Origin of the sequence: Mycolicibacterium palauense, from assembly GCF_002592005.1 — a bacterium.
Taxonomy (GTDB): Bacteria; Actinomycetota; Actinomycetes; order Mycobacteriales; family Mycobacteriaceae; genus Mycobacterium; species Mycobacterium palauense.
The window spans coordinates 1-57,047 of the sequence record NZ_NVQF01000033.1 but is presented as its reverse complement, the minus strand read 5'-3'; the positions used below and the strand labels follow the sequence as shown (position 1 = coordinate 57,047).

52 protein-coding genes (1 of these 52 running past the window's edge) are annotated in these 57,047 nt (G+C 70.3%); 22 read left to right on the top strand and 30 right to left on the bottom strand.

The genetic code is table 11. From position 1 onward, the window contains the following. Together pheT and pheS are read right to left on the bottom strand one after the other, a co-directional pair. Positions 1–741, bottom strand: partial view of a phenylalanine--tRNA ligase subunit beta gene (gene pheT / locus CSR00_RS15035; RefSeq protein WP_099023207.1) — the 5' portion only. Its footprint begins 1,758 nt before the window's first position; 741 of the gene's 2,499 nt are visible here — the first part of the coding sequence; the start codon lies at positions 739–741; the stop codon falls past the left edge of the window. After that, positions 741–1,802, bottom strand: a complete 1,062-nt coding sequence (pheS, locus tag CSR00_RS15030) for a phenylalanine--tRNA ligase subunit alpha (protein ID WP_099023206.1) — start codon at positions 1,800–1,802, stop codon at positions 741–743. The genes pheT and pheS overlap by 1 nt, the downstream gene beginning before the upstream one ends. 265 nt (positions 1,803–2,067) lie before the next feature. Here pheS and CSR00_RS15025 point away from each other — a divergent pair, with 265 nt between their 5' ends. Next, positions 2,068–3,648 (top strand): FMN-binding glutamate synthase family protein, encoded by a 1,581-nt coding sequence (locus tag CSR00_RS15025; protein ID WP_407662449.1) that lies wholly within the window; start codon positions 2,068–2,070, stop codon positions 3,646–3,648. Between the two features lie 17 nt (positions 3,649–3,665). Here the strand turns inward: CSR00_RS15025 and CSR00_RS15020 are convergent, their stop codons facing one another. Then, entirely contained in the window at positions 3,666–4,577 is a 912-nt protein-coding gene (locus CSR00_RS15020) for an adenylate/guanylate cyclase domain-containing protein (protein ID WP_099023204.1), read from the bottom strand. A 204-nt stretch (positions 4,578–4,781) separates the two neighbouring features. Here CSR00_RS15020 and CSR00_RS15015 point away from each other — a divergent pair, with 204 nt between their 5' ends. Next, positions 4,782–5,876, top strand: a complete 1,095-nt coding sequence (locus tag CSR00_RS15015) for an oxygenase MpaB family protein (protein WP_099023203.1) — start codon at positions 4,782–4,784, stop codon at positions 5,874–5,876. A 51-nt stretch (positions 5,877–5,927) separates the two neighbouring features. On the opposite strand, the gene CSR00_RS15010 is transcribed toward CSR00_RS15015, so the two are convergent. The 4 genes from CSR00_RS15010 to infC all read right to left on the bottom strand — a co-directional run bounded on the left by CSR00_RS15010 (position 5,928) and on the right by infC (position 8,097). After that, a complete protein-coding gene (locus tag CSR00_RS15010) occupies positions 5,928–6,725 on the bottom strand; it encodes a TrmH family RNA methyltransferase (protein ID WP_099023222.1) in 798 nt (265 codons plus the stop codon). 20 nt (positions 6,726–6,745) lie between these two features. Further along, entirely contained in the window at positions 6,746–7,135 is a 390-nt protein-coding gene (gene rplT / locus CSR00_RS15005; protein WP_099023221.1) for a 50S ribosomal protein L20, read from the bottom strand. 56 nt (positions 7,136–7,191) lie between these two features. Next, positions 7,192–7,386 carry a 50S ribosomal protein L35 gene (gene rpmI / locus CSR00_RS15000; RefSeq protein ID WP_099023202.1) on the bottom strand — a complete coding sequence of 65 codons (195 nt, stop codon included), beginning with the start codon at positions 7,384–7,386 and terminating at the stop codon, positions 7,192–7,194. 72 nt (positions 7,387–7,458) lie between these two features. Beyond that, positions 7,459–8,097: a translation initiation factor IF-3 gene (infC, locus tag CSR00_RS14995; protein ID WP_099023201.1), complete on the bottom strand. Its 639-nt coding sequence runs from the start codon at positions 8,095–8,097 to the stop codon at positions 7,459–7,461. A gap of 266 nt (positions 8,098–8,363) precedes the next feature. Here infC and CSR00_RS14990 point away from each other — a divergent pair, with 266 nt between their 5' ends. Together CSR00_RS14990 and lysX are read left to right on the top strand one after the other, a co-directional pair. Beyond that, positions 8,364–8,756, top strand: a complete 393-nt coding sequence (locus tag CSR00_RS14990; protein ID WP_245906041.1) for a DUF1844 domain-containing protein — start codon at positions 8,364–8,366, stop codon at positions 8,754–8,756. A gap of 66 nt (positions 8,757–8,822) precedes the next feature. Next, the gene (lysX, locus tag CSR00_RS14985; protein ID WP_099023200.1) at positions 8,823–12,173 is read left to right on the top strand and encodes a bifunctional lysylphosphatidylglycerol synthetase/lysine--tRNA ligase LysX; all 3,351 of its coding nucleotides are present in this window, start codon (positions 8,823–8,825) and stop codon (positions 12,171–12,173) included. Positions 12,174–12,197: 24 nt separating this feature from the next. On the opposite strand, the gene CSR00_RS14980 is transcribed toward lysX, so the two are convergent. Beyond that, a complete protein-coding gene (locus CSR00_RS14980; RefSeq protein ID WP_099023199.1) occupies positions 12,198–13,304 on the bottom strand; it encodes a hypothetical protein in 1,107 nt (368 codons plus the stop codon). After that, positions 13,301–14,641, bottom strand: a complete 1,341-nt coding sequence (locus CSR00_RS14975) for a hypothetical protein (protein WP_099023219.1) — start codon at positions 14,639–14,641, stop codon at positions 13,301–13,303. Before CSR00_RS14975 ends, CSR00_RS14980 begins: the two co-directional genes overlap by 4 nt. A gap of 562 nt (positions 14,642–15,203) precedes the next feature. Between CSR00_RS14975 and CSR00_RS30680 the strand changes: the two genes are divergently transcribed. Then, the gene (locus CSR00_RS30680) at positions 15,204–15,356 is read left to right on the top strand and encodes a hypothetical protein (protein ID WP_176562068.1); all 153 of its coding nucleotides are present in this window, start codon (positions 15,204–15,206) and stop codon (positions 15,354–15,356) included. Positions 15,357–15,359: 3 nt separating this feature from the next. Here the strand turns inward: CSR00_RS30680 and CSR00_RS14970 are convergent, their stop codons facing one another. From CSR00_RS14970 to CSR00_RS14960, 3 genes are all read right to left on the bottom strand, one after another. Further along, entirely contained in the window at positions 15,360–16,685 is a 1,326-nt protein-coding gene (locus tag CSR00_RS14970) for a CHAT domain-containing protein (protein WP_099023198.1), read from the bottom strand. Further along, positions 16,667–18,397, bottom strand: a complete 1,731-nt coding sequence (locus CSR00_RS14965; RefSeq protein ID WP_099023197.1) for a hypothetical protein — start codon at positions 18,395–18,397, stop codon at positions 16,667–16,669. Before CSR00_RS14965 ends, CSR00_RS14970 begins: the two co-directional genes overlap by 19 nt. Before the next feature lie 62 nt (positions 18,398–18,459). Beyond that, a complete protein-coding gene (locus tag CSR00_RS14960) occupies positions 18,460–18,951 on the bottom strand; it encodes a lipoprotein LpqH (protein ID WP_407662450.1) in 492 nt (163 codons plus the stop codon). Between the two features lie 140 nt (positions 18,952–19,091). On the opposite strand from CSR00_RS14960, the gene CSR00_RS14955 reads away from it, so the two are divergent. Further along, positions 19,092–19,397 carry a hypothetical protein gene (locus tag CSR00_RS14955; protein WP_245906039.1) on the top strand — a complete coding sequence of 102 codons (306 nt, stop codon included), beginning with the start codon at positions 19,092–19,094 and terminating at the stop codon, positions 19,395–19,397. An 89-nt stretch (positions 19,398–19,486) separates the two neighbouring features. Continuing rightward, positions 19,487–20,917: an alpha/beta hydrolase gene (locus CSR00_RS14950; RefSeq protein ID WP_218014490.1), complete on the top strand. Its 1,431-nt coding sequence runs from the start codon at positions 19,487–19,489 to the stop codon at positions 20,915–20,917. Between the two features lie 42 nt (positions 20,918–20,959). Here CSR00_RS14950 and uvrA read toward each other — a convergent pair whose 3' ends face one another. Next, positions 20,960–23,869 (bottom strand): excinuclease ABC subunit UvrA, encoded by a 2,910-nt coding sequence (gene uvrA / locus CSR00_RS14945; RefSeq protein WP_099023195.1) that lies wholly within the window; start codon positions 23,867–23,869, stop codon positions 20,960–20,962. A gap of 145 nt (positions 23,870–24,014) precedes the next feature. On the opposite strand from uvrA, the gene CSR00_RS14940 reads away from it, so the two are divergent. Continuing rightward, a complete protein-coding gene (locus CSR00_RS14940; protein ID WP_099023216.1) occupies positions 24,015–24,692 on the top strand; it encodes an MBL fold metallo-hydrolase in 678 nt (225 codons plus the stop codon). Between the two features lie 94 nt (positions 24,693–24,786). On the opposite strand, the gene CSR00_RS14935 is transcribed toward CSR00_RS14940, so the two are convergent. Beyond that, positions 24,787–25,233 (bottom strand): universal stress protein, encoded by a 447-nt coding sequence (locus CSR00_RS14935; protein ID WP_099023194.1) that lies wholly within the window; start codon positions 25,231–25,233, stop codon positions 24,787–24,789. 297 nt (positions 25,234–25,530) lie between these two features. On the opposite strand from CSR00_RS14935, the gene CSR00_RS14930 reads away from it, so the two are divergent. Continuing rightward, positions 25,531–25,929: a phage holin family protein gene (locus tag CSR00_RS14930; RefSeq protein ID WP_099023193.1), complete on the top strand. Its 399-nt coding sequence runs from the start codon at positions 25,531–25,533 to the stop codon at positions 25,927–25,929. Positions 25,930–25,990: 61 nt separating this feature from the next. Here CSR00_RS14930 and CSR00_RS14925 read toward each other — a convergent pair whose 3' ends face one another. From CSR00_RS14925 to uvrB, 3 genes are all read right to left on the bottom strand, one after another. Continuing rightward, on the bottom strand, positions 25,991–26,593 hold the full coding sequence (locus CSR00_RS14925; protein WP_245906038.1) for a cutinase family protein: 603 nt from the start codon (positions 26,591–26,593) through the stop codon (positions 25,991–25,993). Between the two features lie 560 nt (positions 26,594–27,153). Beyond that, complete coding sequence (locus tag CSR00_RS14920) at positions 27,154–28,548, bottom strand: MFS transporter (protein ID WP_099023192.1); 1,395 nt, start codon at positions 28,546–28,548, stop codon at positions 27,154–27,156. Positions 28,549–28,628: 80 nt separating this feature from the next. Beyond that, the gene (uvrB, locus tag CSR00_RS14915; protein WP_099023191.1) at positions 28,629–30,788 is read right to left on the bottom strand and encodes an excinuclease ABC subunit UvrB; all 2,160 of its coding nucleotides are present in this window, start codon (positions 30,786–30,788) and stop codon (positions 28,629–28,631) included. Positions 30,789–30,856: 68 nt separating this feature from the next. On the opposite strand from uvrB, the gene CSR00_RS14910 reads away from it, so the two are divergent. After that, complete coding sequence (locus CSR00_RS14910) at positions 30,857–31,357, top strand: ribonuclease FAU-1 family protein (RefSeq protein WP_099023190.1); 501 nt, start codon at positions 30,857–30,859, stop codon at positions 31,355–31,357. 19 nt (positions 31,358–31,376) lie between these two features. Then, positions 31,377–31,976, top strand: a complete 600-nt coding sequence (locus CSR00_RS14905) for a hypothetical protein (RefSeq protein WP_245906036.1) — start codon at positions 31,377–31,379, stop codon at positions 31,974–31,976. Between the two features lie 265 nt (positions 31,977–32,241). On the opposite strand, the gene coaE is transcribed toward CSR00_RS14905, so the two are convergent. Continuing rightward, positions 32,242–33,474 carry a dephospho-CoA kinase gene (gene coaE, locus CSR00_RS14900; RefSeq protein ID WP_099023188.1) on the bottom strand — a complete coding sequence of 411 codons (1,233 nt, stop codon included), beginning with the start codon at positions 33,472–33,474 and terminating at the stop codon, positions 32,242–32,244. A 126-nt stretch (positions 33,475–33,600) separates the two neighbouring features. Then, positions 33,601–35,040 carry a 30S ribosomal protein S1 gene (gene rpsA, locus CSR00_RS14895; protein ID WP_099023187.1) on the bottom strand — a complete coding sequence of 480 codons (1,440 nt, stop codon included), beginning with the start codon at positions 35,038–35,040 and terminating at the stop codon, positions 33,601–33,603. A gap of 224 nt (positions 35,041–35,264) precedes the next feature. Here rpsA and CSR00_RS14890 point away from each other — a divergent pair, with 224 nt between their 5' ends. Beyond that, positions 35,265–36,407, top strand: coding sequence for a PrsW family intramembrane metalloprotease (locus tag CSR00_RS14890; RefSeq protein ID WP_099023186.1), 1,143 nt, complete (start codon positions 35,265–35,267; stop codon positions 36,405–36,407). Here the strand turns inward: CSR00_RS14890 and CSR00_RS14885 are convergent. The 4 genes from CSR00_RS14885 to CSR00_RS14870 all read right to left on the bottom strand — a co-directional run bounded on the left by CSR00_RS14885 (position 36,404) and on the right by CSR00_RS14870 (position 40,328). Further along, positions 36,404–36,970 (bottom strand): hypothetical protein, encoded by a 567-nt coding sequence (locus CSR00_RS14885; protein WP_245906034.1) that lies wholly within the window; start codon positions 36,968–36,970, stop codon positions 36,404–36,406. The two genes, CSR00_RS14890 and CSR00_RS14885, sit on opposite strands and share 4 nt — an antisense overlap. 4 nt (positions 36,971–36,974) lie before the next feature. Beyond that, entirely contained in the window at positions 36,975–37,988 is a 1,014-nt protein-coding gene (locus CSR00_RS14880; protein WP_099023185.1) for an SDR family oxidoreductase, read from the bottom strand. 82 nt (positions 37,989–38,070) lie between these two features. Next, positions 38,071–39,843 carry a glycoside hydrolase family 15 protein gene (locus tag CSR00_RS14875; RefSeq protein ID WP_245906032.1) on the bottom strand — a complete coding sequence of 591 codons (1,773 nt, stop codon included), beginning with the start codon at positions 39,841–39,843 and terminating at the stop codon, positions 38,071–38,073. Next, positions 39,840–40,328: a hypothetical protein gene (locus tag CSR00_RS14870; protein ID WP_099023184.1), complete on the bottom strand. Its 489-nt coding sequence runs from the start codon at positions 40,326–40,328 to the stop codon at positions 39,840–39,842. The genes CSR00_RS14875 and CSR00_RS14870 overlap by 4 nt, the downstream gene beginning before the upstream one ends. A 164-nt stretch (positions 40,329–40,492) precedes the next feature. Here CSR00_RS14870 and CSR00_RS14865 point away from each other — a divergent pair, with 164 nt between their 5' ends. Then, entirely contained in the window at positions 40,493–41,008 is a 516-nt protein-coding gene (locus CSR00_RS14865; protein ID WP_245906030.1) for a MarR family winged helix-turn-helix transcriptional regulator, read from the top strand. A gap of 42 nt (positions 41,009–41,050) precedes the next feature. On the opposite strand, the gene CSR00_RS14860 is transcribed toward CSR00_RS14865, so the two are convergent. Together CSR00_RS14860 and polA are read right to left on the bottom strand one after the other, a co-directional pair. After that, the gene (locus CSR00_RS14860; RefSeq protein WP_099023183.1) at positions 41,051–42,262 is read right to left on the bottom strand and encodes a threonine/serine exporter family protein; all 1,212 of its coding nucleotides are present in this window, start codon (positions 42,260–42,262) and stop codon (positions 41,051–41,053) included. Positions 42,263–42,275: 13 nt separating this feature from the next. Further along, complete coding sequence (gene polA, locus CSR00_RS14855; RefSeq protein ID WP_099023182.1) at positions 42,276–45,083, bottom strand: DNA polymerase I; 2,808 nt, start codon at positions 45,081–45,083, stop codon at positions 42,276–42,278. Between the two features lie 170 nt (positions 45,084–45,253). Here polA and CSR00_RS14850 point away from each other — a divergent pair, with 170 nt between their 5' ends. The 9 genes from CSR00_RS14850 (at position 45,254) to CSR00_RS14810 (ending at position 51,454) form a co-directional block, all read left to right on the top strand. Continuing rightward, positions 45,254–45,700, top strand: coding sequence for a Zn-ribbon domain-containing OB-fold protein (locus CSR00_RS14850; protein ID WP_099023181.1), 447 nt, complete (start codon positions 45,254–45,256; stop codon positions 45,698–45,700). Positions 45,701–45,732: 32 nt separating this feature from the next. Beyond that, positions 45,733–46,896 carry a lipid-transfer protein gene (locus CSR00_RS14845; protein ID WP_245906043.1) on the top strand — a complete coding sequence of 388 codons (1,164 nt, stop codon included), beginning with the start codon at positions 45,733–45,735 and terminating at the stop codon, positions 46,894–46,896. Positions 46,897–46,955: 59 nt separating this feature from the next. Then, positions 46,956–47,909 (top strand): permease, encoded by a 954-nt coding sequence (locus CSR00_RS14840; RefSeq protein WP_099023212.1) that lies wholly within the window; start codon positions 46,956–46,958, stop codon positions 47,907–47,909. After that, positions 47,906–48,628: a TIGR03943 family putative permease subunit gene (locus CSR00_RS14835; protein WP_099023179.1), complete on the top strand. Its 723-nt coding sequence runs from the start codon at positions 47,906–47,908 to the stop codon at positions 48,626–48,628. Before CSR00_RS14840 ends, CSR00_RS14835 begins: the two co-directional genes overlap by 4 nt. Next, the gene (locus tag CSR00_RS14830; RefSeq protein ID WP_099023178.1) at positions 48,625–48,870 is read left to right on the top strand and encodes a DUF167 domain-containing protein; all 246 of its coding nucleotides are present in this window, start codon (positions 48,625–48,627) and stop codon (positions 48,868–48,870) included. Before CSR00_RS14835 ends, CSR00_RS14830 begins: the two co-directional genes overlap by 4 nt. 130 nt (positions 48,871–49,000) lie before the next feature. Further along, positions 49,001–49,747 carry a hypothetical protein gene (locus CSR00_RS14825; RefSeq protein WP_099023211.1) on the top strand — a complete coding sequence of 249 codons (747 nt, stop codon included), beginning with the start codon at positions 49,001–49,003 and terminating at the stop codon, positions 49,745–49,747. Continuing rightward, positions 49,744–50,490: a hypothetical protein gene (locus CSR00_RS14820; protein ID WP_099023177.1), complete on the top strand. Its 747-nt coding sequence runs from the start codon at positions 49,744–49,746 to the stop codon at positions 50,488–50,490. The genes CSR00_RS14825 and CSR00_RS14820 overlap by 4 nt, the downstream gene beginning before the upstream one ends. A 58-nt stretch (positions 50,491–50,548) precedes the next feature. Then, positions 50,549–51,160 carry a cytochrome c oxidase subunit 3 gene (locus CSR00_RS14815; RefSeq protein WP_099023176.1) on the top strand — a complete coding sequence of 204 codons (612 nt, stop codon included), beginning with the start codon at positions 50,549–50,551 and terminating at the stop codon, positions 51,158–51,160. 3 nt (positions 51,161–51,163) lie between these two features. Next, positions 51,164–51,454: a cytochrome C oxidase subunit IV family protein gene (locus tag CSR00_RS14810; protein WP_099023175.1), complete on the top strand. Its 291-nt coding sequence runs from the start codon at positions 51,164–51,166 to the stop codon at positions 51,452–51,454. 29 nt (positions 51,455–51,483) lie between these two features. Here the strand turns inward: CSR00_RS14810 and CSR00_RS14805 are convergent, their stop codons facing one another. The 5 genes from CSR00_RS14805 to CSR00_RS14785 form a co-directional block, all read right to left on the bottom strand. Next, complete coding sequence (locus CSR00_RS14805) at positions 51,484–52,200, bottom strand: ABC transporter ATP-binding protein (RefSeq protein ID WP_099023174.1); 717 nt, start codon at positions 52,198–52,200, stop codon at positions 51,484–51,486. Positions 52,201–52,246: 46 nt separating this feature from the next. Next, positions 52,247–53,092, bottom strand: a complete 846-nt coding sequence (locus tag CSR00_RS14800; RefSeq protein ID WP_099023173.1) for an ABC transporter ATP-binding protein — start codon at positions 53,090–53,092, stop codon at positions 52,247–52,249. Then, positions 53,089–54,318: a branched-chain amino acid ABC transporter permease gene (locus CSR00_RS14795; RefSeq protein ID WP_099023172.1), complete on the bottom strand. Its 1,230-nt coding sequence runs from the start codon at positions 54,316–54,318 to the stop codon at positions 53,089–53,091. The genes CSR00_RS14800 and CSR00_RS14795 overlap by 4 nt, the downstream gene beginning before the upstream one ends. After that, positions 54,315–55,352, bottom strand: a complete 1,038-nt coding sequence (locus CSR00_RS14790; RefSeq protein WP_099023171.1) for a branched-chain amino acid ABC transporter permease — start codon at positions 55,350–55,352, stop codon at positions 54,315–54,317. Before CSR00_RS14790 ends, CSR00_RS14795 begins: the two co-directional genes overlap by 4 nt. 81 nt (positions 55,353–55,433) lie before the next feature. Then, positions 55,434–56,645, bottom strand: a complete 1,212-nt coding sequence (locus tag CSR00_RS14785; protein ID WP_176562067.1) for a branched-chain amino acid ABC transporter substrate-binding protein — start codon at positions 56,643–56,645, stop codon at positions 55,434–55,436. Positions 56,646–57,047: the final 402 nt, after the last annotated feature.

The following is a 57,047-nucleotide window of genomic DNA, read 5'->3' as shown; positions in this document are numbered from 1 at the left end:
TCGGCGCAGCCACCACGGCGACGCGGCGTGCTGGTCGATCCCGGTGACCGGCCGCAGGGCGAACCGGCTGACGCCGGTACCCGCGTCGATGGTCAGCGGCCAGGCCTCCCGGTCGGCGGGCAGCGCCGGCACCCGCGCCGGGTCGAAGGCGGGGTCGACGAAATCCAGGCCGTAGGCGCAGGCGATCTCACGGGCGAGCCCGCGCACCGACATGCAGTAGCCGCGGTCGGGGGTGATCGCCAGGTCGAACACCGTGTCGTCGAGTCCCAGCACGGCCAGGCCGTCGGCGCCGGGTTCGGCGGTGCCCGCCGGCAGCACCAGGATGCCGGAATGGTCGGCGCCCAGCCCCAGCTCGGCGGCCGAGCAGATCATCCCGTCGGAGAGCCGGCCGTAGGTCTTGCGGCTGCCGATGGTGAAGTCCCCGGGCAGGGTGGTGCCGGGAAGCGCCACGACCACCAGGTCACCGACGGCGAAGTTGGTTGCACCGCAGACGATGTCGCGATCCTGTGGCTCCCCCACATCGACGGTGCAGGCGCGGATGGGTTTCTTGAACTCGGTGAGTTCCTCGATTCCGGTGACCCGCCCCACCGTCAGCGGTCCGCTCACGGGCCCGAGCGCGATGACCTCCTCGACCTCGTGGCCGATGCGGATCAGGGCCTGCTCGAGCTCCGCGGCGGGCACGTCCCAGCCCGGGGCGCCTACGGCCACGACCTCGCGCAGCCAGCTGTAGGGAATCCGCATCAGGCACCCACCCCGAACGGCAGCGAGAAGCGGACGTCGCCCTCGACCATGTCGCGCATGTCCGGAATGCCGTTGCGGAACTGCAGCGTCCGTTCCAGGCCCATCCCGAAGGCGAAACCGGAGTACTCCTGCGCGTCGATACCGGCGGCGCGCAGCACATTCGGGTTGACCATGCCGCAGCCACCCCATTCGACCCAGCCCGCGCCGCCCTTTTTGTTGGCGAACCAGACGTCGACCTCCGCGGAGGGCTCGGTGAACGGGAAGAAGTGCGGCCGGATTCGGGTCCGCGCCTCCGGACCGAACTCCGAGCGGGCGAACGCGTCCAGGGTGCCCTTGAGGTGGGCCATGGTCAGCCCCCGGTCCACCGCCAGCCCCTCGACCTGGTGGAAGACCGGGGTGTGGGTGGCGTCGAGCTCGTCGGTGCGGAAGGTGCGTCCGATGGAGACGATGTAGACCGGCAGCTCACGGGCCAGCAGCGTGCGTACCTGCACCGGCGAGGTGTGGGTCCGAAGCAGTTGGCGCGAGCCCTCCGGCGCGATGTGGAAGGTGTCGGACTCGCTGCGCGCCGGATGGTCCGGCGGGAAGTTCAGCGCGTCGAAGTTGAACTGCTCGGTCTCCACCTCGGGGCCCTCGGCCAGCTCCCAGCCCATCGCGATGAAGGTGTCGGCGATGTGCTCGGCCAGGATGGTGATCGGGTGCCGGGCGCCGACGGGCTGCCGGGTGGAGGGCAGCGTGACGTCGATGCGCTCGGCCACCAGCACCGCCGCGTCCCGTTCGGCGCGCAGCACCTCCAGCCGCGCGTCGAAGCTCTGCTGGGCCTCCGACCGGGCCACGTTGACCCGCCGGCCCGCGTCGGCGCGGTCGGCCTTGGGCAGCCGCGCGAGGGCCTGCCGGGCCAGCGCCAGCGGCGAGCGGTCACCGAGGTGCTCGGTCTTGGCCCGGGCCAGCGCGTCGAGATCACCGGCGTCGGCGAAGGCGTCGCGGGCGGCACCGAGGGCCGCGGTAAGCGCCTCCTCCGACACGGTGGAGAGGTCGGCGACCTCCTGGGGTGTGTCACCCACGCGGTGCGGCTCCTCACGTCGTCACAAGGCCGCCGAGCGCGCTCGACGGCGGGCGGCCCTCGGCTCGGGCCGGATGCAGGTGCCGATCATATGTGATGGACCCGGCGCGCCACGCGGCCGTTTCCCGGTGGCCGACTCGACGGTTTCCCGATGGCCGGCTCGACGGTTTCCCGATGGCCGGCTCGACGGTTTCCCGATGGCCGGCTCGACGGTTTCCCGATGGCCGGCTCGGCCGGGGCCGCGGCCCAGCGCTACCCTCGGCGCCGTGGCCAGACCCGCCGTCGTCCTCGCCGTCTGGGCGCTGGCCGCGCTCTGCGCGCTGGCGGCGCTGACCGCCGCCGCCGGGTGGTGGCTGCCGGCCGTCGCACTGGGCGCACTGGCCGCGCTGGGCACGTGGGATCTTCTGCAGACCCGCCACACGATCCTGCGGGCCTACCCGATCATCGGTCACACCCGCTACCTGATGGAGATGATCCGCCCGGAGTTCCGTCAGTACTTCGGGGAGTCCAGCACCGGCGGCACCCCCTTCGACCGCGAGACCCGGGACATGGTCTACGAGCGCGCCAAGGGCATCAAGGGCGAGGAACCGTTCGGCACCGAGCGTGACGTCACCGTCCCCGGGTACGAGTTCCTGCGACACTCGCTGCGCGCCCGCTTCGCCGAGGATCCCGCCCCGCGGATACGGGTGGGCGGCCCGGACTGCGCGCAGCCCTACGAGATCGCCCTGCTGAACGTGTCGGCGATGAGCTTCGGGGCGTTGTCGGGCAACGCCGTCGAGGCGCTCAACGGCGGTGCGGCGCGCGGCGGATTCGCCCACGACACCGGCGAGGGCGGCATCAGCCCCTACCACCTGCGGCCCGGCGGCGACCTGATCTGGGAACTCGGTTCGGGCTACTTCGGGTGCCGCGACGCCGACGGCAACTTCGATCCCGCCCAGTTCGCCGAGAAGGCCGCGCTGCCCGCGGTGAAGATGATCTCGGTCAAGCTGTCCCAGGGCGCCAAACCCGGCCTGGGCGGGGTGCTGCCGGGGGTCAAGGTCAGCGCCGAGATCGCCGCCACCCGCGGCGTCCAGCAGGGCCGCACCGTGATCTCACCACCGTCGCATCCGGCGTTCTCCACACCGCTTGAGCTGATCGACTTCCTGGTGCAGCTGCGCCGGCTCTCCGGCGGTAAGCCCGTGGGCTTCAAACTGTGTGTGGGCGCCCGCACGGAATTCCTGTCGATCTGCAAGGCGATGCTGGCCACCGGCGTGACCCCCGATTTCGTGATCGTCGACGGCTCCGAGGGCGGCACCGGTGCCGCCCCGCAGGAATTCGAGGACCACGTCGGAATGCCGCTGACCGAGGGACTGATGCTGGTGCACAACAGCCTGGTCGGCACGGGCCTGCGCGAACGGATCCGCGTCGGCGCCTCGGGCAAGGTCGCCAGCGGCGTCGACATCGTCAGCCGGATCTGCCAGGGCGCCGACTTCACGCTCTCGGCCCGCGCCATGATGTTCGCCGTCGGCTGCATTCAGGCCCTCAAGTGCCACACCAATCACTGCCCCACCGGGGTCACCACGCAGGACCCGGCGCGGGCCCGCGCCCTGCACGTCCCCGACAAGACCCAACGGGTGTTCCAGTTCCAGCGCGCCACGGTGGCCAGCGCGGCCCAGATCGTGGCGTCGATGGGCCTGGACGGCTTCGCCGACCTGGGACCCGAGATGCTCAACCGCCGCATCGAGACGCACGGCACCCGCACCTACGCCGAGATCTACGAGTGGCTCACGCCGGGTCAGCTGCTCGACCACCCGCCGCAGTCCTGGCGTGCGGACTGGATGCGGGCCTGCGCCGACGAATTCTGCTGAGCCGGGCGGCGCCTGAGTTAATCGTCCTCGTGGTCGTCCTGATGGTCGTTCTGATGTTCGCCGCCATACGGGTCGCCGCTGACGTCACGGCGCACCTTCAACCGGTACATCGCCAGGTCGGGAGGCACACCGGTGGACTTGGGCCCGAACACCTGCTTGCGTACCCGCCGGGCGGTTACGCCCATCGCCTCGAGCTGTTCCTCACCGATGCGCTCCAGGGTCGGGCCCGACACCATCACCCCGCCGCGGGTGGCCCGCTCCATCACCCGTGCGGCGATGTTGACGTCGACACCCAGCCAGTCCCCGCCGATGCGTTGCGGATGTCCGGTGTGCACGCCGAACCGCATCCGCGGTGTGTAGCCGTCGACCTCGACCCCGCGGATCGCGTCGCGGGCCGAGAGCACCGCGGCGACGGCGATGGTCGGCGCCGGGAACACGGCCATGATGCCGTCGCCGAGGCGCTTGACGATGTGACCGCCGCGGTTGAGCAGCGGTGGCTCCACGGCGGCGGCGACCTGACGCAACAGGCGCAGCGTGGCGTCGTCACCGGCCTGCAGCGACCACGCGGAGAAACCCACCATGTCGGTGAAGACGATGGTCACCTCCCGGTCGGCCGGGCGGCGTCCCACCCGCTCGGTGAGCGCCTGCCAGACCTGCAGGCCCGCGAGGCTGAATTCCCGGGAGGCGGCGTCGCGGTCGCCGAGCAGCCGGCCCGCCGCGCGGGCGGCCGCCCGCGGACCGCCCTCGCCTGCCATCGACAGCGGATCTCCGAATTCGGGGTCGCCGGGCAGCACCCGGCGCGCTCTGCGGATCAGGCCGACCAGGTTCGGATTGCGGTTGGTGTCATGCAGCCAGCCGGCCACTCCCCGCTGGTCCGCACCGTCGAGCCCACCGGCACCGGACTCCGGGTCGGTGCGCTCGGGGTCCATTTGCCACAGCGTAGGACCTCACGCGAGAGCCCGGCAACGCAGCGCGTCCCCGACCGTGCGTGCGCGGTGGGAACGCGCTGGTCACGCGTGCAGCGCGGCCCGATCGCCGCTCGGTAACAGCGGATGCGCCGCGCCGCGAAATCGTGGACAACGACTGTTGTCAACATTATCGTGAGGGCACCCGGCAGCCCTCAGGAGGACGCGATGAAGGCCACGTCGACGACCGCAGCCGCGGCGACACCCGCCGACCCGCGGGACCCGCAACCGCTCGGCCCGGATTCCCTGACCTGGAAGTACTTCGGAGATCTGCGCACCGGTCTGCTGGGGGTCTGGATCGGCGCCATCCAGAACATGTATCCGCAACTGGGCGCCGGGGTGGAGGACCACTCGATTCTGTTGCGCGAGCCGTTGCAGCGGGTGGCCCGCTCGGTGTACCCGATCATGGGCGTGGTCTACGACGGCGATCGGGCCGCCCAGACCGGCGCACAGATCAGGAGTTACCACCACACCATCAAGGGCACCGACACGCGGGGGCGCCGCTACCACGCCCTGAACCCCGAAACGTTCTACTGGGCGCATGCCACGTTCTTCATGATGGTCATCAACGTCGCCGAGTACTTCTGCGGCGGGCTCACCGAGGCCGAGAAGCGGCAATTGTTCGACGAGCACGTGCAATGGTACCGGATGTACGGCATGAGCATGCGCCCGGTCCCCTCGACGTGGGAGGACTTCCAGGAGTACTGGCGTCGGACCTGCCGCGAGGACCTGGAGATCAACCGGGCGACCCGGGACATCTTCACCATCCGCATTCCCAAACCCGGTTTCGTGCTGATGCCGACCCCGTTGTGGGACAACCTGTTCCGACCGCTGGTCGCCGGACAACGCTGGATCGCCGCGGGACTGTTCGACCCGGAGGTGCGCGAACGCGCCGGCATGCGGTGGACACCCGGGGACGAGATCCTGCTGCGCCTGCTCGGCAAGGCCGTCGAGGTCGCCTTCCTGGCCGTGCCCGACGAGATCCGCCTGCATCCTCGAGCCCTGGCCGCCTACCGTCGGGCCGCCGGGCGCGCCGCCCGGGACGCCCCGCTGGTGGAGCCCCCGTTCTTCATGGATCCCCCGCGTGACCGCAAGGGCATGCCGATGCACTACTTCCCTAGGCGGCGAACACTGTTCGCCCGTACACCCGCACCGGTGCCACCGCTGCCACGGGGCCTGGTCGAGGCCGCCGGCTCACTGGTGCATCACACGTTCTCGCTGGCCGGACTCCGCCCGGCGCGGGGGCGCCGCCCGGCGGCCTGATCGCTGGTTGCCCGGCCGGCTCGCCGTCGAGATCGGCCGGCGCGGCCTGCCCTAGGACTGCGCGCGGGCGCTCTGGTACAGACAGATGGCCGCGGCGGAGGCCACGTTGAGGCTCTCCGCGGACCCGGACATCTCGATACCGACTCGATGATCGGCCAGGGCGGCCTCGTCGGGTGAGAGCCCGTGGGCCTCAGACCCGAACAGCCACGCGGTCGGCGCGGTGAGCAGCTCCCCCGCCCGCCCCAGGGTCGTCTCGGCGTCGACGGTGGTCGCCAGCACCTGCAGGCCCGCGCCGTGCAGAACGTCGACCACCAGCCCCAGGTCGGGTTCGACGATCACCGGGACCGCGAAGATGCTCCCGGTGGAGGCCCGCAGGCATTTGCCGTTGTAGGGGTCGACGCTGTGGCCCGCGAACACCACCGCCGCGGCGCCCATCGCGTCGGCCAGCCGGATCAGGGTTCCGGCGTTGCCGGGCTCGCCGACGCCGACGGCCACCACCACCAGCCGGGCCCCGGCACAGACCCGGTGCAGATCGGTCTCCGGCGGGCGGCACACCGCGACCAGCCCGGGGGGTGTGACGGTGTCCGACAGCGCCTTGGCCGCCCGTTCGGTCATGGCGTGCAGCGGGATCCGCGGGTGTGCGGCAGGCGGGCCGGCGAGCAGGTCGGCCAACAGAGCACGGTGGCGCAGGGCCGCCTCCTCGGTGACGAACACCTCGATGACGAGACCGCGCTCCAGCGCGGCCTCGACGAGGTTGGGCCCCTCGGCGAGGAAGCGCCCGGCACGTTTTCGGCCCGCGTGGCGCAGCAGTTTCGCTGCGGCAACCACGCGGGCCGAACGTTCGGTCAGGGCCGGGCCGGGGACCGGGGTCAGGCAGCCTCTCCCGACGGTGCGTTGACATCCTCGGGCAGCGCGGCGCGGGCCGCCTCGACGAGCGCGGTGAACGCGGCCGGATCGCTGACGGCGATCTCGGCGAGGTTCTTGCGGTCCACCTCGATACCGGCGGCCTTGAGCCCCTGGATCAGCCGGTTGTAGGTGATGTCGTTGGCGCGGGCGGCGGCGTTGATCCGCGAGATCCACAGCTTGCGGAACTCACCCTTGCGGGCACGGCGGTCCCGGTAGGCGTAGGTCAACGAATGCAGCTGCTGCTCCTTGGCCTTGCGGTAGAGCCGGGAGCGCTGACCGCGGTAGCCCTTGGAGGCCTTGAGGACTGTGCGCCGCTTCTTCTGGGCGTTGAGTGCGCGCTTCACGCGTGCCATGGGATGTTCCTAATCTCGGTGGTCGGTGTTCGGGTGTTCAGTGGAAGCGGCTGCGCTCAGCCGTTCAGCATCTTGTTGACGCGCGCGACGTCGGTTGCGGCGACGGCGGTACGTCCGTCGAGACGACGGGTGCGCTTGCTGGGCTTGTGCTCCAGCAGGTGGCGGCGGTTGGCCTTCTGCCGGACGATCTTGCCGGTTCCGGTGCGGCGGAATCGCTTGGAAGCACCGCTATGCGTCTTTGCCTTGGGCATGGATCCTCAGTTCGTTGTGTTGGTTTCACGGGTGCCGTCGCGTGACGGCGGGGTCTGTGGCAGCGCAGCCGCTCAGGCCTGGGGCGCCTCGGCCGCGGAGTCGTCGTCGCCCTGTGCCGGCGCACCCCCGGCCTGCTGTGCCGCCTTGGCGCGAGTCTTGGCGCCGCGGTGCGGCGCGAGCACCATCGTCATGTTGCGGCCGTCCTGCTTGGCGGACGTCTCGACGTAGCCGTAGTCGGCCACGTCGGCGCCCAGGCGCTGCAGGAGGCGGTAGCCCAGCTCGGGCCGGGACTGCTCACGGCCGCGGAACATGATCGTCACCTTGACCTTCGAGCCTGCTTCGAGGAAGCGGACCACGTGGCCCTTCTTCGTCTCGTAGTCGTGGTCGTCGATCTTGGGACGCAGCTTCTGTTCCTTGACGACGGTCTGCTGCTGGTTCTTGCGAGACTCGCGTGCCTTCTGTGCCGTCTCGTACTTGAACTTGCCGTAGTCCATGATCTTGCAGACCGGCGGCCTGGCGTTCGGTGCGACTTCGACGAGATCCAGATCGGCGTCCGCGGCGACGCGGAGTGCATCTTCGATGCGCACGATGCCTACCTGCTCCCCGCCAGGGCCGATCAGTCGGACTTCAGGTACACGAATGCGCTCGTTGACGCGGGTCTCAGTGCTGATGGGGCCTCCCTCATTGTTCCTGTGGTCGGGCCGTGCCATGCGGACGGGAACAGCCCTCGGGATACCACACCATCAGCGCTGCTCATCGAGCAGAAAGGCCCTGCACGAAGCAGGGCCCGAGCCGACCGGTCGCGGCGACAAACCGCCTGCGCCGGAGTAACCTCCGTACGCAGAACCGGCACCCGGTGGTGCCGATGACCGGACCGCTGAGCCTGCCGACGAATCGGTGGCCAACGGTGGGAGCGGAACTCCACTTGCTGTCCCTGGCGTACGCCGGGACGGTCGCGCATGCCAGTCTAGCAGGCATGACCGATGATCCCAGAATCGCGACCGGGGACGCCGACGGTGCGCGGCCCGGCAATCCCGGAGCGGTGCGCGACCTTGCCGAGATCCCCGCCGTCGAGGTGATCACCCGCGCGGCGGTGATGCTGATGAGCGCCGCCGCCGAGAAGCTCGGCCTGGCCCCCGACGATACGGGTGACCCCGAGTCCACCCCGCACCGCGATCTCGATGAGGCGCGCCGGCTGATCACCGCGCTGGCCGGGCTGGTGTCCGCCTCGGCGGAGTACCTGGGGCCGCACGCGGGTCCCGTGCGCGACGGCCTGAAGAGCCTGCAGTTGGCGTTCCGCGAGGGCAGCGTGGCGCCCGACGAACCCGGGCAGGGACCGGGCGAGAAGTACACCGGGCCGGTCTGGTAGCCCGGCGGCACCTGTCACCCGCGCCTGCCACGTGTTTCGCGGGTTGAGGGCATATCCTCGCGGCCTATGACCCTCGTGAGCCGCCGCACACCGACGTCGCGGCCGGGACCCCGGGTGCAGTGGGTTCCCGCCGCCGCCGGCTGGACGGTGGGCATCGTGGCCACGCTGTCGTTGGTCGCCAGTGTCTCCCCACTGGTGCGGTCCCTGATCCGGGTTCCGCGGGAGTTCGTCAACGACTATCTGTTCAACTTTCCCGACACCAGCTTCGCGTGGGCGTTCGTGCTGGCGCTGCTGGCCGGCGCGCTGGCGGCACGCAAACGCATCGCCTGGTGGGTTCTGCTGCTGTACATGGTGGCCGCGATCGGCTGGAACCTGGCCGACCTGCTGCCCGGGCCGGCGGCCCCGGAATCGGTCGTCGAGGAGATCGGCGAGTTCATCGGGTTGGCGTTTCACCTGGCCGCCGTCGCCTTCCTGATCCCGGCGCGCCATCAGTTCTCGGCCCGGGTGCGCCGCGGGGCCCTGTTCAAGGCGGCCGCGGTGCTGGTGGCCGGCATGGCCGTGGGCACCCTGATCGGGTGGGGTCTGATCGAACTGTTCCCCGGCAGCCTGACCCGGGGCGGCCGCTTCTTCTACGCGCTGAACCGGGTGAGCGCCTTCGCCGGGGCCGACCCCGACAGCTTCACCGGGGAACCGCACGTCCTGGTCAACGCGGCGCTGGGCCTGTTCGGGGCGCTGGCGCTGATGACCGCGGCGATCGTGCTGTTTCAGTCCCAGCGGGCCGACAACGCGCTCACCGGTGAGGACGAGTCGGCGATCCGCGGTCTGCTGGAGCTCTACGGCAAGAACGACTCACTGGGCTACTTCGCCACCCGGCGCGACAAGTCGGTGGTGTTCGCCCCCAGCGGCCGTGCCGCCATCACCTACCGCGTCGAGGTCGGGGTGTGCCTGGCCAGCGGCGACCCGGTCGGCGATCCGCGGGCCTGGCCGCAGGCCATCGCGGCGTGGCTGCAGCTGTGCCAGACCTACGGTTGGGCTCCGGGGGTGATGGGCGCCAGTTCGGCCGCGGCCCAGGCCTTCCGGGAGGCCGGGCTCAATGCGCTCGAGCTCGGCGACGAGGCGATCCTGCACCCCGACCGGTTCCGGCTCTCCGGTCCCGACATGAAGCCGGTCCGCCAGGCCGTGACCCGCGCCAGACGCGCCGGGCTGACAGTGCGGATCCGCCGGCACCGCGAACTGTCCGCCGAGGAGATGGCCCGGGTGATCGCCCGCGCCGACGCATGGCGCGACACCGAGACCGAACGCGGCTTCTCGATGGCGCTGGGCCGGCTCGGGGATCCCGCCGACGAGGACTGCCTGCTGGTCGAGGCGGTCCACGACGGTGACGGTGGCGGTGGCGACCACGGTGGCGGCGAGGTGGCCGCCATGCTGTCGCTGGTGCCCTGGGGCACCACCGGGGCGTCCCTGGATCTGATGCGCCGCTCACCGCAATCCCCCAACGGCACCATCGAGCTCATGGTCAGCGAGCTCTGCGGGCAGGCCGAGGAACTCGGCATCAACCGGATCTCACTGAACTTCGCGATGTTCCGCTCCGCGTTCGAGGAGGGCGCCCAACTGGGCGCGGGCCCGGTGGCCCGGCTGTGGCGCGCACTGCTGGTGTTCTTCTCACGCTGGTGGCAGTTGGAGACGCTGTACCGGTCCAACATGAAGTACCTGCCCGAATGGGTGCCCCGCTACGCCTGCTACGAGGACGCCCGGCTGGTGCCGCGGGTCGGGGTCGCCTCGGTGATCGCCGAGGGCTTCCTGGTGCTGCCGTTCAGCCGGCGGGCCAAGCAGCACACCGGAAACCATCCGGCGGTACCCGACAGCCTCTCCGGCAGCGGCGCGCTGCACCGGGACGGCAGCGCTCCCGAGCCCGGCCGCCTGGCGCTCGACGCGCCCGGCGATTCGGAGGCGACCGCGCGGCTGCCCGAACAGGTCCGCGTGCGGATGGCCAAGCTCAGATCCCTGCAGAGCCAGGGGGTGGACGCCTACCCGGTCGGGCGTGCACCGTCGCACACGGTGACCGAGGCCCTGCGGTGCCCGGACGGCACCGCGGTCACGGTGGCCGGGCGGATCCTGCGGATCCGCGACTACGGCGGGGTGCTCTTCGCCCAGCTCCGGGACTGGTCGGGCGAAACCCAACTGCTGCTTGACGACTCCGTGCTCGCCGACGGACACATCGCCGCGTTCACCGCGGCCATCGACCTGGGCGACCTGATCGAGGTGACCGGCGTGCGCGGCGCCAGCCGCAACGGCACCGCGTCGGTGCTGGTGCACTGCTGGCGGCTGATCGGCAAATGCCTGCGGCCACTGCCGGACAAGTGGAAGGGCCTGACCGACCAGGAGGCCCGGGTGCGGGCCCGCTATGTGGACCTGGCGGTCAACACCGAGGCGCGCGACCTGATCCGGGCCCGCAGCCAGGTACTGCACTCCATCCGGGAAACGTTGGTGGGCAAGGGTTTCCTGGAGGTCGAGACCCCGATCCTGCAGCAGATCCACGGTGGGGCCAACGCCCGGCCGTTCACCACCCACATCAACGCCTACGACCTGGATCTGTATCTGCGGATCGCTCCCGAGCTCTACCTCAAACGGTTGTGTGTGGGCGGGGTGGAGCGGGTGTTCGAGCTGGGCCGCGCATTCCGCAACGAGGGCGTGGACTTCAGCCACAACCCGGAGTTCACGCTGCTGGAGGCCTACCAGGCCCACGCCGACTACCGCACCTGGATCGACGGGTGCCGGGAACTGATCCAGAACGCCGCGACCGCCGCCAACGGTGCGCCGGTGGTGCTGCGCCCGCGCGCCGACGGCACCCTGGAACCGGTGGACATCTCCGGACCGTGGCCGGTGAAGACGGTGCACGAGGCGGTGTCGGAGGCGCTGGGAGAACACGTCGACGCCGGCACCGATCTGGCCACGCTGCGCCGGCTGTGCGAGCGGACCGGCATCGCCTACCAGCGCCAGTGGGATCCCGGCGCGGTGGTGCTGGAGATGTACGAGCACCTGGTGGAGGACCGCACGCAGGCGCCCACCTTCTACACCGACTTCCCCACCTCGGTGTCGCCGTTGACCCGCCCGCACCGGGACAAGCCGGGGGTGGCCGAGCGCTGGGACCTGGTGGCCTGGGGGGTCGAGTTGGGCACCGCCTACAGCGAACTCACCGACCCGGTGGAGCAGCGGCGCCGGCTTCAGGAACAGTCCCTACTGGCCGCCGGCGGCGATCCGGAGGCGATGGAACTCGACGAGGACTTCCTGCAGGCGATGGAGTACGCCATGCCCCCCACCGGGGGCATTGGCATGGGTGTCGACCGCGTCGTCATGCTCATCACCGGCCGCAGCATCCGGGAGACGCTGCCCTTCCCGCTGGCCAAGCCACGCTAACGGGGACGGGCGGTTCAGCGACGCTCAATACAGCGATTCGGTGGCCAATCGCTCGGCCAGGAAGGAACTCTCGGTCGGCCGGGCCAGCCGCGCACGGGCGAAGGTGCGCACCCGGGACCGTGCCTCGGGGGTCTCGGTCGGCGCGTCGGCCGGGGCTCCGATCGTCACGACGGTCCTCGACCAGTCGTGGTTCCAGGCGGCGGCCTCGCCGGCGGGCCGCTGCCCGTCGTGGAGCGGCAGGACGGCTCTGCCGGTGCTGTCCAGAACCCCCGCGGCGACAAGTCCTCCCGAGCTCAACCGGACCGCGACCCCGGCGGCATCACCGGCCTCCTGCAACGCCACCTCGACCGTGCCCGTGACGGCGCCGGCCGCCGCGTCGATTCGCCAGCGCACGGTGTTCTCGGCGGCGTCGAACATGCCGGCGGGCACCCTCGACCACGACAACGACCCCGCTCCCCGTGCGATCGCCGCCGCGGTCGGCGCGCCGCCGCCGGCAAACAGCGCATAGTCGTCGCGCGACCGGGCCGCGGCCGGCACCGGGGGCGGGGGCGGGGGCGGGCCGACACCGACGTCGTCGGCGATCGCCAGTGCGGCGCCGGCGATATCGCGAACGCGGGAGTCTGTACCGCCGAGGTGGCGGACCAGCGCGGGCGTGTGGGCTGCCAGCAACGGGGCCAGATCCGAATCCAGGGTCTCGCCGGTGAAGAACTGCTCGGCCGCCACGGTCAGCACCGCGATCTCCGCGGCGAGCAGCGCCGGATCCAGTGCGGCGATGCCGTCGAGGCGACTGGCGGGCCACCAGCGCAGCAACCAGTGCCCCAGCGCGAGCCGGTGCACCGGCGCGAACACCGCTGGATCCGGGCGCACCCCGGGCACCTCGATCATCGGCTCGGCAGGATCACTCCGCCCGAGCGCGGCCAGCAGTGCCACGTGTCCACGAACGCCGACCGCCTGCCACAACCAGTCGGCCCGGCCGGGGTCGGTGAACGTCATCGACGGCGCCGCGCCGCCGGCCCCGGCGTCGACCGTCCACTCCAGGACCGCGCCGCCGACCTCCAGGACGGCCACCAGCGGCGGCCCCTCCACGACGTCATCGGTGCGCCACAGCCCGTCCTGCCGGAGAAGCCTCATCGCGCCTCCACGGCGGTCAGCATCGATTTGATCCGCTGACGGTGATCCAGACTGACCGAACGGGCGATGCCGGCCAGCAGGGCGCGCACATCCTCGACGTCGCCGCAGGATTCCTGCCACACGTCGCGGCCGTGCAGCCGCGCCCACAATCGGCCCAGATACGGTCTGGCGAAACAGGCCAGCTCGTCGATCACCGCCTGCTGGCGGGGATGCACCGCGGCCCCGCCGACCAGGTGGCGGCGCGCCTGCAGGACGTAGGCCTCCTTGCGCAGGCGGGCGGCGATCTCGGCGCCCAGTGGGTATGCCGCAGGGGCGGATTCCTCGAGTGGTCGAAGCCCCGTGACCAACTCGATGCCGGCGATCAGGGTGGCCTGGCGGTCCTCGCCGAGCAGGCCCCACGGCGCGCAGGCGCGGTCGACTTCCTCGGAGCACAGCAACGGGATCGCGGGCAGCTCCTCGCGGTCGAGGACACGGCGCAGCGTCGCGCGCACCCGGTCGACCACCGATCGGTCCAGCGGCCGGTCCCCCACGCCCGCACCGATCAGCGGCGGCGGCTGTTGCGGTGCCACGGAACTGAGCCCGATGGCCACGATCGACCACCGTGCACCGGGATCCGCGCCGCGGATGCGGACGCCGAGGTTGTGGGGCGTGGGGTCGGCCACGAGCGCACGCCAAACCCGTTGCCGGGCCGCGTGGTCGCGGGCGGAGCCGGCGGCGCCGAGCACGGTCGCCAGCCCCGACAGGAACGGTGCGTCGAGGGCGCGATCGGCCCGAACGTCGCGCCAACCGCGGTCGAGCTGGGCTGCCAACCGGGAAAGGACCCCGGATTCGGCCAGATGCGCGTTGAGGGTCTCCACGGCGGTGCCGTCGCGTTCGGCATGCAGTGCCCCCAGGACCGATTCGGCGACCTCGGCGGCTCGGCCCGCGTCCGGGTCCGGGGGTCCCGCGGTGACCGCCAGCTCGAAGCTGATCGGGAAGTACAGTTCCTGCGCGTTCCCGGTGGTGATCCGCAACCGGCGCCGGGCCTGTTTGAGCACCGCGAACCACGCTGCCGCCGAGAGCAGTTGCGTCTTGTGCGCCACGATGGTGTCGAACAACGCCTGGGCGGAATCGGCCCCGACGACGGGCGTGCCGAAGTCCGGGTTGGCGCGCAGACGCAGCACCAGCGGATCGAGGATGCGTTTGACGGTGCGGCGCAACGGCGCGCCGTCGTGGCCGCTGAGCACCTCCAGGCCGGGGCCCAGCGCACGCCAGGCGGCGTCGATCACCGCGGCGCGCGGCTGATGCGCCGGAACCGGTGCGGTGCGGGTGTCCACCGGCTGCGGGCCGATGCTCATCGGCACAGCATAGGACGGCCCGAAAGTTGGGTTCGGTAGCCGACGGCGCGCCTCAGGCTGGGCGCCATGTTCGACGCGTCGCTGTCCGGGCTCGTGGCGCTGGCCGCGATCCTTGGTGTCATCCTCGCTGTCGCGGTGGTCTGCACACCGCTGTGGCACCCGGCCCGGCCCACCCGGCGACCGCCCGCGCCGACCGATATCGGAATCGGCACGGTCCGCACGGTTGCCGAACACATCGTCGTCGAGGTCGAGGGCGTCTGCGGGGACCGGTTCATCGGCCGGCTGCACGGCCCGCCGGCCGATGACATCCGGGCGGCGCTGCACCCGGGGGTCCTGGTGATGGTGGCCTTCGACCCGGCCAGCCGGGAACGGCTGACACTGGTCGACGACGTGCTCGCGGTGCGCGCGGCCCACCAACGGATGCTGCTGCGCACGGGGCTGCTGCGCGGCGGCCGGATCGATCTCATCCGCAGCGGTGTGCAGACGTGCGGTCTGGTGACGGCCTCGCGGACCACCGGCGAGATCCGATCACGGGTACCACGAGATCGAGCTCGACCTGATCGTGAGCAAGCCCGAGGGCGGACAGTTCGCCGCCCAGCAGACGGTGCTGCTTCCCGCCGACGCGGTCGGGGAGGTCGGCCCGGGCAGCGTGGTGGCCGCCTACTACCGGCCGGGCGACGAGACGGCGGTAGCGGTGTTGGTGCCCCCGCCGTGACGGTCAGCGCGCGCCGTCGACGGCGAACGTCGCCAGCGCGGCCCAGTGCACCGGGTTGGCGGTGCTCTCACCGTGGCGCCACCGGCGCAGCTGCGCGCGCTGCCAGTCGTTGACGGCACGCCCGGCATTCGGTTGGCGGTGGGCGTCGTCGACCGCGGCGACCAGGTTGGCCATCGGGTCGGCTCGGTGGCCGGGCGTCGGCGGGGCGAACCGGCCGAGGCCGACGGTGGTCGGCAGCGACCACAGCACCGCGGTGACCAGCTGCGCGCCGCCGAGCACCATCGCCGCGACCAGTCCCCGGGCCTCGTCGAAGCGGTAGTCGCCGGCCGATGCACACGCCAGCAGCGCCACCCGGGGTGGTATCGGCAGCCGCGCGGCGGTCACGTCGGCGGCGCGCAGGGGCCGCTCCTCGGCGAGATAGACCGCCGATCCCCCGGCCGCCTCGGCGCCGGCAACCGCATGCCCGACGAAGAGCAGCCGGGCCGGACCGGCCGCGAGCTGCGCGGCCAGCCAGGCCCGGTCGGCGTCGGCACGGCGGAACAGCTGCACCACATCGCCGACGTCGGGCAGCACCGCGCCCTGACCGACGTCCGGCGCGAAATGGCGGCCCAGTAGGGAGTCGGCCGACGGCCTGCCCAGGACCGAGCCCAACGCGGAGTCGGGCAGTTGTCCGGGCACCCGCGGGTCGAGGATCACCAGTGCCGGCCGGCCGGCACGTCGGTGCCAGCTCACCGCACGCCGGGGTGCGGCGGTGATCGCGACCGGGACCGCGAACAGGACATCGGCCAGCTCCAGCATCCGGCGTCCGTCGGTGAGCTCATCGGAATCGACGGTCGGCCAGGGGATGTCGGCGGGTTGACGTCCCGCGGTCGTCATCGCGGCCGCCCGGGCGCGCATCATCTCCGAGGCGCCGGGCCGCGCGGCCGGGACGGCCAGCAGCCCCCACGGGATCCGTGCCAACCGCGCGCTGGGTGCGACGAACAGCACCGCCCGGGTGTCACCGGCACAGGCCTCGAGCAGGCGCCAGGCGGCGGCGCTCAGCAGCAGCACCCCGAGCCGGTAGGCCAGCCCCAGCTCGTCGGCCCGGTTGGCGAAGGCGCCGCGCCGCAGCGCCCGATCGAGCGCCTCGACGGCTGTCTCGGAGTACCGCGGCTCGGGCAGCGCCGCCTCGAGCGCGGCCAGCGCCGTCAGCAGAAACGGCTCCTCGATCACCCAGGTGACGGTGCGCTGCGGCTGTCCGACCACGCGCAGCGAACCGTAGGTGACGATGCCCAGATCGGCGAAGCGCAGCACCAGGGTGGGCGTCCGGGTCACGGCCACGTCGGCCACGCTTCGGCGCCGCGGTCGCCCCCGCGCCCGTAGCGGCGGTGGGCCAGCTCCCGGTAGAACGCGAGGACGGGTTCGGCACCCGGATCCATCCGCAGGGGCGGCAGCGGCGCGAGCAGATCGGCCTGAGCCCCCGACGGCGACGAGGCCGCCGCGACCAGCGAGTGCTCGCCGTCATCGACCGGGATCGGAGCGGTCGCGGTGCTCGCCCAGCCGGCCGCGGGTCCGCCCGCCTGCTCGGGTTCCGCAAAAGCACCACGGGCGCAATGATATTCGATCAGTTCGGCCACCAACGGGGTGTTCTCGGCCTCCCAGGCCACCGCGAAGGCACCGGCCAGCGCGGGGGCGGAGACGCCGGCCGCCCAGGCGCTGCGGCACTGGGCGTCGGTGATCGAGTACCGCACGGAGTCGACGGCCAGCGCTGCCGGGATCTTCAGTTCGGCGGCCTTCGCGAGTGCGTACAGAGCGCGGCGACGCTGCCCGGCATCGGGGTCGGCATCGACGATCCCCAGCGAGGCGACATGGCGGAATTCCAGTTCCTCCCAGCTGGCCTCGGGGGTGCCCGCAGCGTCGAAGCCCAACTCGGCGAGGCCTCGCGCCCGGTGGAGGTTGCCGAGCTGGTCGTCGAGACGCGCGTACTGCAACCAACCGGCACACGCCGCCGCATCCAGGTGCGCGCGTGCCCGGGCGATCAGCGCCTCGGCCTCCGACCAGCGCCCGCAGAAGATCGGTATCCAGCTACGCTGCAGCAGGATCCGGTACAGGTGGATCGGTCTTGCGAGGTCGTGCCAGCACCGTTCGGCGTGCGCCCAGCATTCGTCGGCCCGCTCCAGCGCCCCGGTGGCCAGGGCGATCAGGCCCAGATACAGCCAGCACCGCCCCACGTCGTGAGCGCGGGCGTACTCGGCGATCACCGGGTAGGCCCCGGCGATCAGCCCTCCGGCGGCGTCGACGTCGCCGGTGGCCCAGCGACTGGCAGCCAGCTCGACCTCGGCGCGGGCCGCCTCCAGCCGCCAACCGCGGGCCTGCGCCCTGGCTCCGGCGCGCCGCAGCCACGGTTCGGCGTCACCGTATCGCCCCGTCTCGACGCAGAACCGCCCGTAGCCCAGACCCGCCTCGACATACAGGCGGTCGGGTTCGAGCCCGGCGCCGCCGGTGCGCTCGACATCGACCAGGACGGTGTGCACCTGGACCCACAGCGGCGCGGCCCTCGCGTGCAGCTCGTCGTCGCAGAGGCCGAACGCGCAGCGCACCCGGGCGGTCGTCAGGACCCGACGGTGCTCGGCCGCGAGGGACTCCGACGGCCCGGCCCGGTCCAACAGGGTCAGCACCGTTGCGGCGTCGTCGTGCCGGCCGGACGCGGCGGCCAGGGCGGCCTCCAGGCCCAGGGCGCGGTGTCGGTAGCGCTCGCACATGAGATCGACCTGTTCGGCGCTCAGGGTGACCTGCGCCGCCGCCTCGGGATTGCCTCCCGCCCGGATCGAGTCGTAGATCTCCAGGGCCGCCCAGATCCGTCCCACGCACTCCCGGGTGCCGTCGAAGGCGCTGCGCACCAGGTAGATCTCGGCCAGCTGGCTGAAGACCTCCAGCAGTTGGTCGTCCCGGTCGGCACGTTCGATCGCCGGCACCAGCGACAGCAGAAGATCACGCGCGGCCCCGGAATCACCGGCGAAGGCCAGGGCCCGTGCACGCGACAGTTCGGCGGCGACCGTCATCGCTGGATCATAGAAGCAGCGGCGGACGTGCTCGGCACGCCCGCCGCCACCGGTGAAGGGGACTATTCGCAGGTCACCGTGATCGTGAAATCCTTGGTGATCATCCCTGCCATCGGATTCTTCAGGTCGGCGCCCGCGGCCTGGCCGGTGATGGTGTAGGTGCTGCCGTCCACCTTGACCTCGGCCGCGCCGGTCTTGACGCCCATGTTGTCGGCCACCGCCAGCGCGTTGCCGTCGACGACCATGCCCAGCGACTCCACCTTCGGTGTGGCCTCATCGGTCATCACCACCCCGAGCCCTTGCTGGCCGCCGATCGCGGCGCTGGCCACGTTGATCTTGCCGCCCTGCTTCACGCAGGTCACCGAGTCCAGGTCGAGGCCGGGGAGATCCTGGCCGCCGACCTTGACCGAGGTCGACCCCCCACCGGCGACCTGGGTGGTGCCGGAGCCCGCGGCGCTGCTCGTGGACGGCCCAGAATCCTTGCCGTCCGAGCAGGCCGCCAGGGCGCCGGTCACGGCGGCCACGCCCAGCGCACCGGCCAGGGCCCGTGTCAGCATCGCGTTCATCGTCTGTGTTCCCTTCACTTTCGTGGTTCCCTTCCCTTTCGCGGCGCCGCGATCGGCGTCGCCGTATCACCAGTACAGAGCCGCCGCGGTGCTACCGATCCCAAGATTTCGCGGCGTAGGGTGAGGCCATGTCCGAGGACACGCGCAAGGACACGCGCAAGGATCAGCAGGGCTCGGCGGCGCCCGGCCCCGTCCCGGACCCCGCCGCGCCCGCCTACACACCGGACGGGGTGCCGACCTTCGAATCGGTGCGCGAGAAGATCGAAACCCGCTTCGGAACGGCGCTCGGTTCGGCCGAGCTGGCCCACGAGACACCCGAAGGCCGCCGCGTCGACGAGCAGTACGAGGCCCGGCAGAAGGCCGCCGCCGAGCGCCTGGAGCAGATCCGGGCGTCGATGGATCGCGGCGACGCCGAGGACCGACCGAGCTCCTGAGCCCGGGCACACCGGTGCGGCGGTGCCGCGTCGATCTCCCAGCGGCCTGACAGCCACCCGGCAGCTTGGCGGTCCACGATGTTGCGGTGATGCCGCCGACGTCGGAAGCCGCCGCGACTCTGCTCACGGACTGGCCGCTGCGGCTTGGACATCATCTGTCGCTGGTGTCGCTGATGCACGGCTGGCTGCCCGACCTCGTCCAGGTGCTCGCGGCGGCGGTGCTGCTGGCGGCCATCGACTGGCGTCACCCCCGCCGCTGGGCGTTGCGGCTGCCGGCGGCCCTGACGGTCGGGATCGCCACCGCCGTGCTGGTGCGCTGGTATCTGGCCCTTCAGGGGGTCACCGACGACCCGCCGACCCGATTCTGGGTCTGGATCGCGCTGACGGGCTCGGCGATCACGGCCGCAGTGCTGGGGTGGCCCGCTGCGCGATGGTGGCGGCGGGCCCTGTCCCTGCTTGCGGTCCCGGGCTGCCTGCTGGCCACCGCGCTGATGGTGAACCTCTGGGTGGGATACTTCCCCACCGTCACCTCGGCCTGGACCCAACTCACGGCGGGAGCTCTGCCCGACCAGCTCGATCACACCCGGGTCGCCGCGATGGCGGCGCTGCAGCAGGCACGACACTCGATCCCGCCGCGTGGTGCGCTGATACCGGTGTCGATTCCGTCGGACGCCTCCAGGTTCAAGCACCGCGGCGAGCTGGTCTACCTGCCCCCGGCCTGGTTCGCCACGAGCCCGCCCCCGGCGCTGCCGACGGTGATGATGATCGGGGGTGTGTTCGACACGCCCGCCGACTGGGTGCGCGCCGGCAATGCGATCGCCACGGTCGATGCGTTCGCCGCCGCTCACACCGGACACGCTCCGGTGCTGGTGTTCGTCGACGCCGGCGGAACGTTCAACAACGACACCGAGTGCGTGAACGGACCGCACGGCAACGCCGCCGACCACCTCACCGAGGACGTGGTCCCGTACCTGATCGCCCACTACGGAGTGAGCCCGGATCGTTCCCACTGGGGTGTGGTGGGCTGGTCGATGGGCGGCACGTGTGCCGTGGACCTGCTGACCATGCACCCCGAGAGGTTCCGGGCCATCGAGGACATCGCCGGTGACCTCTCCCCCAACCTGGGCGACAAACAGCAGACCATCGAGCGGCTCTACGGCGGCGACGCCACACGGTGGGCGGCCTTCGACCCGAGCACGGTGATCACCCATCACGACCGGTACCGCTCGATCGCGGCCTGGTTCGTCGTCAACGACCACCGAGAGGGGCACGACCCGGCCGGCGACCAGATGGTCGCCGCAGACACGCTGTGCGCCCTCGGCTCCGCCCACGGCATCGACTGTGCGGTGGGGACCCTGCCCGGCAGGCACGACTGGCCCTTTGCGGCCAGTGCGTTCACCGCCGGGCTACCGTGGTTGGCCGCGGTCCTGGGAACCCCGGGCGTGCCGGCCGTTGCGGTCCGGCCCGCCGTCGGTGCCCCGCTGCCGGCGGGCGCGCCGGCCCCGCCGGCCGGCCTCTGAGTCAGACGTCCGGGTCAGGCGTCCGGGTCAGGCCCTGCTTGATCAGGCACTGACCTTGCGTTTGCGCGGCGCGCGTTTGGGCGCCGGCTTCGGCCGGACGTCGATCATCTCGGCGAGGAACTTGCCGGTGTAGCTCTCCGGGACCAGCGCCACGTCCTCCGGGGTGCCCTCGGCCACCACCGTGCCGCCGCCGGCGCCGCCCTCGGGTCCCATGTCCACGATCCAGTCCGAGGTCTTGATGACATCGAGGTTGTGTTCGATGACGATCACCGAATTACCCTTGTCGACAAGGCCGTTGATGACCTTCAGCAGTTTGCGGATGTCCTCGAAGTGCAGGCCGGTGGTGGGCTCGTCGAGGATGTACACCGTGCGCCCGGTGGAACGCTTCTGCAGCTCGGCGGCCAGTTTGACGCGCTGCGCCTCCCCGCCGGACAGCGTCGGGGCCGGCTGGCCCAGGCGCACATAGCCCAACCCGACGTCGACGAGCGTCTTCAGATAGCGGTGGATACCGGTGATGGGCTCGAAGAAGTCGGCGGCCTCCTCGATCGACATGTCGAGCACCTCGGAGATGGTCTTGCCCTTGTAGTGCACCTCCAGCGTCTCCCGGTTGTAGCGGGCGCCGTGGCACACCTCGCAGGGAACGTAGACATCCGGCAGGAAGTTCATCTCGATCTTGATGGTGCCGTCGCCCGAACAGGCCTCGCAGCGTCCGCCCTTGACGTTGAAGGAGAACCGGCCCGGCTGGTAGCCGCGCACCTTGGCCTCGGTGGTCGCGGCGAACAGGGTGCGGATCTTGTCGAACACCCCGGTGTAGGTGGCGGGGTTGGAGCGCGGCGTGCGGCCGATGGGCGACTGGTCGACGCGCACCAGCTTGTCGACGTTGTCGAGCCCGTTGACGCGGGTGTGCCGGCCGGGGACGTGGCGCGCACCGTTGAGTTTGTTGGCCAGCACCGCGGCCAGGATGTCGTTGACCAGTGTGGACTTACCCGACCCGGACACCCCGGTCACCGAGGTCAGCACCCCCAGCGGGAAGCTGACGTCGATGCCCTTGAGATTGTGCTCCCGCGCCCCGACGACGGTCAGCCGGCGGCCGCGGTCGACCGGTCGGCGGATCGCGGGCATCTCGATGCTCTCCCGGCCCGCCAGATAGGCCCCGGTGATGGAATCGGGATTGCGCAGCAGCGCCTCATAGGTTCCGCTGTGCACCACCTGCCCACCGTGTTCACCGGCGGCCGGACCGATGTCGACCACCCAGTCCGAATGGGCGATGGTGTCCTCGTCGTGCTCGACCACGATCAGTGTGTTGCCGAGATCCCTGAGCCGCGTGAGTGTCTCGATGAGCCGCCGGTTGTCGCGCTGGTGCAGCCCGATGGACGGCTCGTCGAGCACGTAGAGCACGCCGACCAGCCCGGACCCGATCTGGGTGGCCAGCCGGATCCGCTGGGCCTCCCCGCCGGACAGACTGCCCGCCGAGCGTTCCAGCGACAGATACTCCAGCCCCACGTCGAGCAGGAAGCCCAGCCGGGACTGCACCTCCTTGAGCACCTGACCGGCAATCGCCTGCTCCCGGGAACCCAGGGTCAGCGCGTTCAGGAAATCCGCGCAGTCCGAGATCGACAGCGCACACACCTCGGCGATGGACTTCGCGCCGCGGTCGCCGGCGGCCAGGGTCACCGCCAGAATCTCCGGCTTGAGCCGCGTGCCGTGGCAGACCGGGCACGGCACGTCGCGCATGAACCCGTCGTAGCGTTCCTTCATCTGCTCGGACTCGGTCTGCTCCATGCGCCGCTGCAGGAAGGCCATGACACCCTCGAAGTCGGCGTAGTAGGAGCGGGTACGCCCGTAGCGGTTCTTGTAGCGCACGTGCACCTGCTCGTCGCACCCCTCCAGGATCGCCTTGCGCGCCTTGGCCGGCAGCTTGCGCCACGGGGTGTTGACGTCGAAACCCATCGACTCGCCCAGGCCGGCCATCATCCGGGTGAAGTACTCCGAGGTGTGCCCCATCGACCAGGGCGACACCGCCCCCTCGGCGAGCGTCAGCTCCGGGTCGGGCACCACCAGGTCGGGGTCGACCTCCTTGCGGATCCCCAGACCGACGCACTCCGGGCAGGCGCCGTAGGGCGAGTTGAACGAGAACGAGCGTGGCTCGAGGTCGTCGACGGCCAGCGGATGGCCGTTGGGGCAGGCCAGCTTCTCGGAGAAACGCTGCTCCCGGTGCGGATGGTCGTCGTCGCGGTCGACGAACTCGAGCACCACGATGCCTTCGGCGAGGTTCAGCGCCGTCTCCACCGAATCGGTGAGACGCTGTTTGGCCGACGCCTTGACCGTCAGGCGGTCGACCACGACCTCGATGTCGTGCTTCTCCTGTTTCTTCAGCTTGGGCGGGTCGGTCAGCGGGTGCACGACACCGTCGACCCGGACCCGGCTGTAGCCCTGGGTGTTGAGTTTCTCGAACAGATCGACGAACTCACCCTTGCGGGTGCGCACCACCGGTGCCAGCACCTGGAACCGCAGACCCTCGTCCATGGCCAGCACCTGGTCGACGATCTGCTGCGGGGTCTGCCTGGCGATGCGCTCGCCGCAGACCGGGCAGTGCGGTGTGCCCGCGCGGGCGTAGAGCAGGCGCAGGTAGTCGTAGACCTCGGTGATGGTGCCCACCGTCGACCGGGGATTGCGGTTGGTCGACTTCTGGTCGATCGACACCGCCGGCGACAGGCCCTCGATGAAGTCGACGTCGGGCTTGTCCATCTGACCGAGGAATTGCCGGGCGTAGGCCGACAGCGACTCGACATAGCGGCGCTGCCCCTCGGCGAAGATGGTGTCGAAAGCCAGCGACGACTTGCCGGACCCGGACAGCCCGGTGAACACGATCAGGGCGTCGCGGGGCAGGTCCAAGTCGATGCTGCGCAGATTGTGCTCGCGCGCACCCTTGACGATCAGGCGCTCAGCCACCCGGTCCCTCCACTACTGTTTGCGCTGGTCGGCGCGCACCCGAACGGGCGGCCACCGACGTCGGTGTCCATGCTATGTGTCGGCACCGACAGCGAGCGCCCGACGGGTGGCCACAACCAGCACCGTGACCAGTAACGTGGCCGACATGACCGTGATCGCTGACACCTACACCGGCCACGTCGAATCCGGAAGCGGTGCCCGCCGGACCCTGCCGGGGGCGACCATCGCCAAAGTCTCGGTCGGCCCGATGGACAACAACGCCTACCTGGTGACCTGTTCCCGGACCGGCGAGACACTGCTGATCGACGCCGCCAACGACGCCGACACGCTGCTGGAGGCGATCCGCGAGGCGGCGCCCAAGGTCACGTTGATCCTGACCAGCCATCAGCACTTCGACCACTGGCAGGCGCTGGAGGCCGTCGCCGCGGCGACCGGCGCCCCGACGGCCGCCCACCAACTCGACGCCGACCCCCTTCCGGTGCGACCCGACCGCATCCTGGCCCACGGCGACCAGATCACCGTCGGCGACCTCGTCTTCGACGTGATCCATCTGAGCGGGCACACCCCGGGCTCGGTGGCGCTGGCGCTGTCCGGCGACGCCGTCAGCGGGGTGACCCAACTGTTCACCGGCGACTGCCTGTTCCCGGGCGGGGTCGGCAAGACCTGGCAGCCCGGGGATTTCGAGCAGCTGCTGCACGACGTCACCACCCGCGTGTTCGATGTCTACGACGACGCGACGGTGGTCTACCCCGGCCACGGCGACGACACCACGCTCGGAGCCGAACGTCCGCACCTGGCGGAGTGGAAGCAGCGGGGCTGGTAAGACCCGCCCGGCCTCAACGGGCTCAAGACCTGCCCCCAAGAGCTGCCCGGGCCCCCGAGGCCCGCTGGCCCCGGGGCTGCCGACCGGCCGGGGTTCAGCCGGTGGTGTGCACGATCAGCACGTCCACCTTGGAGCGGCGCGCCACGTTGGCGGGCACCGAGCCCAGCAGCCGCCCGGCGATGGTGCTCAGCCCGACGTTGCCGACCACCAGCAGGTCGGCGTCGACCTCTTCGGCAAGTTCGACGAGCGCATCCACCGGGGCGCCCACGATCGCCTTCTCCTCGATGTTCGCCGCGCCGGCGGCCTTGGCCCGGTCGCGGGCCTCCCGCAGGATCGCGTAGATGGGGGCGTTCCCGGACATCTTGTAGCCCTCGTCCTTGAGAACGTCGGCGGCCCGGGAGTCCTCGGACGACGGGAAGTACGCGGTGGCCACCACGACCTTCGCGTCGGGACCCGAAGCGAGCGCGCCCGCCCGGTCGACGGCGCGCAGCGACGAGTCTGAGCCGTCCGTGCCGACCACCACGGTCTTGTAGCCGCTCATCCATACCCTCCCAAGGTTCACGTGTCTTCGCGAATGCAGGTGCCAACGACAGACATTAACCCGCCGTCACCGCAACTTGGGCACGATTGACCACACCGTCGTCGTCAGCGTCTGCTATTTTGCCGCCTCACCTGGATGGACGCGACCCCCGGGAACGGCGTGAGCTTGGCGACATCGCCGCGGGCCCGGACACCGTGATGTTGCTCGCAACACACCCTTGCGGCGCGGCGCCCCACGTCACCCCCACGATCCCCAACGCCACTGCGCGGCAGCGGGACTGCGTGACAGGATCGTGGCATGGGGCAGTTCCTTGCGCGAAGCGCGCTGACCGGGTTCGCGTTGTGGGTGGTGACCCTCGTGGTTCCGGGGATCTCGTTCGTCGGTGGCCAGAACGCGCTGCAGCGGGCCGGCATCATCTTCGTGGTGGCGATGGTCTTCGGGGTCGTCAACGCGATCATCAAGCCGATCGTGCAGATCCTGTCCATCCCGCTCTACATCCTGACCCTGGGCCTGTTCCACGTCGTGATCAATGCGCTCATGCTGTGGATCACGTCCTGGATCACCCGCCACACCACCCATTGGGGGCTCGTCGTCGACCAGTTCTGGTGGACCGCGATCTGGGCCGCCATCGTGTTGTCGATCGTCAGTTGGGTACTGTCGCTGCTGGTCTCCGACGCCGGCCGGGTCCTCCGCTGAGCCGCCCGTCAGTGCCGTCCGTCAATGTCGTCCGTCATTGCCGTCCGTCAGTGCCGCCCGCTCAGGTCGTCGGGTTGAGGATCTGCTGCGCGACATAGGTGGCGGCCTTGTCGGTCATCCCGTTCCAGGTGTACGACCAGTGGGCGAGCAGGTTCTGCCCCTTCGAGCAGAACGGATCGCCGGAGGCGCACAGGTCGATGGTCCGATTCCCGTACTGCGGACTGATCTCGGTCAGCGGCCCCAGCTGGCGGTGATCGCGGGACGGGTTGCCGAAGACCGCCACCGCGGCGATGTGGTCGGCGATCGCGTCGGGCAGCGGTGCGGGCCTGAAGAACCAGATGATGCGTTGTCCGATGGTGATCAGGTCGATCACCGCCGCGCCCTGCGACATGCCGCCCAGCACGATCCTGGTCGCCGGACAGGCCGCGGCCAGGTACTGGACCTGGCCGTTGGCGTTGACCGCGCCCGCCGAGGCGGAGGCGCCGAAGTTCCAGTTCGCCGGATAGTCCACGGGGTACACCGATATGGACTTGCCCAGGGTCTTCCAGTGCAGCCGGTTGACGAACGACTTTCCGACGAAGCCGACCCCGGGCGGGTCGCCGGTGCCGCGCGCGAAGACCACCGCGATATCCGGGCACGCCGCGCCGGCCGCGGGCGCGGTCACAGTGGCCGCCAACGGCGCCGACACTGTCACCAGCGCAGCAGCGAGTAGACGGCCGAGGCGGAGGCGCACCGCTAAACGTTGACACATCTCCAGCAAATCCGGAGGGGCCGAGACGAATCCGAGACGACACGGTGACGCAACGGTTGCGTTCCCGTGCTGCGGAGCCCGTACACCGGCCGTTGCCCGCCCGGGAGCGCCCAGCTCCGGTCATGGCCGAGCCTCTCCGAGACTCCGCCCGGCGACGCGCGCACCCGCGCGGCCGCCGAACCGCACAGGCCTGCCGTGTGACCTAACTCACCTGGGAATCCGCGGCGCCGCGACACCCGGCGGTTCGTCGGCGCCACCGGCGGCGGCCGACCCCTCGGCCAGGCGACCGCCACGAACACACCCGCCCGAGCCTGAGCGGCCGCCACCACGGACTGCCCCCAGGCCGGGAGTGCGATCCGGCCCGGCGCCTTTCGGTTTTGCCGCGCGACCCTGCAAAACTGGCAAATCGCTGTGCGCTTCTTTTGGGCAAAGGCGTCGGTACTTTTCTGCTACCGGGCCAGCCGGTGCGGTGATCACACCCGTCCGCGCCCCGCCCGACGGGATGCGCCGTACCCGAACGCCGCGAGCACCGCGAAGACGGCGAACAGCCACCGCGACGCCGAGGCGTCGCCGCGGTCGGTCATATTCACCACCACACCGGCCATGCCCGCCCCAATCGCACCACTCATCAGCTGCACGGTGTTGATCGCCGCGGCGGCGGTGGCCGCCTCCCCCGGATCCTCGACGGCACCCATCGCCCACGCCGACAGGTGCGGCCAGGCCATCCCGATACCGGTGCCGGCCAGTGCCAGCGCACAGGCCCAGGCCACCACGACGAGCGGCGGAGCCCCGGCGACCTGGGTCAGCGCCGCGATCGCCAGGCCGGCGGCCATCACCAGCGGGGCGACCGCCACGATCCGCACGGTCGTCCGCGGCCGGTCCACCGAGGCGCTGGTGAGCTCGCCGGCGGTCCACCCGACCGACAGCGCCGCGGCCAGCAATCCGGCGACCACCGGCACCAGGCCGGCGAGGCGCTGCCCGAACAGCGGCACATACATGTCCACCATGGTGGCGGCCATCAGCATCCCCAGCGTGATGTAGATCCACTTCAGCGGACCGGGCCGAAAAGCGGTGGGCGGCAGCACCGACGAGTCCGCGCGCCGATCGACCACCACGAACAGCGCGACCACGCCCACCCCCGCACCCAGCAGCACGACGGTCGCCGCCGGGTTGTGCGGGATGGCGGCGGCGCTGACCAACAATGCCGCCGTTCCCAATAACATCAGCGACCAGGTCGGGATGTTCCACGGCGTGCGGGTCGTCGCCGCATCCCGTCGGGGCAGTACGACGGGCACCAGCAGGCCCATCACGACGGTCAGTACCGTCAGGGAACCGAAAGCCCAACGCCACATACCCAACTGGGCGAACAGTCCGCCGGAGGCCGGACCCACCAGCGTCCCGACCCCCCACATCGCCGACACCAACGCCGAGGCTCGGGTCCACAACCGTTGTGGCAGAGCGGCATTGATCACCGCGTAGCCCAGCCCGGCCAGCAGCCCGCCACCACCGCCCTGCACCACCCGGCCGACGAGCAGCAGCTCCATCCGGGGGGCGGCCGCGCACAGCACGCTGCCGAGCCCGAACACCGTCAGGCTGAGCAGGTAGGCCCAACGTGGCCCCAACCGCGTCAGCACGGCGCCGACCGTGGTGGCCGCGGCCACCGAGGCCACCAGGTAGACGGTGGTCACCCACGAGTACAGCCGTTGTCCACCGATCTCGCCGACCGCACTGGGCAGCAGACTGACGGTGAGGAACTCGTTGATCGCGTAGAGCGCCACCCCGCCCGCCAGCACCCCCGACGTGCCGAGGTAGCGCGGCCCCAACAGGTCCCGCCAACTGCCGACCCCATCGGTCGCGGCCTCCGTCACGGGATCACCGTACGACCTCAAGCGCGGTTGAGCTCAATCGCCGTAACCCCCTGGCCGTCACCCTCGGGGCCGGCCGCGCGTTACTTGAGGCCCGCGGCGTCCATTCCGCGCAGCTCCTTCTTCAGATCGGCGATCTCGTCGCGGATCCGCCCCGCCAGCTCGAACTGCAGATCCCGGGCCGCGGCCATCATCTGCTCGGTGAGGTCCTTGATCAGGTCGGCCAGTTCCGCGCGCGGCATGTTGGACGTGTCGCGGCCCTCGACGATGCCGGCGCTGACCGCGCGGCCCGGCTCCCCCTGGGCACGCCGGCCGCGTGACCTGTTGCGGCCCGAGCCGCCGACCTCCACGGTGTCGCTGTCGTCGGCCTCGCGGTAGACCTGGTCGAGGATGTCGGCGATCTTCTTGCGCAGCGGCTGCGGATCGATGCCGTGTTCCTCGTTGTAGGCGATCTGCTTGGCCCGCCGGCGCTCGGTCTCGTCGATGGCCTCCTTCATCGAGTCGGTGACGCTGTCGGCGTACATGTGCACCTCACCGGAGACGTTGCGCGCCGCCCGCCCGATGGTCTGGATCAGGCTGCGCGGCGAACGCAGAAAGCCCTCCTTGTCGGCGTCGAGGATCGCCACCAGCGACACCTCCGGCAGGTCGAGACCCTCGCGCAGCAGGTTGATGCCCACCAGCACGTCGTACTCGCCGAGGCGCAGCTGGCGCAGCAGCTCCACCCGGCGCAGCGTGTCCACCTCGGAGTGCAGGTACCGCACCCGGATCCCCATCTCCAGCAGGTAGTCGGTCAGATCCTCGGCCATCTTCTTGGTCAGGGTGGTAACCAGCACCCGTTCGTCCCGCTCGGTGCGGGCGCGGATCTCGGCGATCAGGTCGTCGATCTGGCCCTTGGTCGGTTTGACGATGACCTTCGGGTCCACCAGACCGGTGGGGCGGATCACCTGCTCGACGAACTCGCCGGCGGTCTGGCTGAGCTCGTAGGGCCCCGGGGTGGCCGACAGGTACACCGTCTGCCCGATCCGCTCGGAGAACTCCTCCCACGTCAACGGCCGGTTGTCGACCGCCGAGGGCAGCCGGAACCCGAAGTCGACCAGGTTGCGCTTCCGCGAGATGTCGCCCTCGTACATCCCGCCGATCTGCGGGACGGTGACATGCGACTCGTCGATGACGAGCAGGAAGTCCTCCGGGAAGTAGTCGAGCAGCGTGGCCGGGGCCGAGCCGGCGGGCCGGCCGTCGATGTGACGCGAGTAGTTCTCGATGCCCGAGCAGAAGCCCACCTGGCGCATCATCTCGATGTCGTAGTTGGTGCGCATCCGCAGCCGCTGGGCCTCCAGCAGCTTGCCCTGCCCGTCCAGCTCGGCGAGCCGCTCCTCCAGTTCGGACTCGATGGTCGAGATGGCCTGCGCCATCCGCTCCGGCCCGGCGACGTAGTGCGTCGCCGGGAAGATCCGCAGCGAGTCCACCTTGCGCACCACGTCGCCGGTCAGCGGGTGCAGGTAGTACAGCTCCTCGATCTCGTCGCCGAAGTACTCGATGCGCACGGCGAGTTCCTCGTAGGAGGGGATGATCTCGACCGTGTCCCCGCGGACCCGGAAGGTGCCGCGGGTGAACGACAGATCGTTGCGCGTGTACTGGACGTCGACGAGCAGCCTCAGCAGCCCGTCGCGGGGCACCTCCTCGCCGACCCGCAGCTCCACCGACCGGTCCAGGTAGGACTGCGGGGTACCGAGGCCGTAGATGCACGACACCGACGCGACGACCACGACGTCGCGCCGGGACAGCAGGCTGGAGGTGGCGGAGTGCCGGAGCCGCTCGACGTCGTCGTTGATCGAGCTGTCCTTCTCGATGTAGGTGTCCGTCTGCGCGATGTAGGCCTCGGGCTGGTAGTAGTCGTAGTAGGACACGAAGTACTCGACCGCGTTGTTCGGCAGCATCTCGCGAAGCTCGTTGGCCAGCTGGGCGGCCAGGGTCTTGTTCGGCGCCATCACCAGGGTGGGCCGCTGGAGCCGTTCGATGAGCCACGCCGTGGTGGCCGATTTGCCCGTCCCGGTGGCGCCCAGCAGGACGATGTCACGCTCCCCCGCGTTGACCCGCCGTTCCAGCTCGGCGATGGCGGCGGGCTGGTCGCCGGCGGGCGAGTACGGGCTGACGACCTCGAACTGTCCGCCGGCCCGCACGACGTCCTCGACCGCGCGGTACTCGGAGTGCGCAAGCACGGGATGCTCGGTAGCGAAAGCCATGCGTTCCAGGGTATGCCCGGCCACCGACAGGATCAGCGCCGACGGAACAGCCTGCCTAAGCTAGACCAATCCACCCACCCAAGCACGAGACCTTCGACGTCGCCGCCCGCACCAACACCGACCCGAAAGGGGTGGTGCGGGCGGTCGACGAGTACCAGGTCAGGCCGTGGGGCCTGTACATGGCCCGGCCGACCCCGGGGCGGGCCCAGTTCCACTACCTGCAGTCGTGGCTGCTGCCGACGTTCGGTCTGCGGGCCAGCATCTTCCACTGGAACCCGGGCCACGAGCGCGATCAGGACTTCTATCTGGATGTCTGCGAGATCGACGTCGCCGGCAACATGTGGCGGACCGTCGACCTCTACCTCGACCTGGTGGTTCGTACCGGCCGCGGTACCGAGGTCGTCGATCTCGACGAACTGCTGGAAGCGGTGCGCGCGAGCCTGGTCTCCGAGCAGGCCGCCGAAGGGGCGCTCCGGACGGCGTTCACGGCCGTGGCCGGGCTGACCGAGCACAGCCACGACCTGACCGAATGGATGCAAAGTAACGCGATTGAGCTCTTGTGGCGATGAAAGCGTAATGTCGGCGAATGTGAAGAACCACGCACGGGCAGCGGCCGCCGCTGTGGTGCTCGCGGTGGTGACTGGACAGCTGACCGCGCCGGTGGCCTGGGCGGATCCGGAGCCGGCGCCCGCGCCCCCGTCGCTGCCGGTCGCCGGTGAACAGCCCGCGGCGCAGGAGACAGGACCTGCCCCCACCCTGCACAACGTCACCTACCGGGCCCGGGTCGACGGGATTTCGCGCGGCGCGCTGATCACCTACAAGATCAACGACACCCAGGTGCGCAGCGCCGACCCGACGATGCTGCCCGGCCGCACGTTCGAGGCGCAGACCGTTCTCGACGACCCGAACGCGGCCGGGATGCGGATCCGGATCCAGTGGCCGTACTCGGCCAACCTGCACTGCGAGATCCTGGTCGACGACGCCACCGTCGCGCAGGCGGATCAGTTCATCGCGCCCCGGCTGACCCCGGCCCGCGACGACCCCGACTACGGGGTGCTGATGTGCGGCGCCCCGCTGATCGGTACCACCGGTGACACGGGCGACGCGGGCGGCGGGGGCACGCCGACCACGGCCGCCGACCCCGCTGCCCCCGTATCCCCCGAGCCGGCGGCGGGCCAGCCCGCCTGAGCGCCGTGTGCCGTGGGTGGCCGGCCTGGCCCGCCCGCGCACAACACGCGACCTGCTCGTACTGGGCTGCCCCCACGCAACGTGCCGTCCAGACCGCACACCACACGCGACCTGCCCGCACCGAACGTGCAACCTGAGCGGCTCCCGGCGCCCGCGATCGATCTGGGCGCACACTCGATGACCTCAGGCCGGCGCGGGGACCTCGCCGGCGCGGGGACCGCAGGCCGGCGCGGGGACCTCGCCGGCGCGGGGACCGCAGACCGGGCTAGGGCCGCCATCCGGTGGAGTCCGCCCATGCCCACGCCCGCCGGTAGGCGTCGAGGAACCAGGGCTCCTTGGCCGCCGCGTAGGCGCCGTGCGCGTCGGCGCCCGCACCCGCCTCGGCCTGCGCGTGTCGCTTGGCCGCGAGGTATTCGGCGTGCACCCCCGGGGTGGCCGCCAGCCAGTCGGTGAACAGTAAGGCGAACTGCTGATTGGGCCAGCCGTCGACCCGGATGTGCACGTTGGTCGGCCGTCCCGGATCGGCCGATCCGTGGAACCTCTTGTGCCACAACGCCGGATCCGGGGAATGGTCGTACCGCCCGTCGGTGGAGCGGCCGTCGGGCTTGGCCACGTCGGCGGTGATGGACGACACCGGCGGATACCCCACCGGCTCCAGCACCTCGGCGAGTCCCTCGGCGTCGGCCAGCGAGCCGACGGTGATCTGAACGTCGATGACGTCCTTGCCGTCGAGCCCCGGCACCGCCGTGGATCCGATGTGGTCGATGCGCTTGGCGCGGTGACCGCAGGCGGTGCGCAGCCTGGCCAGCACCCGGCCCGCCTGATCCGGCCAGGACGGGTCGTAGGGCACCAGCTCCAACGGCTGCCGGGCGGGGCGGCCGTGCTGCACGTTGTACGCGAACGGGACGATGCGGGAGTGCCAGAGCTCGCGAGCCCGCTCGATCAACTCCCCCTGGCTGCCGGAGTTGTCCAGCCAGACGTCGGCGACGGCACGGCGCTGCTCGTCGCTGGCCTGTGCCGCCACCCGGGCGCGCGCGTCCTCCTCGGTGAAGCCCCGGTACTCGACCAACCTCGCCACCCGGGTCTCGGTGTCGGCGTGCACGATGACGACCAGCGGAAACAGCGGAGCCATCTGGGATTCCACCAGTAGCGGGATGTCCTCGACGATCACCGGGTTGTCCGCGGCGGCGACGGCCTCGGCGATCAGCTCCGAACGGCGGTGCGCCACCAGGGGATGCACGATGCCGTTGAGCGTGGTCCGCTTCTCGTCGTCGCTGAACGCGACCGCGGCCAGGGCCGGCCGGTTCAGCGCCCCGTCGGGCAGCAGAATGTGTTCGCCGAAGGCGTCGACCAGCCTGGCCAGCCCCTCGGTGCCGGGTTCGACGACCTCACGGGCGATCACGTCGCCGTCGACGACGACCGCGCCGCAGTCGGAGAAGGTGGCCGACACCGTCGACTTTCCGGCCCCGATACCGCCGGTCAATCCGATTCGCAGCATCCCGACAGTCTGGCAGGGCCTCTTGACGGCCCGGCGCCCGGCCGTGGGTCTGTCCGAAAAGAGAACTCCCCGGCTCGGACGAACCGAGCCGGGGAGTTCCGACGAGTGAACGGTCAGGCAGTCAGATCACGCACTGCCGGCGAGCTTCTCCCGCAGGGCGGCCAACTGTGCGTCGCTGGCCAGCGAACCACCGGCGGACTCCTCCGAGCGCGAGGAGCCGTTGGCCGACGGACGCTCGGCGGCCTCGGCCTCGGCAGCGGCGAACTTCTCCATCTGCGCGGTGTGCATCTTGTGCCGGCGCTCGGCCTCGGTGTAGCGGGCCTCCCACTCCTGGCGCTGGGTGTCGAAGCCCTCCAGCCATTCGTTGGTGTCGGCGTCGAAGCCCTCCGGGAAGATGTAGTTGCCCTGCTCGTCGTAGCTGTCGGCCATGCCGTACTTCGACGGGTCGAACTCCTCGGTGTAGTCCTCGTTGGCCTGCTTGAGGCTCAGCGAGATACGGCGACGCTCCAGGTCGATGTCGATGACCTTGACCATCGCGTCGTCGCCGACGGCGACCACCTGGTCGGGAACCTCGACGTGGCGCTCGGCCAGCTCGGAGATGTGCACCAGGCCCTCGATGCCCTCCTCGACGCGGACGAACGCGCCGAACGGCACCAGCTTGGTGACCTTGCCCGGCACGATCTGGCCGATGGCATGGGTGCGGGCGAAGTGCCGCCACGGATCTTCCTGGGTGGCCTTCAGCGACAGCGAAACCCGCTCGCGGTCCATGTCGACGTCGAGCACCTCGACGGTGACCTCGTCGCCCACGGAGACGACCTCGGACGGGTGGTCGATGTGCTTCCAGGACAGCTCGGAGACGTGCACCAGGCCGTCCACCCCGCCCAGATCGACGAACGCGCCGAAGTTGACGATCGAGGACACCACACCCTTGCGGATGGCGCCCTTCTGCAGCTGGTTGAGGAACTCGCTGCGCACCTCGGACTGGGTCTGCTCCAGCCATGCGCGGCGGGAGAGCACCACGTTGTTGCGGTTCTTGTCGAGCTCGATGATCTTGGCCTCGATCTCCTTGCCGATGTACGGCTGCAGGTCACGGACCCGACGCATCTCGACCAGGGAGGCGGGCAGGAAGCCGCGCAGGCCGATGTCGAGGATCAGGCCGCCCTTGACGACCTCGATGACGGTGCCCTTGACGGCCTCGTCCTTCTCCTTGAGCTCTTCGATGGTGCCCCAGGCACGCTCGTACTGAGCGCGCTTCTTGGACAGGATCAGGCGGCCTTCCTTGTCCTCCTTGGTGAGGACCAGAGCTTCGACCTCATCACCGACGGAGACGACCTCGTTCGGGTCGACGTCGTGCTTGATGGAGAGCTCACGGGAAGGGATGACACCTTCGGTCTTGTAGCCGATGTCGAGCAGGACTTCGTCACGGTCAACCTTGACGATGGTCCCTTCGACGATGTCGCCATCGTTGAAGTATTTGATCGTTTTGTCGATGGCGGCGAGAAAGTCCTCGGAGGAGCCGATATCGTTGACGGCTACTTGCGGCGAGGTGACGGCGGGACTTGGCATATTGTTGGGTTGCTCCGGACAGCTTTGGTCGTAGGGATTTGTTTTTCTTGGCTGCGCCCCGAATCGTGCTGGGGCGCTGCGCCCCGGATCACGCTTGGGGCACGTGACCCGCGATCGCGTGCACACGGGTACCCGTCGAGCCTACTCGACAGGGCACATGCTGGACAAACCTGGGTCCACGACCCGGCTACTCTGCTCGGGTGTCCCATCCGGTTCCGCCGCCGATGCCGGCGCTTCCCCGCAAACTTCGCGACGTGGGCGCGCCGATCGCCGCGATCATCGTCCTCGGCACGCTCGTCGCGCTGATTCTGGTCCTGCTCACCAGCGTCAACCCGCTGGGCACCGTCGTCGGATTCGTGCTGACCAGCATCGCCATGACCGCCGTGGTGCTGGCCTATCTCTGGTTGGACCGCTGGGAGCCCGAACCGCCACGGCTGCTGGTGCTGGCGTTTCTGTGGGGCGCCTCGGTGGCGGTGCTGCTGTCGGTGGTGCTGGAACTGGTGACCGAGTCGGTGGTCAATCCCGCGGCCGCAGACGCCGCGGGCGGCCCGGTGGCCAGCGCCTTCACCGTCGCGGTCGCGGCGCCGGTGATCGAGGAGGCCGCCAAGGGCCTCTTCCTGCTCATCATGATGACCGGCCGGCGCCGCCACGAACTGAACTCCCTGACCGACTGCCTGGTCTACGCCGGGATCACCGCCGCCGGGTTCGGCTGGATCGAGGACATCTTCTACATCGCCGACGGTGATTCGCTGGGCGCCTCCCTGGCCACCGCGGCACTGCGACTGCTGATGGCCCCGTTCGCGCATCCGCTGTTCACCACGTTCACCGGAATCGGCGTCTACTTCGCGTTGCAGCAACGCCACGCGCTGGCCAAGGTCGGCTGCATCGCGCTCGGCTACGCCGCCGCGGTGGTCATGCACGGGTTGTGGAACGGCTCGGCGCTGTTCGGGGTCGGCGCCTATTTCGGGCTCTACGTGCTGTGGATGATGCCGGTGTTCGCGTTGGCGATCGTGCTGGCGGTGCAGAGCCGGCGCCGGGAACAACGCGTGGTGGCCGCCACACTGCCGGGCATGGTGACGGCCGGGTTGATCAGCCCGGCCGAGGCCGGCTGGCTGGGATCGCTGAGGGCCCGCAAGCATGCGATCGCCGCGGTGACCCGTGTCGGCGGCCGCCGCGCGGGCAGGGAGGTGAAGACCTTCGCCGCCCAGGTGGTCGAGCTGGCCTTCGTCCGCGATCGCATCGACCGCGGGTTCGGCGACCCCTGGGTGCACACGCTGCTCTACGACGAGACCCAACGGGTCTACGCGGCCCGTGCGGTCGCGGCGCCGGCGTTGCAGCATCTGAGCGCGCACCGCCACCCGGGCTAGCCGAGTTCACGGCGGCCCGCCGCGGTGTATCCAGCGCGGCCCGCCGCCCTGTGTCCAGCGCGGCCCGCCGCGGCGTATCCAGCGCGGCCCGCCGCGGTGTATCCAGCGGTGCCCAGCAACGCGCGTCCACCCGGAACGCGGCCGAGCACCCGCACGGCCAGCCGGTCCCGCATCCGCTGATGCGCCGGGGGCGTGGGCGCGGCATGGCGCAGATCCCGGTAGCCGGCGCCGGCCCATCCCGCGGCGATGGCGGCGTCGGTGACCCCCGCCCGCGCCCGTCCCGGGTCCACCACCGCCAGGGCGACCGCGGTCAGCGCGTGCACCGCGTCGACCCAGGTTCCCATCGCCAGTACCTCGGGGCTGGGACGCCGCCCCGACAGGGTGGCCTGCGCCAGGTGGCGTGCCCCCAGGATCCGGGCGACGACCCGGCTGGGCCCGTCGACGGTGAGTCCGTGCACGGTGCCCAGCACCCCGTCGGGATCGGCCAGCAGGGCGAGCCCCCAGGCGGCCCGGCCGAGTTCGATGCCGCGGTTTCCCCGCAATGGCGTGGCGGTCGGCGTCATGGGCTCACGCCGCCAGCCTGCGCAGCACCGCGGTCGCGGTGAGCGCCGCGCCGGCCCCCGCGGCCACCGACAGCGGCCTGGCGTGCTGGGACACCCACTGTTGCGGTGAGATCCCGTGGGAGCGTTGGTCGAAGACTCCGTGGGCTCCGTGATCGGTGCCCGGCTCAGCATCGAGCGGGTGCATGAGGTTGTCGGGGCGGTCGTCGGCGACACGCTCGTCGGTCTGCTGCGAGTCGAACCCGGTCCTGGCCAGATAGCGGTCCAGCAGCGCCGGGATCAGCTTCTGACCGGCGATGGTGGCCGCGGTGCTGGCCCCCACCCAGTACTGCTTGCGGCGCGGGTGCTCCGCGGCGAACACCACGGCGTTGCCGGCGATCTCGGGCTGGTAGATGGGCGGGACCGGCTGCGGATGCCGGGGCAGGCGCGAACGCACCCAGGAGAACTGTGGGGTGTTCAGTGCCGGCATCTGCACGACGGTGATGTCGATACGGCTGTGGTCGTGCATCAGCTCGGTGCGCACCGACTCGGTGAAGCCGTTGATCGCGTGTTTGGCCCCGCAGTAGGCCGACTGCAGCGGGATCGAGCGCGCTCCCAGCGCCGAGCCCACCTGGACGATGGTGCCCGCATCACGCGGTTTCATCCGGGCCAGGGCCGCCATCGTGCCGTGGACGAAACCGAGGTAGCTCACCTCGGTGACCCGCCGGAATTCCTCCGGTGTGATCTGGTCGAACGGGGCGAACACCGAGGTGAAGGCCACGTTGACCCACACGTCGATGGGCCCGAATTCCTGCTCGGCGCGGTCGGCCGCGGCCGCCACCTGCTCGTAGTCGGCGACATCGGTGGGGACGGCCAGGGCCCGGCCTCCGGCCTTCTCGACGTCGACGACCGCGCCGTCGAGTCCGGCCCGACCGCGCGCCAACAGCACGACGTTGTCACCGCGTGCCCCGAAGGCACGGGCGGCGGCGCGGCCGGTCCCCGCGCTGGCCCCGGTGATCACGACGTTGCGTGGCTCGGGCATCTGATCCTCCTGGTTCGTTGCTCGTTTCGGGGTTTGTCGGGTTGTGTTCGGCTGTCGGGAGTTGTCGGGGAACACGTTGCGGCTAGCGGCCGTCGGCCCGGTCGCCCGCCGGCGACAGCCGTTGCGCGGTCTCGATGAGCAGCGCATGCACGAACGCCTGCGGCACGTTGCCGCGCAGCTGCCGCTGGGTGACGTCGTATTCCTCGCAGTACAGTCCCGGCGGTCCGCAGGCCGCCCGGTTGCGTTCGAACAGGCGGGCCGCCGCGACGGTGTCGCCCTGCTGGAGGTGGGCCAGTGCCAGCAGGAACCCGCACAGCGTGAAGGCGCCCTCGGCCTCCCCGAGGGGTGTCTGGCCGTGGCGGAATCGGTAGACGTAGCCGTCGCGAGCGAGATCGCGTTCCACGGCGCGCACGGTGGCGATGTTGCGCGGGTCGGCCGCGGCGACGCCTCCGCGGATCGCGGGCAGCAGCAGCGCGGCGTCGACCCGCTCGTCGTCGGGGGCGCGCTGCCAGCGTCCGCTCGGATGCTGACAATCGGCGGTGCTGGCCGCGATGGTGTCGGCCAGTGTCCGCCAGGGCGCCGCGACGGCGCCCGGTGCGTGCTCGGCCATCGCGCGCAGGCCGGCCACACCGATGAGGCGGGAATGCGCCCAGCGCCGGTCCTCCAGCTCCCAGATCCCGGCGTCGGGGTCGCGCCACCGGCGCGCGATCGCCTCGGCGGCCACGCAGGCGGCCCGGTAGGCCTGTTCGTCGAGCCGGCCGTGCCGCGCGGCGGCGGCGAAGAGCAGCAGGGCCTCGCCGAATGCGTCGAGCTGAAACTGGGTGTTGGCGTGGTTGCCGACGATGTCGGTGCCCCCGGGGTAGCCGGGCAGCTGCAGCGACCGTTCGCCGGGCACCGGCCCGCCGGCCACGGTGTAGGCGGGCTTCAACTCGTCGCCGTCGTCCAGCAGGCGTCTGGCCACGAAGCCGACGGCCGCGTCGAGCAACGGGTAGGCGCCGGTCGATGCGACGGCCTGTCCGGCATAGCACTGGTCGCGGATCCACACGTAGCGGTAGTCGTAGTTGCGGCCCCGGTCGGCACGCTCGGGCAGGCTCATCGTGGCGGCGGCGACCATCCCGCCGCTGCTGCTGGTCAGGCCGCGCAGAACCGCGTAGGAATGCCGAACATCACGCCTGGCGATCGTGTCCGGGAAGTCCGGGATGGTTGTCCGCCAACTGTTCTCGGTGTGTGCCCACAGATGGTCGGCGCTGGGGCGCGGCGCGTGGGGTTCGGCGTCGCCCAGCTCGAACACGATGTCGTGGTGTCCGCCCTCGGGAACCCGCAGGGTCGACGTCAGCGTGGGCAGGTCCCCGTTGCGTTCGTCGACGGTGGCCTCCGGCGCCCCCGACAACCGGAGCCACAGCTTGCCCAGCCGGCCCCGCCAGCAGCCTTCGTCGTCGCGGTACAGGTCGGTCAGCCCGGAGCGACCGAACTCGGCACCCGGGGACAACACCAGCTGAGCCACGGCCTCGCCGCGCACCGCCTCCAGTCTGCGCAGCACCACGGCACGGTTCGGGTCCGCGGGAAACGCGAGCGCTTCCCGGCACTCGATGATGCCGTCGGCGGTGACCCACCGGGCCCGCCAGATGAGCCCGCAGTCCTCGTAGTAGCCACCCCACACGTTGCGCGCCGACGGGGAGAGCGCGAACAGGCTGTGCCCCCCGATCAGCGACGCGAAGACGGCGTCGTCCTCCCATCGCGGGGCGCACATCCAGCTGATCTCCCCTCGCGGGCCAACCAGCGCGCCCCGCTCACCGTCGGCGAGCAGCGCGTATTCCCGCAGCACATGAGGCGGAAACCCGGTCTTCGGGCTCACGCCGCGCCTCGGCCGTGGGGGCCCGCCCCACCGCGGATCCACTCCGGGCCCTCGATGCGGTCGGGGATCAACCACACCCCCATCGCGAAATGGAAGACGAAGGCCAGCGCGTAGAGCAGTGTCGCGGCGTCGGTGAACCCCAACAGCCCGGGCGATGAGTGGGACGCGAACGCCGCGCTGACGATGACCAGCGCGAGGGCCCCGACCGCCACCAGGGCGGTGAACCACAACGCCAGGGATCTGCGGGTGGCCGATACGGCGGCACCGACCGCCACCAGCAACAGCAATCCGCAGAAGGCCGCCGTCAGCACCACCCCGTCGGCTCCCCCGATGCGGACGGCCACCCCGGCCCAGATCAGACCGAGTCCGGTGCCGCCGACGACGGCGAGCGCCACGGCCTCGGCCATCAGGACCCGCCGCACCTGTCGCCAGTGGCCCGGGTCCAGGCTGAACCGCCGCAGAACCGGTGTATCCGTTGCGTTCATGGCTTCCTCCCGACCTCGCATTTCAGCTGTTCTCATTATTTCCATCCTGGATAACATCCAAACCGCAGAACTTGCTGTGAGCAGGACATGCACAGGGGATGTAGGGTTTCCGCTGCGCGACCCCCAGCGCGGACCAGAGATCCGCCGGACGAACGGAGGCAGTGTTGACACCCAGGGCAGCCCCGCCCGAGGCCACCGATCGGGACGGCACCGAACTGGACGAGTACGCGGCGGCTCTGGAGCGGGCGACCCGCGGGTTGCTCGACCTCAACGTCGTGGTCCTCGAACACATGGAGCGCCGGATCGGCCTGGTGTCACTGCGGGCCCTGCAGGCGCTGCAACGGCTGGGACCGAGCCAGGTCACGGCGCTCGGACAGGAGCTCGGCCTGGTTCCCTCCACCGCCAGCAGGCTCAGTGACCGCCTCGCGACCGCGGGGCTGATCTCTCGCGAAGTGTCGCCGCTGAACCGGCGCGCCACGATCCTGGAACTGACCGCGGCGGGTGAGGCGATTCTGGCCGAGCTGGTGCACCTGCGCGTCCGACTCTTCCGCGAGGTCGCCGACGAGATGGCGCCCCGGGAGCGGACGGCGCTGCTGCACGGGGCCGCGGCCTTCACCGAGGCACAGCTGCGGGCCACCGAGCCCAGCGCTCAGATCGGTCCCCCGGAGATCCCCGGGTGACCGACGAAGGTGCCGGACGCGGCGAGCCCGACACCCCGGGCCTCAGCGGCGCGGACGCGCCAGCCGCCAGAGCACCAACCCGACCTGGAGTCCCATTGCGACGGAGATCATCGCGATGAGGGTGGCCGGCAGCGCGGAATTGCCGCCGGCACCGAACATCTCGGTGACCCCGATCAGCCCGAGCGAACCCGGCACCAACAGCCAGAAGCCGGGAAGGATCATCGACACCGCCGGCGGTGCATGGCGTCGACGCGAGATCGCCAGTGCGCAGATGGTGAGCGCCAACGCCCCGACGAAACCACTGGCGTAGCCGCCCAGAACCACGTCACCGACGAACTGCGCGGTGTAGGCCACGTAGGCGACGACCAGCAGCCACGGAAGGAACGACAGCGGCGGGGCCAGGAACAGCATCACGCCGACCGCATAGACGACCACGCCCACCCACGGCGCCCACCAGCCGAGTTTGTTGATCGCCTCCGAGCTCAGCTCGGCGTCGCGCAGACCGGGGATCTGCGTGGCGATGAGGATGCCGAAGGCCAGTTGGGCCATCTGCATGAACCCGGCGATCAGCCGGCTCGCCCCCGAGACGACGTCACGGGCGGTCAGCTCGACGACGGACAGGGTGATCGCCACCCCCGGCAGGAACGCCGCCAGGGGCGGGATGAGCGCGCGCAGGCCGACGTGGTCGAGGCCGAGGTAGCGGGCACCGGCGATGCACAGGGCCGACACCATCAACGCGCTGACGACCGGGGTCAGCGGATCCAGTCCCGGCACCCGCTCGCCGAGCAGCCGCAGCAGCCCCACCAGCAGGCCCAGCACCGCCGCGGTCAGGAAGTTCAGCGCCGTCGGCTCCATGACCAGTGACAGGCCGCCGCTGAAGATGCCGTAGCCGGTCACCGTCACCCAGGCCGGATAGGGGCGGCGCATCGCCAGGATGCGATCCAGCGTGGTCTCGCCGACCGCCGGCGAGACCCGGGCCGCCATCGCGTCGGAGACCAGCCGGGCCAGCGGGAAGGTCTGGTCGAAGCGCAGGTCGCCACCCTGGTTGGCCGAGGCGACGGCCGCGCCGGTCCCGCGGCCGGTCCCCACCACCTGAACGTGGTTGGGCAGGGCAAGGAAGTCGGTGCGGATGCCGTAGGAACCGGAGGCACGCTGCAACATCTGGCGCACCAGTGTCACCGGGTAGTTGGCGGCGGCCATCGCAGCACCCAACCGGGCCAGGAAGCGAATGTGCTCGTTCGCGGAGTCGTCCATCGGTGCCGGTACGTCAGTGCGCCGCGGCGTCCCAGCTGCGTCCGTAGCCCACGGATACCTCCAGCGGCACATCGAGCGGGTAGGCGTTGCCCATCTGCTCGCGCACCAGGGCCTCCACCTGCTCGCGCTCACCGTCGGCGATCTCGAACAGCAGCTCGTCGTGCACCTGCAGCAGCATCCGCGACGCCAGCTGCGCCTCGCACAGCGCCCGGTCGACGTTGATCATCGCCACCTTGATGATATCGGCGGCGCTGCCCTGGATGGGGGCGTTGAGCGCGGCCCGCTCGGCGGCCTCGCGTACCTGCCGGTTGCTGCTGTCCAGTTCGGGCAGGTAGCGGCGCCGGCCCAGCACCGTGGAGGTGTAGCCGTCCTTGCGGGCCTGGTCGACCACGGACTGCAGGTAGTCGCGGACCCCGCCGAACCGGGCGAAGTACTGGTCCATCTGCGCCTTGGCCTCCTCGGTGGAGATCTTGAGCTGCGTGGAGAGCCCGTAGGCGCTCAGGCCGTAGGCCAACCCGTAGGACATCGCCTTGACCCGGCGCCGCAGCTCGGGGGTCACCTCGTCGATCGGCACGCCGAAGGCCCGGGAGGCGACGAAGGAGTGCAGGTCCTCCCCGGTGTTGAAGGCCTCGATCAGCCCCTCGTCCCGCGACAGGTGCGCCATGATCCGCATCTCGATCTGGCTGTAGTCGGCGGTCATCAGCTCGGCAAAGGCCACAGCGTTTCCGACACCGGAGCCCGCCGGGCGACTTCCGACACCGGAGCCCGCAGGGCGACATCCGACAACGAACGCGTCCCGGATCTGGCGACCGGCCTCGGTGCGGATCGGGATGTTCTGCAGGTTGGGTTCGGTGGAGGACAGCCGGCCCGTGGCGGCGATGGTCTGGTTGAAGGTGGTGTGGATGCGCCCGTCGCCGGCCACGGCGTTCAGCAGACCGTCGACGGTCACCTTCAGCCTGGTGACGTCGCGGTGGGTCAGCAGATGCTGCAGGAACGGATGCCCGGTCTTGTCGAACAGCGACTGCAGCGCGTCGGCGTCGGTGGTGTAGCCGGTCTTGGTGCGTTTGGTCTTCGGCATTTCCAGCTCGTCGAACAACACCACCTGCAGCTGCTTGGGTGAGCCCAGGTTGATCTGTTTGCCGATCACCGAGTACGCCGCCTCGGCGGCGTCGCGGATCTGGTCGGCGAACCGGCTCTGCAGCCCGCTCAACAACTCCAGATCGACCGCGATGCCGGCGGTCTCCATTCCGGCCAGCACAGTCTGCACCGGCAACTCCATCTCGGCCAGCAACGAGGAGGAGTCGATCCGGTCCAGCTCGACGTCCAGGGCGTCGGCGAGGTCGACGACGGCGCGGGCCCGCAGGATCAGCGTCTGGACGGCCTGGTCGTCAACGCCCTCGCTGTCATCCAGCAGCGAAAGCTGCTGTTGCTCAGGGGTGTCGGCGCGTAGCTCCCGGCGCAGGTACCGCAACGACAGGTCGTCGAGGGCGAAGCTGCGCTGCCCCGGCCGTACCAGGTAGGCGGCCAGCGCGGTGTCGGAGGTCACCCCCGCCAGCGTCCAGCCACGGCCGGCCAGGTCGTGCATGGCGTGCTTGGCCTCGTGCAACGTCTTCGGCATGGCGGGGTCGGCCAGCCAGCGGCCCAGCGCGGTGTCGTCGTCGGGGGTCAGCGCGGTGGTGTCGACGTAGCAGCCCTCGCCGTCGGCGGCCGCGATCGCCAGGGCGGTGGCGTCGGCGTCGTAGGCCAGATGGGTGCCGATCACGGCCAGCCCACTGCGGCGCCCGTCGGCGGCGTGCTCACCGAGCCACCCCGCCACGGCCCCGGGCGCCAGAGCCTCCCCGCGGACCTCGAAACCCTCCTCGACCTCGGGGTCCGCCGAGGCCAGGGTGTCGAACAGCCGGTCGCGCAGGACCCGGAACTCCAGGTCGTCGAACAGCCGGTGAATGTGGTCGCGGTCCCAGGACTGCATCCGCAACGTGTCGGGCGTCTGCGCCAGCGGCACATCCTTGACCAGGTCGGTGAGTTCACGGTTGAGCACCACCGAGGACAGGTGGGCGCGCAGCGCGTCGCCGACCTTGCCCTTGACCTGGTCGACGTTGTCCACGAGGGCCTGCAACGAGCCGTACTGGGAGATCCACTTGGTAGCGGTCTTCTCCCCCACCCCCGGGATACCGGGCAGGTTGTCGCTGGGATCGCCGCGCAGGGCGGCGAAGTCCGGATACTGCTGCGGGGTCAGCCCGTACTTCTCCAGCACCGCGTCCGGGGTGAAGCGGGTCAGTTCACTGACCCCCTTGCGCGGGTACAGCACCGTCACGTCGTGGCTGACCAGCTGAAGCGAGTCCCGGTCGCCGGTGACCACCAGCACCCGGTAGCCCTCGCTCTCCGCCTGGGTGGCCAGCGTGGCGATGATGTCGTCGGCCTCGAAGCCCGGCTCGGCCAGCACGGTGATGCCCAACGCGGCCAGCACCTCCTTGGTGATGTCGATCTGGCCGCGGAACTCGTCGGGCGTCGCGCTGCGGTTGGCCTTGTACTCGGGGTACCTGTCGGCCCGAAACGTCTGGCGCGAAACGTCGAACGCCGCGGCGATGTGTGACGGGGTTTCATCGCGCAGCAGGTTGATCAGCATGGCGGTGAAGCCGTAGACCGCGTTAGTGGTCAGGCCGCCCTGGGTCTTGAAGTTCTCCGCGGGCAGCGCGTAGAACGCCCGAAAGGCCAGCGAGTTGCCGTCGAGCAGCATCAAGGTGGGTTTGGTGGCGGCCTCGGAGGGCTGGGCGGCCGACGGCGATGACTGCGGCGATGCTGCTGTCTTGGCGGAGCTCACGGGGTCAACTCTAGGCACCGGCCCCGACACGCAGAACCCGCCGTGCCATCTCGACGAGGGCCCGGGTGGCCGGCGCCACCTGCCGGTGCTGCGCCAGGCCGGAACCGGTCGGCCCCGACAAAACTGCAACACGTTTCAGTTCAGTCGTCACTCTCCGTTAGGCTGACCGGGTGCCAGGAGCTACCGACGCCACCAGCCAGCCGGCCATCGAGGGATGGTGGGACACCGACGACAACGGATCACCGCACCTCATCGGCGGTAAATGCAGCCGGTGCGGCACCTACGTCTTCCCGCCCCGGACCAACAACTGCCCGAATCCGGCCTGCGACTGCGAGGTACTCGAGCCCGTAGCGTTGTCGCGGCGCGGCACGGTCTGGAGCTACACCGAGAACCGGTACGCCCCACCACCGCCCTACCCGGCCGCCGACCCGTTCGAGCCGTTCGCGGTGGCCGCCGTCGAACTCGCCGACGAGGGCCTGATCGTGCTGGGCAAGGTCGCCGAGGGCACCCTGGCCGCCGACCTGAAGGTCGGCATGGAGCTGGAACTGACCACCCAGACGTTGTTCACCGACGACGAGGGCGTCGAACGTCTCACCTACGCCTGGAGGATCCCGTGAGCCCAGATCCGGTATACGTCCTGGGTGCCGGGATGCACCCGTGGGGCAAATGGGGCCGCGACTTCACCGAGTACGGGGTGGTCGCCGCGCGCGCGGCGCTGGCCGAGGCGGGCCTGGACTGGCGCCAGATCCAGCTCGTGGCCGGCGCCGACACCATCCGCAACGGCTACCCCGGCTTCATCGCGGGCTCGACGTTCGCCCAGAAGCTGGGCTGGAACGGCGTGCCGGTGTCCTCGAGCTATGCGGCCTGCGCGAGTGGCTCACAGGCCCTGCAGAGCGCCCGCGCGCAGATTCTCGCCGGGTTCTGCGACGTCGCCCTGGTCATCGGCGCCGACACCACGCCCAAGGGCTTCTTCGCCCCCGTCGGCGGCGAGCGACGCAACGATCCGGATTGGCAGCGCTTCCACCTCATCGGCGCCACCAACACCGTCTACTTCGCCCTGCTGGCCCGCCGGCGGATGGATCTGCACGGCGCCACGCTGGAGGATTTCGCGCAGGTCAAGGTCAAGAACGCCCGCCACGGCCTGGACAACCCGAACGCCCGGTACCGCAAGGAGACCAGCGTCGAGGACGTCCTGGCCAGCCCGGTGGTCTCGGATCCGTTGCGGCTGCTGGACATCTGCGCCACCTCCGACGGGGCCGCGGCGCTCATCGTCGCCAGCGCTGACTTCGCCCGCCGGCACCTCGGCTCGCTCGACGGCGTGCCCTCGGTGCGTGCGGTGAGCACCGTCACCCCGCAGTACCCGCAACACCTGCCCGAATTACCGGATATCGCAACGGATTCCACGGCCGTGGTGCCCGCACCGGAGCGCGTCTTCAAGGACCAGATCCTCGACGCCGCCTATGCCGAGGCCGGCATCGGCCCCGAGGACCTGAGCCTGGCCGAGGTCTACGACCTGTCGACGGCCCTGGAACTGGACTGGTACGAACATCTCGGCCTGTGCGGCAAGGGTGAGGCCGAGGGGCTGCTGCGCAGTGGCGCCACCGCCCTGGGCGGCCGGATCCCGGTCAACCCCTCCGGCGGGCTGGCCTGCTTCGGGGAGGCCATTCCCGCCCAGGCGATCGCGCAGGTCTGCGAGTTGACCTGGCAGCTCAGGGGGCGGGCCACCGGTCGCCAGGTCGAGGGTGCGACCGTCGGCGTCACCGCCAACCAGGGGTTGTTCGGCCACGGCTCGTCGGTGATCGTGGCGCGTTAGGACGGCACAATGGGGGCGTGAGCGACCGCACCGCGCTGGACCGCCTCCGGATCAGCTCGATGGACGTGCTGGTCGTCGGGATCCTGGTCTGCGCGATGGCGGCGGCCTTCCTGCGTTCGGCGTTGACGAGCCATCCCGCCCTGGCCACCGCGGGCACGGTGTTCAGCGCGGTTTTCATCCAGGCACTTCCGTTTCTGGCGTTGGGTGTGGTGATCAGCGGACTGATCGCGGTCTTCGTCACCCCCGAGCGGCTCACCCGCTGGCTGCCCCGACAACCCGCCCTGGCCGTCGCGGTGGCCGGTGTGGGTGGAGCCGCGCTGCCCGGCTGTGAATGCGGCTCGGTGCCCGTGGCACGCCGGCTGTTCGGCGACGGCGGAGTCACGGGGGCGGCCGCCCTGACCTTCATGCTCGCCGCCCCGGCGATCAACCCCGTCGTCGTCGTCGCCACGGCGGTCGCGTTTCCGGGACACCCCGAAATGGTGCTGGCCCGCGTGCTGGCCTCGCTCGTGACGGCGATGCTGATGGGCTGGGCATGGGCTCGTTGGGGACGGCCGAGCTGGATCACCGCCCGCCTGCCGGCGCCCCACGCCCACGGCGGTGGCCGGTGGCAGACGTTCACCGAGGCCGCCCGGCATGACTTTCTGCAGGCCGCAGCGTATCTGGTGCTCGGCGCGGCCGCCGCGGCCGCGCTGCACGTCCTGGTGCCCGCGTGGGTGTACCACCATGTGGCGGGCAACCTGCTCACCGGGGTGGTGGTGATGGCGCTGCTGGCCGTGGTGTTGTCGCTGTGTTCGGAGGCCGACGCCTTCGTCGCGGCGAGCATGACCATGGTGCCGCTGGTGCCCCGGCTGGTCTTCCTGGTCGTCGGCCCGGCCGTCGACCTCAAGCTGTTCGCCATGCAGTCGGGCATGTTCGGGCGGCGGTTCGCACTGCGCTTCGCACCGGCCACCCTGCTGGTGGCCACCGTCGCGGCGACGGTCATCGGTGTCCTGATCGTGGGCAGTGGTCGATGAGCCGCGAAACCGAGAACGTCCTGGTGCTCCTCGTCGGCATCGCCCTGGTCGTCATCACCGTCGGCGGCACGTTCACCCGGTACGTCAAGCCGACGATGGCGCCGTGGCTGCTGGTCACCGCGGTGGTCTTGATCGCCCTGAGCGCGGCCAGCATCGTCGCCGACATCCGCCGCGGCGGCCCCACCGATGCAGAGGCCGGGCACGGCCACCGGCGCGGTATCGCATGGCTGCTGGCCATCCCGATCGTGGTGCTCGTCTTCGTCGCGCCGCCGGCGCTGCAGGCGGCCCCGTCCACGCCGACTGCCGGCCCCGCCAACGCAGACCTCTCGAACCGTCGGCCGTTCGCGCCGCTGCCTGCCGGTCGGGCACCGGAGGTGCCCCTCCCCGAGGTGGTCATGCGGGCGGTCAACGACACGTCGGGATCGCTGCACGACCGCCCGATCAGCGTGATCGGCTTCGTCATGCACGAATCGGACGGCGTCGATCTGGGCCGTATCGTGATCGTCTGCTGCGCCGCCGACGCCCAGTTGGCCCGGCTCCATCTGCGCGGTCGGGCCGCCGGGAGCGCCCGTGGGCTCGCCGAGAACAGCTGGGTACGCGTCGAGGGCACGGTGGACCTGCCCGACGGCGGCCCTGCGCCGACCGCGGTACCCACGTTCTCGGCCACGTCCGTTGAGCCGATCGACGCGCCGCGCAACCCGTATTCTCCTCCGCTGTGAACCGCCCCGAGGATTCCCCCAGGCTCGTCGTCGCCCGCGTGAAACCGGGCAGCAAGAAGGGGCCGCTGGTCGAGGATGGCCAGGACGGTGAGCTGATCGTCTACGTGCGCGAACGCGCGGTCGAGGGGCGGGCCAACGACGCCGTCGTCGCCCTTTTGGCGCGGCACTTCGGTGTACCGCGCCGAGAGGTCGCGCTCGTGTCCGGGGCGACGTCGCGGCACAAACGATTCCGCATCGGCTGACCACCGGTCTCCGACGGGTCGTTGCCAACAACTAGCCGCTCGGCTAGTGTGACCTCCGAGCCGGCCGGGCCGCGCCGTGATCGCCATCACGATCGATCCGCGCAGCCACCGGACGCTCGGAGGGAGTCCCATGCAGATCCTGCCCGCCGTCGAGGACAGTCCCGGCGCGACGAACATCCGCACCCAATCCATCGCGCTGTGGTCCGGTCCGGTGGTCGGCGTCGTGCTCCTGCTGGCGTTCATCGCCTTCCCCGGCTTCTGGCCGCCGATGTCGCCGACCATGACCGCCGAGCAGGTGGCCGCCTTCTACGCCGAGCACACGGCCTGGATCCGGTTCAGCCAGACGGCGTTCAACCTGTGCGGAATCCTGCTGCTGCCGTTCTTCATGGTGATCGTGGTCCAGATGAAGCGGATGAGGACCCAGAGCCACGTGTTCGCATACTGCTTCCTGACCGCCGTGGTCAGCGGCGCCACGATCTTCGCGTTGTCCAACATCTTCTTCCTGGTCGCGGCATTCCGCCCGGAGCGCAACCCCGAACTGGTGCAACTGGTCAACGACATGGCCTGGATCATCTTCGTCGCCCCGGTCGGCATGGTCGTCGCCCAACTGTTGCTGCTCGCCGCCGCGGTGCATTTCGACGAGGCCGATGATCCGGTCTTCCCGCGCTGGGTCGCCCCCTTCTCGGTGGCCGTCGCGGCCGCGATGGCGCCGTCGGTGTGTGCCGCGGTGGTCAAGACCGGCCCGCTGGCCTGGGACGGTGCGGTGTCGTTCTGGTTGCGCGCCATCGCCTTCGGCGTGTTCATCACGGTCATGTTCGTCGTGGTGCGGCGCACGCTGCACCGGCAGGGCGTCATCGAGGGGCTGGTGGCGGCATGAGCACGACGGTGGCGCGCCCCGCCGCGCCGGAACACCCGAAGCCCGCGGGCAAGCGCGACATCTGGATCGTGTTCTGGATCGTGCCCGCCTTCTACACCGCCTTCGGCGTCATCTTCGTGGCGCTGACCCGGGTGATGCCGCCGCCGCGCCCGGACATCACCGTGGCCCAGCAGGTCGGTTTCTTCCACGACCACGCCGCCACCATCCAGATCGGCTTCACCGCACTGATCCTGATCGTCGGCGGCGCGGGCATCGCCAACGGCATCGTGGTCTACCACATGAAGCGGATGAGCTCGGGCTCGGTGATGGCCTATGTCTACCTCGGCGGCATGGCGGTCGGTGCGTTGCCGGGATGCCTGCTGGTGGCGTTCTGCTTCCTGACCGCGACCTTCCGGGCCGACCGCAACCCCGAACTGCTGGCGCTGCTCTACGACCTGGGGATGCTGTCCTACGTCGGATCGCTGGGGTGCTTCACCGCGGCATACGTCGGCTTCGCCGTGGCGATTCTCTACGACCGCAACGGGATCTTCCCCAAGTGGTTCGCCTACGTGACGGTGTGGCAGATCGTGACCGAGATCCTGGCCGTCCCGGTGTTCGTCATGAAGGCCGGGCCCTTCGCGTGGAACGGCTCGATCGCGTTCTGGATGGGCACCGCGATCTTCGCCTTCTGGCTGATGTGTCTGATCACCTTCCTGAAGAAGGCCAATGAGCGCGAGCCCGCCGACGCCGCGCCGCTGGACTGACGAGCACCGATGGCCACCACATTCAGCGCACACCCGGCGCAACGCGAGGACACCTGCCATGACTGACGTCGACGCGACATCCGCGGTGCGCGAACGCGGCTCGTCCCCCGAGTCCCCACCCGGCACCCACGTGCCCGGCGACGGCGCGATGTGGGTGATGGTGCTGGGCGACCTCATCATCTTCGGCGCCTACTTCCTGATCTTCATGGTGCACCGGGCCCTGCAGCCCGAGGAGTTCCTGGCCGCCCAGCAGCACCTGGACGTCACCCTCGGCATGGTCAACACCCTGGTGCTGCTGGCCAGTTCGTTCTTCATCGCGCGCAGCGTGCAGAAGGTCCGCGCCGGCGACCACGCCGGGGCGATCCGGCTGATCTACACCGGCGGGGTGTTCGGCGTGCTGTTCATCGCGGTCAAGGCCGTCGAATGGACCACCGAGATCGCCCACGGCTACACGCTGCCCAGCAGCGAGTTCTTCGCGTTCTACTACATGCTGACCGGGGTGCACCTGTTCCACGTCGCGCTGGGCCTGCTGATTCTGGGGATCCTCGTGCGCGAGCTGCGCAACCCGCGACGGCGCCGGGTGTCGATGGTGGAATCCGGCGCAACCTACTGGCACATGGTCGACCTGCTCTGGATCGTGATCTTCGCCCTGCTCTACGTCTTGAGGTGACCGATGACCGCAACCGCACCCGCCCCGGCGCGAGCCGCCCGGGCCACGACGGTGGCCTGGGTCGTGTTGTCGGCCATCACGATCCTGTCCTGGTGGCTGGCCCCCGGCCATGCCGGTGCCGCCGGACCCAGCGTGCCGATCACGGTGGCGGTGGTCCTGCTGGCCCTCGTCAAAGGCCGCATGGTCATCCGCTACTTCATGGAGGTGCGCACAGCGCCGCGCTGGCTCAAACTGGCCACCGACGGCTGGCTGGTGGTGCTGTGGGGCGCCGTCCTGGCCATCTACCTGTACTGACCCACCTTTACTGAGACGGGCCGTCCCGGTCAGGCGACTCCGAGATAGGCCGCGCGCACACTGTCGTCGGCCAGCAGCTCGCGGGCCGGGCCGGTCCGGGTGATGGATCCGGTCTCGAGGATGTAGGCACGGTCGGACCGGACCAGCGCCTGCTGAGCGTTCTGTTCCACGAGCAACACCGTCGTGCCCTGGTTGTTGATCTCGGAGATGATCTTGAAGATCTGCGAGATGACCATGGGCGCCAATCCCATCGACGGTTCGTCGAGCAGCAGCACCCGCGGCCGGGCCATCAGCGCGCGGCCGATCGCCAGCATCTGCTGCTCCCCGCCGGAGAGCGTGCCGCCGACCTGGTGGCGGCGCTCGGCCAGCCGGGGGAAGGTCTCCAGCACCCAGTCCAGTCGCTCGCGGTGCTGGGTGCGGGAATCGAACTTGCGTCCGTAGCAGCCCATTTCGATATTCTCCAGCACGGTCATGCCGGGAAAGACACCACGTCCCTCGGGCGCCTGGATGAGCCCGTCGGTGACCCGCCGGTGCGCCTTCACCTTGGAGATGTCGGCGCCCTCGAACCACACCGAGCCCGATGTCAGCGACAACAGGCCCGAGATCGCCCGCATCATCGTGGTCTTGCCGGCCCCGTTGGAACCCAGCAAGGTGACCAGCTCCCTCTCGTGCACCACCACGGAGACACCGTGCAGCGCGCGGATACGGCCGTAGTGCACCACCACGTCGCGCAGCTCCAGCAGCACGTCGCCGCGCTGCGGAGCCGGGTCCGCGGGGGCAGCGGTCCCCCCGTCATTCGAGGTCGTCATCGGGCACTCCCAGGTAGGCGGCCACGACCGCGGGGTCTTCACGGATCTCGGCGGGCAGTCCGTCGGCGATCTTACGGCCGAACTCGAGCACCACGATCCGGTCGGTCACCCCCATCACCAGCCGCATGTCGTGCTCGATCAGCAGCACCGTGTAGCCGTCGTCACGGATCTTGCGGATCAGGTCGATCAGCGACGCCTTCTCGCTGAGGTTGAATCCGGCGGCGGGCTCGTCCAGACACAACAGCTTCGGCTCGGTGGCCAGCGCGCGGGCGATCTCCAGCCGGCGTTGGTCGCCGTAGGAGAGGTTCTTGGCCTTGTCCTCACCGCGGTGGGCGATCCCGACGAACTCCAGCAGCGCGGTGGCGCGTTCGATCGCATCGCGTTCCTCGCGGCGGTGCCGGGGGCTGCGCACCAGCGCCCCCGGAACCGACGTCTTGTGCCGGGCGTCCGTGCCGACCACGACGTTCTCCAGCGCGGTCATCTCGCCCCACAACCGGATGTTCTGGAACGTGCGGGCGATACCGCGCCGGGTGATCTTGTGGCGCTTGGTCTTTCCCAGCGGCTCACCGTCGAAGATCACGGTGCCCGAGCTGGGACGGTAGACCCCGGTGATCGCGTTGAACAGGGTCGTCTTGCCGGCGCCGTTGGGTCCGATCAGGCCCAGGATCTCCCCGCGCCGGATCCCGAAGGTGACCGAGTCCAACGCCACCAGACCGCCGAACTTGACGGTGAGATCCCGCGTTTCCAGCAGCACCTCGCCCTGCCGGGCGTGCACGTCGCGGTGCAGCGCGGCCAGCTCCTCGTCGATGTGGACCTCGGGTTCGGTCATACCGGCGCCTTCGATCCGTTCGCCGAGTCGTCGGTGCTGCGCCCGTCGGCGCTGGCCAGCAGCTCCCGTGCACGGCGCCCGTAGGTGAGCAGCTGCGCGCGCGCCGGGAACAGGCCCTGCGGGCGGAAGATCATCAGCAGCACCAGGGCCAGACCGAAGAACAGGTACTTCAGGTCGCCGAGGTTGATGCCCAGGAAGTGCACGCCGAGCAGTCGGTTCGGCAGGTAGACGATGATGAACGCGCCGAAGACGACGCCCAGCTTGTTGCCCTGCCCACCGAGGACCACGGCGCACAGGAACAGCATCGAGTTGATGATGTTGAAGGTCGGCGGTGCCACGTACTGCACCTGTCCGGCGTACAGCGCGCCCGACAGTCCCCCGATCGCGGCACCGATCACGAAGGCCCACAGCTTGAATCGGAACGTGTTGACGCCCATGATCTCCGCGGCGTCCTCGTCCTCGCGCACGGCGATCCAGGCCCGGCCGACGCGGCTGCGTTCCAGGTTGCCCACCAGCAGCAACAGCCCGGCGATGAGCACCAGCCCCAGCCAGAACCACCAGGTGCCGTAGTTGGCGTCACCGGAGGAGTTGGCGCTGGAGAACACGCCCTGCGGCAGCTGCTCGCTCTCCCCGAGGCGCGGGTAGGCGACCTGGTTGAGGCCGCGCGGCCCGTTGGTGATCCCGGCCAGGTTGTCGGCCATGAGCCGGATGATCTCGCCGAAGCCCAGCGTGACGATCGCCAGGTAGTCGCCGCGCAACCGCAGTGTCGGGGTGCCCAGGATCAGACCGGTCAGCGCGGTGATGGTCATCGCCAGCGGCACACAGGACAGCCACGCCCAGTCGGTGCTGAAGAAACCGGTGAGCCCCAACTGGTTCCACGGACTCTCCGGGCTGGTCAACAGGGCCACCGTGTAGGCGCCGACGGCGTAGAAGCCGACGTAGCCCAGGTCGAGCAGGCCGGCCTGACCCACCACCACGTTGAGTCCGATCGCGATGATGGCCACCATCGCGAACTGGGCCATGGTGCCGCCGAAGCTGATACCCGGGGTGTCCAGAAAGCCCGGGGTGTGCAGCGGCAGCAGGGCCATCAGCACGAAGCCGACGACCCCGAAGCCCCACTTCTGGACCCTGGTCCGATCGTCCCACCAGTTCCGCAGCGCGTCGCCGGGGGCCAGCAGGCGCCGGGTCCACGTCGGCGTCGGCGGCTGTGTCGGTGTGCCGGTCATGCCCGTGCCTTCCCCAGACTCTCGCCGAGTATGCCGGTGGGGCGGATCAGAAGCACCAGCACGAGCAGCACGAAGGCCACGACGTCGCGCCACTGGGTGCCGAACAGCGCCTGGCCGTAGTTCTCCATCACGCCGAGCAGCAGACCGCCGAGCAGGGCGCCGCGCAGGTTGCCGATGCCGCCGAGCACCGCCGCGGAGAACGCCTTGATGCCCAGCAGGAAGCCCCCGGAGTAGATGATGCCCTGGGGCACCTTCAGGGTGTAGAGCAGTGCGGCGGCGCCGGCCAGCACGCCGCCGATCATGAAGGTGGTCATGATGATGCGTTCGCGGGAGACGCCCATCAGGGTGGCCGTGGTGGGGTCCTGGGCGACCGCCCGGATGCCGCGGCCGAACTTGGTCCGGTTGATCGCGATGTCGGTCAGCGCGGCCAGCACCAGGGCGGCGCCGATGATGACCAGCGTGACATTGGAGACCGGCGCACCGAACACGGTGAACTGTGTTTTGGGCACCACCAGCGTGATCGGCTGCTGGGCGTTGCTGCCGCCGTAGCCGTCGATGATGTGCGGCAGGATGAAATGCACGAACTCCTGCAGCACGAAGGACATGCCGATCGCGGTGATCAGGAAGGACAGCCGTTCGGCGTTGCGCCGGCGCAGCGGCCGGTAGGCGACGGCCTCCAGCCCCACCGCCGCGGCCCCGGAGACCAGCATCGCGAACAGCATCGCCACCCCGAGATAGAAGACCGTCAAACCGATCCCGAGTTGGTAGTCATTGCCGCTGGGGGTGAACCCCAGGATCATGTCCAGGCAGAAGTAGGCACCGAACATGCCGAGCATGAAGATCTCGGAGTGGGCGAAGTTGATCAGCTTCAGCACGCCGTAGACCAGCGTGTAGCCGACGGCGACCAGCGCGTAGATCGCTCCCCAGGCCAGGCCGTCGATGCTCAGCTGCCAGAACCCGGTGCGCAGGTTCTCCACGTTGAAGTTGATGTCAGCGGCCAGGCAGACGTACTGGTCCACGCACTGGTGAATCATCCGGCGACGGGCTCCTCGGGGCTGGCATGCCTAGCGAAACGCGTCCGAGCCGTTGGGCCCGGACGCGTTTCGCTGGTGCGGCTACTGGACGTCGTACATCCAGATCAGGGTGGTGGTCAGCTCACCGGTGTCGGTCCACTGGTACTTGCGGGCCACCCCCTGCCCGTCGTAGTTGCGGATGTACTCCAGCAGGTCGGGCCGGGTGATGGCGCCGGAGTCGATGCCCTTGACCATGATGGTGCCCAGGTCGTAGCCCTCGGTGCTGTAGGTGCCCGGAGCCTGACCGAACTTGTCGGTGTACTCCTTGGCGAACTGCTCGGAAGCCGGGCCGCACGGGCAGGACAGCAACGCGCCCTTGGACGAATCACCGGCCTGCTTGACGAACTCGGGATCCTTGACGCCGTCGCCGCTGACGAAGGTGACGTCGAGGTTCGCGTCGCGCAGCTGCTGCACGAACGGTGCGGCCTCGGCGTAGTAGCCGCTGTAGAAGACCGCGTCGGGGGCGACACCGCCGATCTGGGTCACCGCGGCGGAGAAGTCCTTGTCGCCCTTCTTCACCGAGATGTTGCAGCCGGCATCGGCCACCGGGCCCAGGGTTTCGCGGACGGCCTGCGCCAGGCCCAGACCGTAGTCGGTGCTGTCATCGACGACGCAGACCTTCTGCGCCCCCAGCGTGTTCTTCATGTAGTTGGCCACCGAGGGGCCCTGCACACCGTCGTTGGCCAGCCCCCGGAAGAACGTGCGCCAGCCCTGCTCGGACAGGGTCACGTTGGTGGCCGAGGCGGTGGCCGCGACGAGCCCGGCCTGGTCGAACACCCCGCCGGTGGCCTTGGTCTCACCGGAGAAGGCCGGACCGATCAGCCCGATGGTGTACTGGTCGTCGACGATCTGGGGGGCGATCGCGCTGGCCTTCTGCGGGTCGCCCTCGGTGTCGAAGGTCTTCAGCTGCACCTGGCAGCCCGGGTTGGCCTCGTTGTGCTTGTCCACCGCGAGCTGCACCCCGTCGCGGATGTTGATGCCCAGCGCCGCGTCGGGTCCGGTCAGCGCGCCGGCCATGGCGATCGACAGCGGCGGGCAGGTGGCGTTGCCGTCACCGGCGGGGTCGGCGGGGGTGGCCCCCTCCTCGGGTTTGACCTCGGCGCCGTTCTGGTCGATCTGGACCTTCTCGACGATCTTCAGGTCCGACTGCGCCGAATCCTCACTCGGCTTGCTCTGGCTGCAACCGGCAATGCCGAGCACCACCAGCGCTGCCGAGGTCACAGCGAATGCACTGCGAGTCGCGCGACCGCGCACGTTCCACCTCCGGGTCAGTGAGTTAGGTCGGCATCGGTCGGTCGGGCTCGCATGCCTGCAACCGGGCCCCACCGACGATGCTTCGCAAAGAACATAGCCGCCATGGGGCCGAAGCGCGTGATGTTGGCAACGCCACGCCGGGGCGCGTTTCGGCACGTAGGCCACACGTTGGCCGAACGAAAGCCAAAGCCCGCGGTCAGAGAGCCGGGCCGGTCGCGGCCCACCACGATCGAACCGGAGCGAAACGCAGAGTTAACAGCGGTCGGCGTGGCGGCTTGAATCGCCCTGGAAATCCCGGAGGCTCCTGACCTTGGAAACGAGGATGCAGGTATGCCGAAGGAACAGTCTGCTGGGAAGCCCACGACACGCCGCTATAGCCCGGAGGAGAAGGCCGCGGCGGTG

Excerpts from the sequence above, each read along its gene's own strand:
- CSR00_RS15020 (WP_099023204.1), bottom strand. The coding sequence starts at position 4,577 with ATGGACCCCGAGCGCACCGACCCGGAGTCCGGTGCCGGTGGGCTCGAC.
- CSR00_RS15015 (WP_099023203.1), top strand. The coding sequence starts at position 4,782 with ATGAAGGCCACGTCGACGACCGCAGCCGCGGCGACACCCGCCGACCCG.
- rplT (WP_099023221.1), bottom strand. The coding sequence starts at position 7,135 with ATGGCACGCGTGAAGCGCGCACTCAACGCCCAGAAGAAGCGGCGCACA.
- rpmI (WP_099023202.1), bottom strand. The coding sequence starts at position 7,386 with ATGCCCAAGGCAAAGACGCATAGCGGTGCTTCCAAGCGATTCCGCCGC.
- infC (WP_099023201.1), bottom strand. The coding sequence starts at position 8,097 with ATGGCACGGCCCGACCACAGGAACAATGAGGGAGGCCCCATCAGCACT.
- CSR00_RS14990 (WP_245906041.1), top strand. The coding sequence starts at position 8,364 with ATGACCGATGATCCCAGAATCGCGACCGGGGACGCCGACGGTGCGCGG.
- lysX (WP_099023200.1), top strand. The coding sequence starts at position 8,823 with ATGACCCTCGTGAGCCGCCGCACACCGACGTCGCGGCCGGGACCCCGG.
- CSR00_RS14980 (WP_099023199.1), bottom strand. The coding sequence starts at position 13,304 with ATGAGGCTTCTCCGGCAGGACGGGCTGTGGCGCACCGATGACGTCGTG.
- CSR00_RS14975 (WP_099023219.1), bottom strand. The coding sequence starts at position 14,641 with ATGAGCATCGGCCCGCAGCCGGTGGACACCCGCACCGCACCGGTTCCG.
- CSR00_RS14965 (WP_099023197.1), bottom strand. The coding sequence starts at position 18,397 with ATGACGGTCGCCGCCGAACTGTCGCGTGCACGGGCCCTGGCCTTCGCC.
- CSR00_RS14955 (WP_245906039.1), top strand. The coding sequence starts at position 19,092 with ATGTCCGAGGACACGCGCAAGGACACGCGCAAGGATCAGCAGGGCTCG.
- CSR00_RS14950 (WP_218014490.1), top strand. The coding sequence starts at position 19,487 with ATGCCGCCGACGTCGGAAGCCGCCGCGACTCTGCTCACGGACTGGCCG.
- CSR00_RS14940 (WP_099023216.1), top strand. The coding sequence starts at position 24,015 with ATGACCGTGATCGCTGACACCTACACCGGCCACGTCGAATCCGGAAGC.
- CSR00_RS14935 (WP_099023194.1), bottom strand. The coding sequence starts at position 25,233 with ATGAGCGGCTACAAGACCGTGGTGGTCGGCACGGACGGCTCAGACTCG.
- CSR00_RS14930 (WP_099023193.1), top strand. The coding sequence starts at position 25,531 with ATGGGGCAGTTCCTTGCGCGAAGCGCGCTGACCGGGTTCGCGTTGTGG.
- uvrB (WP_099023191.1), bottom strand. The coding sequence starts at position 30,788 with ATGGCTTTCGCTACCGAGCATCCCGTGCTTGCGCACTCCGAGTACCGC.
- coaE (WP_099023188.1), bottom strand. The coding sequence starts at position 33,474 with ATGCTGCGAATCGGATTGACCGGCGGTATCGGGGCCGGAAAGTCGACG.
- rpsA (WP_099023187.1), bottom strand. The coding sequence starts at position 35,040 with ATGCCAAGTCCCGCCGTCACCTCGCCGCAAGTAGCCGTCAACGATATC.
- CSR00_RS14890 (WP_099023186.1), top strand. The coding sequence starts at position 35,265 with ATGCCGGCGCTTCCCCGCAAACTTCGCGACGTGGGCGCGCCGATCGCC.
- CSR00_RS14885 (WP_245906034.1), bottom strand. The coding sequence starts at position 36,970 with ATGACGCCGACCGCCACGCCATTGCGGGGAAACCGCGGCATCGAACTC.
- CSR00_RS14880 (WP_099023185.1), bottom strand. The coding sequence starts at position 37,988 with ATGCCCGAGCCACGCAACGTCGTGATCACCGGGGCCAGCGCGGGGACC.
- CSR00_RS14870 (WP_099023184.1), bottom strand. The coding sequence starts at position 40,328 with ATGAACGCAACGGATACACCGGTTCTGCGGCGGTTCAGCCTGGACCCG.
- CSR00_RS14860 (WP_099023183.1), bottom strand. The coding sequence starts at position 42,262 with ATGGACGACTCCGCGAACGAGCACATTCGCTTCCTGGCCCGGTTGGGT.
- CSR00_RS14845 (WP_245906043.1), top strand. The coding sequence starts at position 45,733 with ATGCACCCGTGGGGCAAATGGGGCCGCGACTTCACCGAGTACGGGGTG.
- CSR00_RS14840 (WP_099023212.1), top strand. The coding sequence starts at position 46,956 with ATGGACGTGCTGGTCGTCGGGATCCTGGTCTGCGCGATGGCGGCGGCC.
- CSR00_RS14835 (WP_099023179.1), top strand. The coding sequence starts at position 47,906 with ATGAGCCGCGAAACCGAGAACGTCCTGGTGCTCCTCGTCGGCATCGCC.
- CSR00_RS14825 (WP_099023211.1), top strand. The coding sequence starts at position 49,001 with ATGCAGATCCTGCCCGCCGTCGAGGACAGTCCCGGCGCGACGAACATC.
- CSR00_RS14820 (WP_099023177.1), top strand. The coding sequence starts at position 49,744 with ATGAGCACGACGGTGGCGCGCCCCGCCGCGCCGGAACACCCGAAGCCC.
- CSR00_RS14815 (WP_099023176.1), top strand. The coding sequence starts at position 50,549 with ATGACTGACGTCGACGCGACATCCGCGGTGCGCGAACGCGGCTCGTCC.
- CSR00_RS14810 (WP_099023175.1), top strand. The coding sequence starts at position 51,164 with ATGACCGCAACCGCACCCGCCCCGGCGCGAGCCGCCCGGGCCACGACG.
- CSR00_RS14800 (WP_099023173.1), bottom strand. The coding sequence starts at position 53,092 with ATGACCGAACCCGAGGTCCACATCGACGAGGAGCTGGCCGCGCTGCAC.
- CSR00_RS14795 (WP_099023172.1), bottom strand. The coding sequence starts at position 54,318 with ATGACCGGCACACCGACACAGCCGCCGACGCCGACGTGGACCCGGCGC.
- CSR00_RS14790 (WP_099023171.1), bottom strand. The coding sequence starts at position 55,352 with ATGATTCACCAGTGCGTGGACCAGTACGTCTGCCTGGCCGCTGACATC.